Below are 55,082 nucleotides of genomic sequence, written 5' to 3' on the forward strand. Positions count from 1 at the left end.
CACCGAATCTACAGCGTCGCTGGTGTCGTACCGAGGCTAGGCCAATTGCTTTGCTATTATCACTACGTGTGAATATTATGCACATGCCACCAGAGAGAGGCTAGTCATGATTGCGATACGAGAAGCTTGGAAAGCGGGCTTGTTAGGGCGCGAGCATTGGCTTCGAAATATCGTCTCAGGGGTCATCGTCGGCGTCGTGGCGCTGCCGTTGGCCATGGCATTTGCCATCGCCTCGGGCGTCAAGCCGGAGCAAGGGATCTACACGGCCATTGTTGGTGGCCTATTGGTTTCGCTGTTCGGCGGGAGTCGACTACAGATCGCCGGTCCTACAGGGGCGTTCATCGTCATTCTGGCCAGTGTGACGGCCAAGTACGGCGTTGATGGCTTGCAGATCGCGACAATGATGGCCGGGGCAATTTTATTACTGCTCGGTATCACCAGGCTTGGCGCACTCATCAAGTTCATTCCCGACCCCGTGATTGTGGGATTCACCGCCGGTATCGGGGTGATCATTTGGGTCGGACAGTGGAAAGACTTTTTGGGCTTGCCGAAAATCAGTGGCGACCATTTCCACGAGCGGCTGTGGCACCTCATCCAGGCACTACCCAGCCTTCATGTGCCCACGACACTGCTAGCCCTGTTGAGCCTGGTGTTGGTGATACTAGCTCCTAGACTACCGGGCGTAAGGCGTGTTCCCGGCCCCCTGATTGCCATGGTCGTTGTGACGGCGTTGCATTCCTTTTTTCAATTCGATGGCGTGGCCACTATCGGAAGTGCATTTGGGGGAATTCCTCAAGGACTGCCCAAAATTGGCCTTCCTGAAATAACGCTGCCGCAAATTATTGAATTGATTGGCCCCGCGTTTGCGATCGCGATGCTGGGGGCGATCGAGTCGCTGCTGTCTGCTGTTGTCGCCGACGGGATGACCGGTACCAAACATGACTCCAATCAGGAGTTAATCGGACAAGGCATTGCTAACCTGGTCACTCCTCTGTTTGGTGGCTTTGCTGCGACAGGCGCGATCGCTCGAACAGCGACCAACATCCGCAATGGTGGCAACAGTCCTATCGCGGGTTTTGCGCACGCCCTCACTTTGATTTTACTGATCTTTTTCTTGGCGCCCTTGGCTTCGAATATCCCGCTCTGCGCGTTGGCCGCGATCTTATTCGTGGTCGCTTACAACATGAGCGAACTGAAGCACTTCAAACGCATGGTCAAACGAGCCCCCAAAGCCGACGTTGCCATCCTGTTAATTACCTTCAGCCTAACCGTTTTCAGTGATCTGGCGATTGCGGTGAACATTGGGGTCATTCTCGCCATGCTGCAATTTATGCGTCGGATGGCGTCTTCTGTGGAGGTACAGCTAATGGTCGAGAAAGAGCTGGAGGTAGAGTTGCGTATGAATGGGCATGTACATCTTCCCCCCGGTATTTTGGTTTACACCATTGAGGGGCCTCTCTTCTTTGGCGCAGCAGAAACCTTTGAGCGCGTTTTGGCTCAAACACACACTGATCCTGGGACTTTGATTATTCGCCTGAAGCGAGTGCCGTTCATGGATATCACGGGCTTACAAACGCTGCTCGAAGTCATTGAGCAGCTGCGCAAGCGCAGCATCGTCGTGAAGTTGTGTGAAGCCAACGAGAAAGTCCTTGGCAAGCTCGACAGGGCAGGGATTCTTCAGGCGCTCGGCTCAGAGCATTATCATGCCGACTTCAGTGGTGCACTGGCCAGTTATGTCGAGATCGACAAGACCCACGGCTAGAGATGGGGCGCAGTAGGCTAGAAGGAGCGATGAGCAGGCATTATTCGTCGTGCCCGCTCATGCGCAGATGAATCACTTACCATTGGCTGCAATTCTGCTTTTGGTCGAGTATGAAACGCCATGCGTCTCCAGGTAGTCCCGAATAAGCTGACGAACGACCTGAGAAGGCGTCAGATCCTGAGACGCACAAAGCTCCTCAAGTGCTTTTTTCTTGACGGGATCAATGAGCACAGTTAATCGTGCAGTCTTATTTTCCATGGAATTGCCGGTACCCTAAAACGGTCGATGATAATCAAATTATAATAGGCGGAGGGTTATTTGTCACTGGTTAGGTTCGTTACCGTTAGCTAGATTGACCATGATCAAAAACTGGCGACGGTACGTCTACCAGAAACGGGTAAAAGAAGGGATAGATAGACGGGTAATGGGCAGGGAAACTGATTCTGGCCTCTCCCGAATCAATAGCCGCCCTGGCCACTGCGCCGGCAACCACCGAGTGCAAGCGCCCATCCAAAGGCTTGGGAACAATGTAATCCTTTCCCAGCACCAGCCTGTCGACGTTGTAGGTTCGCAGTACGTCTAACGGCACCGGTTGCAAAGCGAGCATGTGCAAAGCACGGATCGCAGCAATCTTCATGGCTTCATTTATACGCCGCGCTCTGACGTCCAGGGCTCCTCGGAAGACGAAAGGCGAAGCCAGGCAGTTGGCTAATTCATTTGGATGTTCGAAGCTGTCGGTGGCGAGAATCAAATCCGTCCGAATTTCACGAGCCTGCCAAGGCAAAATCGCTCGATAGGGGCCCGCGTAAGCAAACACGATGGGGTTGCTTGCCATCGACAGGATTGCTTCCGGCGTTAACCAGTCTGGATCTGCAACACCAATAAAAACGTCAGATCCCTTCATGACCGCGGGCGAGTGCTGTGTGAGTCCATTCTGAACCGTTTGCCCCAGTTGCGCGATTGTGCGGACACAGCCGGTTGTTACGACAATACGAGATTTGTGGGCTCCCAAGTTCAGTAGCAACCAGGCTGGCCACCACAACGATTGCCATTCCGTGTGGTTCATCTGAACACCGGGATGTCGCATCGAGCGATCAGCGCTTGTTCGATCTCCAGGCTTTGAGACTCAGCCATGCCATCCAGGTGTACGCCGCCGAAGGTGTCAGCAATGCGAACGACCGTATCAATGAATGCTGCCGATTCGCTGGTGTTGACCTGGATATCTACCGCGTTGATCTTGGCCAGGCGTCTAAACAGGAGCGCTTTTCCCTCCATCACCGGCTTGCTGGCAAGAGATCCCAGGTTGCCCAGATGCAGAATTGACGAGCCGTCGGAAATGATTGCGACGAGATTGCCCTTACCCGTAAAGCGGTAAGCCTCATCCGGATTTTTCGCTATTGCCAAGCAAGGCTGCGCCACCCCTGGGCTATACGCCATTGCCAGATCGCCGACCGTTTCGACCCGTACGCTTGATTCGACGGTGGTTTTCCCAAGAGGAAAATCCTCATGACGATACGCCGCTGTATTTTTTGGACCTGTCTTCACCGCACGCCTCGCGTTGTACTTTTATTATCATAATATGATAATGTAATTAGATCCTAATGTGTGCCTTTGAAGGCGCCTCATTTCAAGGGCTTTTCCCATTTGCAGTACAGGCTGGTTCCGTAGATGAAGGCTTACCACGCTGGTTGGGTGATCTATTACTGTGAGTTGTTAGGCGTCGCAGCCTTCGCAGTGGCCGGCACCCTGATGGCAGGGCGAAAATCGTTGGACTGGTTCGGCGTAATCACCATCAGTTTAGTCACCGCTTTAGGCGGCGGTGCCTTGCGTGACGTACTGATGGCTCATTATCCGATCGAGTGGGTTTCCAATGAGAATGGCTTTTTGGTAGGGGTTAGTGCTTCGCTAGGAACCATGATTTGGGCGAGGACTTTGAAAACCTTCAACGAGAGGGTGTTGTTGGTAGCCGATGCATTTGGATTGGCTGTATTTACGGTCACAGGAACAGATATGGCTCTTCAGCAAAACCTCCCTCCCAGCATCGCAGTGATCATGGGTGTAGCTACCGCAGTCGCAGGGGGTGTGATGCGTGATGTGTTGTGTAACGAAATACCGTTGGTGTTTAGACGTGAGGTTTATGCTTCCATCAGTATTTTGGGTGCCGTCGCCTACATCACGCTGCTGGATTTGCAGATTTCACTTGAAGTAGCGTCTGCAATCGCCATTGCGTTCGTTTTTGTCAGCCGTATTGCCGCCATTCGTTGGAAATGGATGCTACCTAGGTTCCATGTAGTCGATTGATCTTGTTGGTTGGCCGATAAAGCTACGCCCTATAAGAAAACATGAGTGACGCTAAGTCATCTCTGCCCCCCCCATCCTTGATGGCTGCTCCTGCAGCCTTTTTTTCCCTTCGCCATTAGATGATTGCGCGTCAAGGGAAGAGCTAAAAAGCTACCTGCACGTTTACTCGACATTATCTGGTAGGCCCCCAGGTCACCGGCTTCGAACTCGAGTGCGCACGCCGTCATATACAGACGCCATGTGCGGTAGGTGACCTTGCTGACTAATCCCAACACCTGATCCTTGTTCGCCTCGAGCCGCTCAACCCAACGCTTGAGGGTCAGTGCGTAATGGTGGCGTAGCGCTTCGACGTCGGCGATTTCGAATAGGCAATGCTCCATCGCCTGCTGGATATGGCTGACGGTATCGAGTTGGCCTTCGGGGAAAATGTAGTGATCGATGAACAGGGTGGACAAGGTTTCTTTCCCCCCATGCACATCGTGAGTAATCCCCTGATTGAGGAAAAGACCGCCGGGTTTCAAGAGCCGATACACGGCCGTGAAGTACCGTGGCAGATTCTCCAAGCCGACGTGCTCAAACATGCCGAGGCTGGTCACCTTGTCGTAAATTTCTTCGCCCGGGTGAGTGTGGTAGTCAGCGACCTCGACGGTGACTAGATCCTGTAGGCCCGCTTCGCAAATTTTTTCTCGTGTAATGTCCATCTGTTGCTGGTTGGTGGTTATGCCATGGGCGCGTACACCAAAATTACGTGCGGCATAAATGATCAGTGCTCCCCAACCACAACCGATATCAAGCAGATGATCGCCGCGCTTGAGCATTAGTTTGCGGCAGATTAGGTGCAGCTTTTGCTGCTGCGCTTGTTCCAGTTCGTCGTCGATGCGCTTGAAGTAGGCGCAGGAATAGACCATCGACTCATCCAGCCACAACCCGTAGAAAGCGCTCGGCAGAGTGTTGTGAAAAGCGATGGTCTCTAGATTTTCGGTTCGGGACCGTAAGTTAACTCGACGTGAATGAAGCCTCGGATGATGGTGACGAGCTGGCGTACTGCGAAGGATCGCCAGTTTTAAGCGCAGCGCCGCGGTAATCGCTTCAAGTCGATCGAGACCGCGAATGCTCAGGTTCCCCAGGTGGTCTTTCAGTGCTAAGGCGCTGAACAGATCGCCGTCGATATCGATGTCTTCAAGAAGATAGGCATCAATCCAGCGCAGTGGGGCACGCCCAATTGCCAGGTTCAGTACTGCCTGTGGGCTACGAAATATCAGGGTGAATGGGGGAAGCGCTTGTTCCGCGGCTTTACCGAGTCGCATGCTTGTACCGTTCCACAACCGTACGCTAAGGCCGCCGCGATAGACGCGAAAAAGCAGCTCAAGCAGGTCAGAGGCGGCCATTGCTGCTTGATCACTCTGTCCTTCGTTGTGAGCCACGATGAGATCCTTTTTGCGCGTAATTACGAGGCACAACGCCGGTATTGATCGTACGACGTGACTGCTTTCTTTCGCGTGCACGGCGTTGATGCGCGATCGATGACGATGTCAGATTGCCCTGGAAGACTATAGCCCTTGGGGTGTCATGATGTGCGTCATGCCCAGGGTGTCAGTGTTTGATGTCCTGCCTAGAGGTGCCTCGCGTTGTTTGGTAATGCGTTCAACGCAAGTGTGTCCACGATCCAAGAGCTCGGTCAGTTCGCTAGGGAACAAAAAGTCGGGACAGCGACGGATTACGGGTGCTTGTCATTTACACCTTCGCGGCGCACTCCGAGCATGTTGGCAATCAGCTCCTGGGTCACCGTCAACTCGTTGCCCGGTAAGCGGTCTAGGTATAACAGGAGCCAACGACACAGCTGCTGATCGATCGAATGATGGCGGTTGCAAACAGCGGTCTGTGCCATTTGGGTAATCAGTGCCTGGGTATAACGCAGCATCAGCAGAAGCATTTCACCGTGCCGATTGAACTCTTCCTTAAGCCGGCGCCTTTCCAAGGGGCCCGAGGATTAATGGAACCCTGCACAGAACTAACTTCAACTGACATGATACAGGCTTGTGACGCAGGCTTTAGCGATACCGCCAGGCGGGAGTCCTGCAACAATGGCTTTACAGCACCGCTCTTCTTAACGCAAAAAAATCAGCATTCCCTACTTGGCTTTACGCATGGGGCATCGGTGTTTCTGAAGATCAATCTATGGACGAAATGAGGCGTTTTTACTCACAAAATATTGGTTTCCATGGACGAATATACGAAGCCAATGACCCTCTAGGACGGGGAGATATGAATGTCCATCCAAGTACCTGACGGCCTGATCACAAACGCGCTTTGCGCCACGCGAAGTTGCGATGGAGCTTATTTTCTCGATTTCTACCGCTTGACCGGCCTGGGTGGCCGCTCGAAAGGACGCAGCGCCTTCGGTTTCAACGGCAATAACCGGTACGTCTTGCCAGCCGTTACGGTGTAGTCCTTCGATCACCCCGCATAGCAATCCACCGCCACCGACCGAGAGCACTACGGCATCGGGCTTCTGACCAGCTTCAGCTACTTCATCAATCGGCGTGGCATGCCCAGTCCATAGCAGAGGTTCAGTCATTTCCTTGTGGCGTGCTTGGTTGAAGGTGCTCGGTGTGCCAAGGAGATGGTTGGCTTTTTTCGCAGCGCTTCCTTTAAGTAGATCAAATAGCGCATATGAACATTTACTTGATATTTCAAATTCATCCAAGGGTGGCAGATATTTTTGGGCGAGAGTTTTGCGCTCGGCTATACTAAAAAGGTTAAATGCGCGATGGTGAGTGCTTTTTGGTGGAGGTATTATAATTATTGGGATTTATATATTTTGCTGTTTTTGGAAGTTGGAGGTTAATAATAGTTTTTTGTGATGGTTCGGTGTGTTGGTGAGGATTTTATATGAACGTCTTGTTGAATGAACTGCACGCCTATCATCATGAGGCGGCTATCAAAATTACTCAGATCAAAGCATTGCTGGGGAGGGTGAGGCATGAATCCGCTGGTGCCGATGACTGCAAGCTATTGTTTGAGATGCTGGAAGCCTTGCATGGTGAAGCAGAGCGACGCCACCATGCAAATGAAGAGTTTATTCGGCGGGCCCTGCTAGCGACTGAGGCACCGATCCACCAACGGGTTAAGGATATCGAGCGAGATCATCTGGCATTTGAGCGCATTGCTGGACAGCTCAAGATGTTGGAGGAATCAACTCAAGAGACGAGAGTGATCGCTGACGCCGTCGATGACTTCATCAAGAAATACTACGATCATATGGATGCTGAGGAGAGCATTTTCTTTCCGATGGCAGATAAGTGGCTGTCAGACATCCAGTGGCAGGAAATAAAGCGTCAGTGGCATTAATCGGAGCTATCACCATCTTCCTTCAAGATTGGGCTGCTACTTAATACTCGAGCTCACAAAGTAATTGCGTGGACACCAGGTGTTACTCCGAGCTTTATTGACTCGGCAGGCTTGCCCAGCATGCCATTAGATTATGGCTAACCCCTAAGTTCCTGTGCAGACACTGCTAAACACCCTTTGTTGTAAAAGGTGCAATTCGAGCTCGAAGTGACTTGAATGTGCAAGCGGCGCTGCTATAGGATTAAATCAGGAGATGGCATTCCTCCTTTAACCGCCTTTGTGCTGATGATGCCTACGTGAACCTTGGACAGGGTGCGTAGGTGTGTCTCCCTGTCCTCCAATTTAGGACAGGATCGTGACTTCCAATTTCATATCAGCTCCCTCTATTGGCGTGCGGTTATCAGCACCTCCTCGGCTATACCAGCCCAGAGGAGACATGTAACCATGCTGAAACCACTTCTAGTCATCGCTATCGGCGCATCGCTTGGTGCCTGGCTGCGTTGGCTCTTAGGCATGAAGCTTAACGCGCTGTTCCCGACCATACCCCCAGGCACTGTGGTGGCGAACATGATCGGGGGCTACATCATTGGCTTGGCCATCGCATTCTTGGCCGCTTCGCCCACCCTAAGCCCTGAGTGGCGTCTGCTGATCATCACAGGCTTCTGTGGTGGTTTGACTACCTTTTCTACGTTTTCAGCCGAAACAGTTGCCCTGATTCAGGAAGGCAGACTGCTCTGGGCGTTCGGCTCAATTTCATTGCACGTCGTGGGCTCGTTGGCGATGACCGCTGCCGGGCTTCTGTCCTATCAAATGATTGGCACGCGCTGAGGACATGAACATGAAAGGTTTTCTGGTGATTTTCTTTACTCAACAGAACCGTCGTTATCAGGGAAAGATGCTTGGTGATTGGATCGTCGATGTGGCCAAAGAAATGGGGTTGCGTGGTGCGACCTTGTCTACAGGTATCGAAGGCTTTGGGCACACCGGCCGTTTGCACTCTTCGCATTTTTTTGAGCTGGCAGATCAGCCTACAGAGATTCGCATGGCCATCACCGAGGAGGAGTCAGAAAGATTGTTCAAGCGATTGGAGGGCGAGGAAATCTCCGTGTTTTTCATAAAGACTCCTATCGAGATGGGCACTGTCGGTAAGAAGGCCAATTAGCGTGAATTTTTCCTAAATCTTTGGAGCTATGAATAGGAACTGTGCGGATGTCCCGGTTGGTGACGCGATTACCGATGATTTTTTTACTGTTATCGAGATCCCTGCAAACCACTCTCCGATCAAGTACGAGGTGGGCAAACCAAGCGGACAGATTTTCGTTGACCGCTTTCTCAGTACGCCGATGTCCTATCCGGACAACTACGGATTTATTCCAAATACACTCAGTGATGATGGAAATCCTCTGAATGTCCTGCTGATCTGCTGTTACCCGGTTTCTCCAGGCGCTGTAAATGGGTAGGAGATATGCAGGTAATGGGGTCGAATGACTTGTTGCGAAACAATCCCATGAATGAACCAAGTCAATAGTCGGCCACTTCCTAAATCAGGGCGGAGGGCATTCCACAATTTGACGCTGGCACCACTCCCTTTTTTTCGAGGACTGGTAATTATCGACGACAGAAACTACATTGAGCGAGTAATTATAAGTGAGCGAGGCAAACTCGCCAGAGCTGAAAGGGGTTAGCACAAATGAACGCATACCAGCGCCGCCGCCGACGTATCGTTTTCTGGTGCGGCTCATTCCCCGTATTAGTAGGCTTTACCGTTCTGATGTTTGCCTTGATTCTGGCTGACCAAGTAGCTCCGCTAACTCCTCAAGAACTCGATGGTGTAGATTTGAGCCAGCAAGCGAGGTACTCCCCAAAATTGGTGAATCAGAAAGCCAAATCAATTCTGGCGGTGTCTCAATAGCAGCGTTCCGCTAACGCCTTTTCCTGTACAGATTTGAGGCTGAGCTTTGCTCATATGATGGCAAGATAGACCATGAGTAAGACTCCCAGCACTGCGGTGAACACATTCACTACAGGGCCGGAATTCATGCTGTACCCCACTGGGATTTCAACTGCTTTCAGAGCCTTAACCACGCGCTTGTATTGCCAGGATGACCAGTATGCAGCCCATGAGCCGAGCATTAGAAAAGCCAGTCCGAGCCAGAAGGAAAAGTGTTTTTCTGGGCTGCCCGAAACACCGGGTTTTAGCATCTGTAGCAGTAGCCCGGATCGTTCAATCACAAAGCCAAATGCCATAAGCGAAAGACTGGTTCGGTTCCATGCCAGCAAGGTTCTCTCCGCGGCAAAGAACACTCGTGGATCGTTCAGGTCGGACATCAAATTCTCCTTGGCCGAAAAATATATGAAATCGCTCTGGTCAGATGGTGCAGAAATCGGTCGGGTTTTCCGCCATTCGCTTCCATAACCATTTTTCTGATTAACACATGCGTCGGCTTCCTAGCACAGAGAACAAATACATACCGGCCAACATTGCCAACACGAAAACGATGATTTGCCAGTGCCCTGTGAGCAGAATAGCTACCGCCGGCCCAGGACAGATCCCAGCAACTCCCCAGCCAATACCAAACACCAAACTGCCACCAATCAAGCGGGTGTCTAGCTCCCGTTTGACGGGTAACTGCATGCGGGCACCAAGCCAGCTTCGCTTCTTCTTACGTGCCCAATTCAGGGGGATAACCGCCACTGTGATGGCCCCTCCCATGACCAGAGCAAGAGAAGGATCCCAAGCTCCAGCCAAATCAAGAAAAGCCAACACCTTGGCAGGATTTGCCATACCTGCCAGGAGTAAACCCAGCCCAAAGATCAATCCGGCAAAAAATGCAGTCAGCTTAGCCATTTTTAAGTCCCCAATACATGACGAGTGACATACACAGTTGCGAACCCTGCTGCCATAAAGCACACCGTTGCCACGATGGAGCGTGGAGACAATCGAGAAATACCGCAAACCCCGTGACCACTCGTACAGCCGGAGCCGTAACGGGTTCCTACGCCGACGAGCAGACCCGCGATAACCAAGGCAGGCCACTTTCTCTGGATCTCGATTTCCGGCAAGACGGCAAACACTCCCCATAACAAGGGCGCAAGCAAAAGGCCAAGAAGAAACAGTGTCTTTTCGCTCCAGCCTTCACTGTCAAATTGCATCAGACTGCCAAGCAAGCCGCTGATTCCAGCAATACGGCCATTTGCGAGAACAAACAAGCTAACCGCCAGCCCTATGAGGGCCCCGCCGCTTAACGAAGACCAAGGTGTGAAGTTGATCCAATCAATGCTCATTTGCATCTCCTGCACAAAAGTGATGGTAAAGGACATGGATCACAGCGAGCGCAGCAGAGCTGCTGATCCGGTAATAGACCTGCTTCCCCTCACGTCGCGTTTTCACTAACTCCTCCCGCCGCAAAACCGCGAGCTGCTGAGATAGGGTAGGTTGCTGAATACCTAACAACGCCTCTAGATCGCTCACGTTGAGCTCACCCTGCGACAATTGACAGAGAAGAAGCAGTCTCGATCAGGGTTCGCTAGTGCTTTGATTAGCTTGCCAGCGGCATCCGCGTTAGCCCGCAACTGCAGGATATCGAGTTCATTTTTGGATCGGATCATGAGAGCTCACACATTTAAGATTTTTATAATCTATATATTTGTAGAATTATTGGCTAGAACTACGATGTCTAGACAGGCGCAGCCTGCATTTGAATGCATGAAGGGCGAGCTAGGTTCTGCTACGTAACGTGGGATCCTTGGTTGGCTTATTTCCGTAGAAATTTTACGCAAAAATTACGGGGGTATTGAGGTTGAACATTCGATACTGCGCGGCGCTAATTTGGCAGGCTACTTTTTATGTCCCTCGCGGCAATGCGGCTTATCGGTTTCATCTTAGGTATCTTTCTGATCACGCTGGCCGTAAGCATGGCTATTCCTATGATTACGCTGGTGGTCTACGAGCGCAGCGATGATCTGTCGGCCTTTCTCTGGTCAAGCCTGATTACCTTCGTCTGTGGTCTTTTGCTGATCGTGCGAGGGCGCCCAGAGACTTCCCAGCTTCGTCCGAGAGACATGTATCTGCTGACGACTGCCAGCTGGGTAGTGGTGTGTGCCTTCGCTGCATTGCCAATGGTGTTCATCCATCACATCAGCTACACCGACGCTTTCTTTGAAACGATGTCTGGAATCACAACCACTGGCTCGACTGTCCTGACTGGTTTGGATACCGCTTCACCGGGATTGTTGATCTGGCGCTCGATGCTTCACTGGCTGGGCGGCATCGGTTTCATCGGCATGGCTGTGGCGATCCTGCCATTGTTACGGGTAGGTGGCATGCGTCTATTCCAGACAGAGTCATCGGACTGGTCGGAGAAGGTAACTCCACGCTCTCATATGGCCGCCAAATACATCCTCTGGTTTTATCTAGGGCTCACAGGCGCCGCGACTCTAGCGTTATGGATCGCGGGGATGACTCCGTTTGAAGCGGTCAATCACGCCATGTCATTGATCTCTACTGGAGGGTTCTCAACCTCGGATGCCTCACTGGGACATTGGACGCAGCCAGCGATTCACTGGGTTGCGGTGGTCGTCATGATTTTGGGGAGCCTGCCTTTTACCTTGTATGTCGCCACGCTACGCGGCCATCGGCGTGCGCTACTCAAAGATCATCAGGTACGCGGACTTGTTGGCTTCTTAATCGTCACTTGGTTAGTGGTGGGTACTTGGTTGTGCTTTCACAGTGATTACGGATGGTGGGATGCGTTCCGTATCGTGGCAGTCAATGTAACGTCGGTTGTCACGACCACCGGAGTTGCGGTTGGCGATTACACACTTTGGGGCAGTTTTGCTGTTCTGTTGTTCTTCTATCTGACCTTTGTTGGTGGATGCTCAGGCTCAACGGCTGGTGGCCTTAAAATCTTCCGCTTTCAGGTTGCTGCTGCCTTGCTCGTGAGTAGCTTGAAGCAACTGATCCATCCTCGAGCCGTGATTCAAAAGAAGTACAACGGTCATCCCATTGACGAGGAGATCCTGCGTTCGCTTTTGACCTTCTCATTTTTCTTCACCGTCACTATTGCAGTAATTGCCTTGGGCCTGGCTCTCATTGGGCTGGATTGGACAACAGCCTTGAGCGGTGCCGCTACTGCGGTGTGTAACGTCGGGCCAGGGCTTGGCACGATCATTGGGCCAGCAGGTAATTTTTCATCATTACCTGATGCCGCCAAGTGGCTACTGACCGTTGGCATGCTCCTTGGGAGGCTGGAAATCCTAACTGTGTTGGTGCTTGTAACCCCAGTTTTTTGGAGATATTAACCTTCCCCGCTATTGAACTGTATCTCCCACCTTGTTGGAACTCCGTAGGCGAGTTTCAATAGGGTATTGGTGACTAAGGTCGAAACATCACTTAGCATGCAGGATGTGCATTTCGCGCAACCCTATACCTTAAGGACGTTATCCATGTCTCGTTTGGCTGAATTTCGCAAGCTTGAACAACAACTCGCCGAACAGCTCGCAGAGCTCGAGTCAATGAAAAGCGATTCCGGCCTCAAAAAGGAAATGGAATTTGAGAGCAAGCTGCGGGCGTTGCTTGGCGAGTACGGCTACAGCTTGAAAAACGTGATCAACCTGCTTGATCCACAAGCTGGTCGTCGCGCACCAGCAACCGAGTCGAAAACTGGCACTCGCAAGCCTCGCCAACTGAAGGTCTACAAAAACCCGCACACCGGCGAGGTGGTTGAAACCAAAGGTGGCAACCACAGAACTCTTAAGGAGTGGAAAGCTGAATATGGCTCTGACACCGTGGAGTCTTGGCTGACCAAGTGATGCCGTTTGATTGCAAAGGGCCCTTCGGGGCCCTTTTTAATAGTCATTTTGCCAGGCGATTGTGGGTGCGATCAGCCTATTGAGCTGAATAGCTGCTCAGCGTTTTTCTTTTCACACTCAGCTTCCGCTTGCGCGCGGGTTGAGTATGAGAGGCGGAGACGATACTTCTCCTGATTATCGTAGATGTCGAAACCACCAGAGGCCATGCTGGAGTAGTAACGGGCGCCATTGCGCGCCGATCCAGTCTCGATGGGAATCCCTGGAACGACAACGAATCTCGACACCATTTTCATCCCCTTATGCTTTACCTATCATTAACTATTAGCGGCATATGGCCATTATTTCAACCCCTTGCAGTTAGGAGGGTGACGAATGGGTGGGGACATAGGGGAACACTTAGTGAGTTTACCGCACATGCTTTGTTCGTCGTTGCACTGCCGCTGACTGATGGGATTGGTTTCGTGCTAGGTGCACTGCTGATACTTCAGCATGTCTGTCTGTTTCGTCGTGGCGGCTCGCCAAGGCATGATTGGCTGGCGCCGTCTGAGCCCGATTTCCCGATCTCGAGCTTGCAACATCGCGAAATGGTCATTGATCGTCGTGGGTTGAGCAAAGGCGACTAACAGTGAGTTTTGAAGTCAGCTATGCGTATGAATCGGTTGTTAGCTGTGGTGGCAGGGTGCCACAATAGATCTTTGACGCAGCATCATGATTAGGCGGAGCGAATGGATGTCCAAGGATCTCGGGATGATCAGGATTTTTTCATAGTAGAGCAGGTGCGAACTGACCGGATGCATCAGTTATTTCGCCAATCAGTTTCTGCGGTTTTCGGTAGTTACCTGGCTGCTGTGATTCTGTGCTGGATGTGCTGGGATCGTTTTGAGCACGGCCTCATTGTTTGGTGGATAGCCATACTGACGGGATCGGCGTTGTTACGGATCTGGATGTTCATTGCCTATTTTCGCAGCCACGAAAGCGAACGCACACCTCAACGCTGGGAGCGGAAATACTGGAGTACGCTAGTATTATCCGCCGGTATCTGGGGCGCAGGGGCGTTAGCCTTAATGCCACCAAACGACCTTTTGTCGCAGACTTTGGTCATGCTTTTTATCGTCGGAATGTCGGTGAGCGCGGTGTCCTGCTACTCAGCCTATCGATACATGACGTTAGTTTCCATTGGCTTGGTTTTGTTGCCATGCACCACATGGCTGCTGTTTCAATCGTCTGCGATGCAGATTGGTATGGCACTGGCCGTTTTAGTGTTCACGTCATTTGTGGCCAACGCTACACGCAGTCTATCCGATGCATTGGAAACTGCCTTTCGTCTAACACGAGAAATGGAGCGGGCGCATAGTATTTCCACTCGTGCGGCGCAGACCGATGAACTCACTGGACTGAAGAATCGTCGAGCTTTTTTTGAGCATGGCCAGCAGTTGTATAATTACTGTAAAAGCAATCGGCTACCTCTGTGCGTCGTGATGTTGGATATGGATCACTTCAAGCATATCAACGACACCTACGGTCATCAGGTCGGGGATCAGGTTCTGCGTCAAATGGGTGTGGTCATCAATACGTCCTTTCGTGAAACTGACGTCCACGGCAGGCTGGGTGGTGAGGAGTTCGCTGTTCTACTCCCGGACACCTCCATTGAGGTCGCCGTTGAGATCGCTGAACAGCTCATCCAAACTATCGCCGGATTGATGACTGAGCCTGGTCACTGCATAACGGCCAGCCTCGGCGTAGCGTCAACAGATACCGGTGATAACGATCTGCACAGCTTGATGAACAATGCCGATAAAGCTCTGTATCGAGCCAAGGCGATGGGACGTAATCAAATCGCTGTTGCTGAGTAGGTTTGCTTGCTGGCCGAAAACCGTCATCCGTGGCAGGCCGCTTACGATCCAATATAGGTAGTCCGTTCCAACGCACCATCAATTTCTAACTAGCGGCCGTCTGTTGGCGGCTGTGTCAGCTTGTCCGTGACTATTGGCGCGATCATACGGTTACAGACATCCATCAGCATCGACGTGCCGTGCGGGCATGGCACTCGTCCAGACCGGGTTGTGTATGCATAATCAAAGGGAGATGGAGTGGTTAACAAGAGAGGCGTCACCGATGAGCGACCAGATTGAAATTCGAGTGAGGCAACTCACTAGCGCCGAGATACCGGCGTTGAGCGTTTTTCTGAGCGAGGCTCGGCTTCCAACGGAGGATCTGTTGCTTCCTGATCGGGTGTTCTATCGATTCGAACAAGATGGAGAGTTACTTGGGTTTGGTGGAATCGAAGGGGCAGGTTCTGATCGATTGCTGCGCTCCCTCATTGTGTTGGATAGTCGACGGGGACGGGGTAATGGGTGTCGCTTGCTGGCGATGCTTGAACAGGTAGCGTTAACAGATGGAGCACGACGACTGCATTTGCTGACGAATACAGCTTCGGTTTTCTTCGGTGCAAACGGTTATCGAACAGTCTCACGTGTCGAGGCCCCCGGGACGATTTCTAGGTCAGCTGAGTTCACCTCACTCTGTCCCGCTTCGGCGGTGTACATGGTGAAAGACATGGAACCTTTCTCTGACTGAATGTTGAAACCATGACGGCGTTTGGGGTTGTAGAACATCTCAATGTCATCGAGCACATCACCGTGAGCATCCACGCTCCATGAAGCGTGGGCACTCGCAAGCAAAGAAAACCAAGGGCGATTCAGTGCCAGCGTTGATCCCTTCAGACTCTTCACTCAGGCTTGTCAGCTCTGTCTCTCGCTTAGTCGGAGCAAGCGTTCTACCCCAACAGGCTCCTCAGCCATCAAGGGGATCACGGCATAGCGTTGGGCGTGTTCGCGCGCCACATGCTCAATTTCTTTGAGCTCATTTCGGGCTCGCTTACGAAGTAATGGTGATTGAGTCCTGGACGCCGCGATGCTGTTGTTGATCACCCACGCCCAGGGTTCAATGCCTGCGCGGCGCAGATCGGTTTCCAGATTGGCAGCTTCAAGCACCGGAGTCGTCTCGGCCAATGTAACCAGTAAAATCTTGGTTTGTTTTGGGTCTTGAAGCTGCATCATTGGCGTACTGAAGCGGGTATTGCTGCCTTGCATCTGCCGAGCGATGTCGCGGTGATAAGCACCCGTGGCATCAAGCAACAAAAGGGTATGCCCGGTCGGCGCTGTATCCATAACCACAAACTTCTTTCCCGCCTCCCGAATAACGCGCGAGAAGGCCTGAAAAACTGCGATTTCTTCAGTGCAGGGCGAGCGAAGATCCTCTGCCAAAAGCGCTTTTCCGAACTCGTCTAGCTTTGCGCCTTTAGAGGCCATTACCTGATCACGATAGCGTTGAGTTTCAACGTGAGGATCTATGCGACTGAGGGTCAGGTTCGTCATTGCCCCATCCAGGGTTTCTGCCAGATGAGCCGCTGGATCGGACGTGGTGAGGTGAACCGGTAACCCTCTGTGTGCCAATTCGACTGCCACCGCCGCCGCGAGTGTTGTTTTTCCGACTCCACCTTTACCCATGACCATAATCAGTCCATGACCATCAGCGGCAATTTCATCGACTAAATCACTCAGGCTTGGCGCATGAATCTCGACCGCTGCAGATTCAAGCTCTTCAACGGCTTGACTATCTTCACTCAGCAACTGTTTCAGCGCTTCAACGCCGACCAGATTGAAGGCTTTCAGGGGAAGCTGATCAAAGGGCAGCGCCTTGAGCTCATCCGGCATCCCGGTAAGGGCTGCCTGTTCCCGTGCATACACTGCTGCGGCTAAAGGGTCTTTCTCTGCCTCAGTACTGGGCAACACTCCGTTGACCACCAGGTATTGCTTGCTCAGGCCAATACCCGCAAGCTCTTCGTGGGTGCGTGCGGCTTCACGCAGTGTGGCCGTTTGGGCGCGAGCAACCAGTACGAGCCGAGTACGTGCGGGATCGGACAGGGCTTCAACAGCCTTACAATATTGATCGCGCTGTTTATCGAGACCAGCCAACGGCCCCAAGCACGAGGCATCACCCTGGCCGGCCTCAAGGAAACCACTCCAGGCTCCAGGTAGTTGGAGCAGGCGAATGGTGTGACCGGTCGGGGCTGTATCAAAGATGATGTAGTCAAAGCCATCAGTGTGCTTCGAGCCCACCAGGAGCTCGGTGAACTCATCAAAGGATGCAATTTCTGTTGTACAGGCACCGGACAACTGTTCTTCCATGCCTTTGACCACATCGGCGTCCAGCACGCCTCGCGCAGGCCCGACAATACGGTCTCGGTAGGCCTGAGCTGCGGCCTGGGGGTCAATTTCGAGCGCTGACAAGTTAGCAACGGCAGGTACAGGGGTGATGTTGTTGCCAATGCTGATGCCAAATACTTGTCCCACGTTGGACGCCGGGTCGGTACTCACCAGCAGGACGCGTTTGCCTTGAGCCGTCAGCTGCAGCGCTGTAGCGCAGGCAATCGACGTTTTGCCAACACCGCCTTTGCCAGTAAAAAACAGAAAACGTGGTGCGTTCTCAAGAAACTGCATGAGTATTTCCCTAGCGATTCGACAGTCCGAACTCGTACGCACGAGTGCCATTGACCCTTTTTACTAATCAGAGCATTACCCGCACACTGATTAGTGCGCTTACCTGATAGTCGTTATGCCCAGCGACCAGGATTGATAGCGCGTCCTGAGTCTAGTCCCTGTGTGGATGAGACGTTCTGATCCGCGTCAAGCCTGGAGTAATAGCCGCAAGTGTATTTAGGCGCCTGGGCGGGGCTTGGAAAGACTTGCTGTAGAGCCCGCCGGTCGAGACTCCAGCCGGCACTGCTTCAAGCGCATTGAAGTCGGTGATGCTTTTCTGACAGGAGGGCGGGCTATGAGAAGGGTGTCTGACGCCCCCATACAATTTAAATTGGCATGGGGGCAGTGCGTCTAGCGTGACCACCTCGGGTAGAAAAGCCCGGCTAACGCTAAACAAGCGCGATTACACGTTAAACCTTCGCGACTTGAAGCTGATCTTCTCCTTGAATTCCTCCACTTTCCCGATGCGGCGAATGTTCGCCCACGTCCCTTTGTAATATGGGATTACGTTTCGGTCTGTCCACGGCGTGGTCAGATCGCCCATCACGCCGTTGAAATGGCCGAACTGCATAAACGTCTGGTTACGCTTGATATCCGATTCCAGGTAGGCCAGAGCGTAGGACGAACCGTAGTCGTTAAACACCTCGACCACGTCCCCGGATGTAATGCCTAAGACTTGTGCATCGTCGGGGTTAATTTCCAGATAGGCCATTGGCACACGCCGTTGTACGAAGTCGTTGTATTGATCGTGGTAGAGCGTTTGCCACACTTCGTTGATGCGCCCGTTGTTGACCCAGAACTGGTATTTCTCTTTCTGCTCTGCCACTGGCTTCGGCAACCCTGGCCACGTCGCTGACTTGAACTCAGCCTTGCCGTCCGGCGTCTCGAACTTGTAATCGGTGTAGAGCATCTCTGTGCCGATCAGTTTGCCATCTCGGTATTCTTTGGCGGGTAACTGAACTCCATTGTTGCCCATGGCCCTCAACCGCTCGTAGGTGACAAGATTGCCCGTGTTGCCGCCCTGGCTGTCGATTGGGCCGGCACCGGCTTGGCCGGCCATGCGAAAGCCATCATTGAAGGCGTCCTCCTCGGTTTTCCAGTCGAACCCTGCAAAACGCGCCGCCATTTCCTGTTTTCCTTCTGCGAGATACATCTGCTGAAGGGTATTGGCGATAGCCGCCGCGATTAGGCAGTCGGCTTTCGCCGAGCCAGGAGGATCCGTGAATCTTTCCGATAGCCGCATCCTGCGCTCCCCATTCATAGAGGTCAGATTCATCTCACCTGGATGGGCTGCCGGCAGCATTACATGTGCGGCTTCTGCCAGTTTGGTGGGGTAGAGGTTGATATTGGCAAGGAAAAGCCCGCCTTTGGTTTTCACCGCATCGTAAATCGCATCGACCATCTGCGCGGTTGAACCGCCACGGACATTGGCCATGGCCTCTCTGACAATATTGGCGCGTCGTAGAATGACAGTGCGATGTTGCTCGGCATTGAGCGTGGTCTGGAACGGGTTGGCCCCCCATGCCGTATACATCATGCCCTTGCCGTTGATGATCTCCTGATCCACGTAGATCTTGGTGTCGCCTGGATAGGGAGGACGTGTGTACCCCTCCTGATGCCCACCCATCCGCACCACACCTGTACCCCGTCGTCCGACGTTATGGGTCGCCAGCACTAGGTCGACCAAGGCGGACTGGATGAGATAGTTGTCATTCCCCCAGATGATCCCTTTTTCGTATGCATGCATGGTGTGAGGGCGGTGGCCAGACGCTTTGGGTTTGTAGGCCCATTCGGCTGCAAGCTTGAGTTTATCTGCCGACACGCCAGTGATACGGCTGGTTTCTTCAAGCGACAGCCGGTTGGCTTGAAGTGCTTGATCGAACCCCTTGGTATGGGCCGCGATAAATTCCTGGTCATGCCATTTTTGTTCAACCACGTAGGTCAACAGGCCGTTGAACAGAGCGATATCTGACCCCGGCTCGATATCGAGGTGAAGCACGTTGTCCTTACCTGCCGCTTGTTCGGCTACCGCGATAGTGGGCGTCCTGCGCGGGTCAACAAAGATCACTTTCGCAGGGACGACACTCTCACCAGGAAAACGCTGTTTACGTTTGTCGACCGTCTGCCCCTGCAAGTTGGGTAGCCAGTGGGCCAGGAAGTAGTTGGTTTGGGTTTCGTATGAGTTGCAGCCGATGGCAATAATGACGTCGGCCAACTCGGCGTCTTCATAGCTGTTGTTGAGTTCGCCAATGCCCATCTCGCGGGTAGCGTGGCACTCGGAGTTATAGGCCGGGCGGTTGTGGATACGCACCAGTGGTGTTTTCAACGCAGTGAACATCAACTTGCCGGTGCCCCAAGTATTCTCGAATCCGCCTCCAGCGCCTCCGTGATCGAAGCAGTCGAAGGCGAGCGAGGCAGGCCCATCATTATCAAGAATCTTTTTGGTCACCCCGGCGTAAAGCGCCAGTGCATCATCCCAGCTGGTGTCCACCCACTGATCAGCCACATAAACGCGTGGGCTGCGTAACCGCTCCTTGCCTACGCCGTCGGGGCTGTACATGACCTTGGCCAATTGTCCGCCTCGCGTGGAAGACAGCCCTTTATTAACTTCGCACTGTTTGTCCGGCACGATCATGATGTTGTAGCGCTTGCCATCCTTATCGGTGATCGTGTTCTGCATTGCCGGCGTCATGATGACCGCCAGGGGAGGTAACTGTTTGCGAAAGTCGAGCCCGAGTGCGTTTTCATCGGGTGCCCGTCCACCTTCCTGATTTTCCGGCCATTTGTACACGTGATAGCCACAACCCACGATGCAGAAGTGGCATGTCAGGTTGGTCTTTTGGGCATCTGTAGGAGGCAGTGCCACACGATCTTTGTTGGTTGCCATTTTTAATCTCCTTATCAAAGGAGGTTGGACTGACGTCCGTAGATCAACCCTTCGACGGCAACTGCACGTACCGAATCGTCTTTGGGGTTGTATTCGAGCACTACGCTGGGCAAGTTCTCGGTGGCTTGGCCGGAAACCATCTGACCAGCATTCTCAGGGTCGAAGATGCTGAAGTGGCAGGGGCATTTGAACAATCGCCTCTCTGCGTCATAGGCAACCGGGCAGCCCATGTGTGTGCATAGGGTGCTGTACGCGACAATGTCACGTTCCGGGCCGACGCCGCCCGGAACAGGAGCGCCCATCTTGATTAATGCACAAGGTGAGGCGGCATCGGGATAGGAAAATTGGACTGGCGTATTGACCTGCAATTTCTGCGCTTTGGTGATCGCTTTCATTTGGTAGGGGAGATTGACTCGCCCCTCTACCGCAGGCGTTGATGTCGCCGCTTGTGTGAGTTCGGGCAGCCCAATAGCCACGCTCGCGGCAACCCCGCCTCCCAGTTTCAGGAAGCCTCTTCTGGAAATAGATGCCATCTCTGCCTCCGCATTACGCTTGCGATGCAGTCGGCCCCGCCTGTGTCGTAAGCGACTTTGACTTCAACCTATTCAGCATAGGATAGAAAGCCCTGTTTTGTGGCCAAAATGGCTTAGATGTCGAGTGAGTTCAAAGGGCCTGCTAGTGGCAATGCAAAGATCCGGTTGAGGTAGGCGTGCATCATTGCTTTAGTTGCTCATCGCTGCGTGGCTATCACCAGTTCTGTACCTGTGGAACGCAGATGGCGTAGCAAGTGTGGAAGGATGACTTCAGCGTCAGGCCCTACACCTCTGAGAGTTGCTGAGGCGAAATTGCGCTGCTTTGGTAACCCCATAAAGTACAGGCCTGGGATGTGCAGTGCTCGTCCATCGCGCTGCATCAATCGCCCTCGATCATCCGTCACCGCGAGGTCTTCAAGAAAGGAAATATTTGGGCGGAACCCAGTGGCGAAGACTAGGCAATCAACGGCTTCGTGGTGACCATCCGCCCAAACAACCCCGGTTGGAGTTACTTGCCCGAACATCGACCGCTGATTGAATAGTCCTGACTTCAGCGCTTTTTTGTAAGTGCCGTCATCCAATACCGGCGTGCTCTGATCATTGAGCCAGCGAGTTCTTTCCAGGCCTGTCCATCTCAGCCAAGCGTGGAAATCCGCGCCGAGTAGCTTCTGCGGAAAGAATCGAATCGCCTCGCGCGTGGCAAGCGTGACCTTGGCCACCTTGGCTAACTCGTAAGCAATCTGCACTGCCGAGTTCGCCGCTCCAATCACTACGATGCGTTGCCCACTGAACATTTCCACATTCCGATACTCGGCACTGTGAAGGCGAACACCTTGGAAGCTTTCGAGCCCAGGAGCTTCAGGTGTATAGGGGCGACTGAATGCCCCCGATGCCACGATCAGCGCCCTGGTAAAGAAGCGCTGCCCATTGGCTGCCACTATCTGGAACCCCCCAGCTTCTTGATTCACCTTTATGACCTGTATCCCCGGAAGAATCGGCAACTGGAAAAATCTGGCGTACTGCTCCAGGTAGCGCACTACTTCATCGCGGGAGGGGTAGTGCCCCGGTTCTCCAGGAAATGTCAGCCCCGGTAGTGAGGAGTACGCTGCCGGCGAGAACAGTTCGAGGCTGTCGTAGTAGTTACGCCAGTTACCACCTGGTTGCTGCTGCTCATCCAAGATAAGAAAATCGAGCCCCTGCTGTTTCAAATGCCAGCCACAGGCGAGCCCTGCTTGCCCCGCGCCTATTACGACAACATCAAATGGGCGTTCTGTTGTGTTCATGTGTGCGCACCTATACACATATTAAGATAAGAAAAAATCAGCGAGATCCGCCTGGGCAGCACAGTAAAGCAATGCTTTTGGTGTGATGGAGGATGTCCTCCAGTCGCTTGACGATGGCTGGGCCGTCCACCTCATAGAACATCTGACGTCCCACCTTAGTGGCGCGCACGATCCCGGCGTCCAGCAGCACCTGAAGATGACGAGATACCACAGAACGCTCCTGGGGTAGGTCGGCTGCAATCGCGGTCACATCTGCTCGACCTAATTGCATCACGCGCTTCAGCACCGCGACTCTTGGCGGCTCGCAGAGGGCTTTGAAAAATGTGCCATCGAGAGACTCAATGGCAGACTCAATGGCTTGAGATCGGTTGGTGGTGACATTCATGCCGAGAATATATGTGCATGTACATGCACAAGTAAAGCCCTGTTTGGAGAATGGTACTGCCCCTTTAGCAGAGAACAGTCGGGGTCGGTTTTTTCATCGCAGGATTTCTGTTTGGGGTTGAGGTGTGGGAGAGCCTAAGCCACCGTGATGACAGATTAATTACTAAATACGGATATACGACTAATCAGATGTTAAGCGGCTGAAGGCGTGCCAGTGGCCGCGATCCAGCTGAGGCTTATGAACGTCTAGGGCTTTAAATTGGCTATATTTCACGGTCACTGGTCTTGCTGCTTTACTGAATATTCGAAAAAACGTATATTCGTAAAACCATATCCAATTCGAGACTTGGCGATGACCGATAAGACCCGCGTGCTGTTTGTTTGTATGGCTAACTCTGCTCGCTCGCAACTGGCTGAAGCACTGCTGCGGCACACTGATTCCGAACAATTCGACGCCTTCAGTGCAGGCACTGCGCCCGGCGAGATTGATCCCCGTACCTTGGGAGCACTTCAGCACCTGGGTGTAAGTACCGAAGGGTTGTACAGCAAGTCTATCGATGCGTTTGCGGGAGAGCGTTTCGATTACGTCATCACGCTGTGCGATAAATCGTCTCTGGAATGTCATGCCCTTCCAGGCGCCGGAGAGGTGCTGGCCTGGAACTTTGAAGATCCGGTGACCAGCACCAAGCACGATGCATTCCGTCACACCCTTCACGAGATCCATGAACGCATCAAGATGTTCGTGTTGGTGAAAACCAAACGTTGAGACCCCTATGGCTGACCATCTGACACCGACCACCGTATTCAAATGCCTGGCCGACGAAACCCGCATTCGCCTTATGTTGCTCATCACCCGTGAGGAAGAGCTGTGCGTTTGTGAACTGACCTGCGCACTCGATGAGAGCCAGCCGAAGATTTCCCGGCACCTGGCGCAACTGCGCAGTTGCGGTTTGCTGGAGGATCGTCGGCAAGGTCAATGGGTGTATTACCGCCTGCACCCCAGTCTGCCGGACTGGGTGATCGCCGTACTGAAAACCACTCTGGACGCCAATAAGCACTGGCTCAGTCCAGACGCCAAACGCCTCGACGTGATGGGTGATCGCCCACAGCGCCTGGCCGCTTGTTGCTGAGTTAACGTCTACCCGAGAAGCGCTTGGCCTTTACGAGATAGCCTGATGAAGATTCTGTTTCTCTGCACCGCCAACAGCTGCCGCAGCATTCTTTGTGAAGCCATGTTCAATCATTTGGCTCCGACGGATATGCACGCCTACAGCGCCGGCAACCAGCCGAAGGGTGAAGTGCATCCGCTGAGTCTGAAAACGTTGGATAAGGCTGAAATCTCGCCAGCAGGGCTCTACAGCAAGTCGAGCGATGTCTACGAGAACCTGGCGCCTGATTTCGTCATCACGGTGTGTGACAAGGCTGCCGGCGAAGCCTGCCCGGTATTTTTCGGGCCGGCCACAAAGGCCCATTGGGGCTTGGCAGACCCTTCGGAGTACCAAGGGACTCAAGAAGAGATCGAGGCTGCTTTCGAAGCCACTCTGGAACAGATCAGAACCCGAATCGAAGCCTTCCTGGCTTTACCGCTCAAGCAGTTAAGTGCCGAACAACTCAAGGCCGAGCTGGCCCTGATCGGCACTCTCTGACACTGGAGACATGACGATGAGTAAAAGCCGTCTTTCTTTTTTGGATCGCTATCTGACGGTCTGGATCTTTCTCGCCATGGTGATTGGTGTCAGCTTGGGCAGTCTGTTCGAGGGACTGCCGGCCTGGCTTAACAGCCTTTCGGTGGGTTCGACCAATATCCCGATTGCCATCGGCCTGATCGTGATGATGTATCCGCCGCTGGCCAAGGTGAAATACGAAGAGCTCCACGAGGTGTTCAAGGACAAGCGCATTCTCGCGCTGTCGCTGATCCAGAACTGGGTGATTGGCCCAGTGCTGATGTTCGTACTGGCCATCGTGTTTCTCGCCGACAAGCCGGAGTACATGACCGGGCTGATCCTTATTGGTCTGGCACGCTGCATCGCCATGGTGCTTGTGTGGAATCAGATCGCGGGCGGCAATAATCAATACGTCGCCGGGCTGGTGGCCTTCAACAGCATCTTCCAGATCCTGTTCTTCAGTGTGTATGCATGGATCTTCCTTGGTCTGCTGCCGCCACTGTTCGGTCTACAGGGCAGCGTGATTGACACCAACTTTGTCAGCATCGCCGAGTCCGTGCTGATCTACCTGGGCATCCCATTCCTGGCTGGTTTCCTTACGCGCAAGATTCTCATCAGCCGCAAAGGCGAGACCTGGTACAGCGAGCGCTTCATCCCGAAGATCAGCCCGCTGACCCTGGTCGCGCTGCTGCTGACCATCGTCGCGATGTTCAGCCTCAAGGGCGACATGGTGTTGCAGCTGCCGCTGGATGTGCTGCGCATCGCTATCCCGCTGACCATCTACTTCGTGGTGATGTTTTTCATCAGCTTTTGGATGGGCAAGCTGCTCCGCGCTGACTATCCACGCACCACCGCACTGGCCTTCACCGCTGCCAGCAACAACTTCGAGCTGGCCATAGCCGTTGCCATCGCGACTTTCGGCCTCGCCTCGCCGGTAGCCTTCGCCACGGTGATTGGCCCGCTGGTGGAAGTGCCGGTACTGATCTCCCTGGTTGGCGTAGCCCTCTGGCTCAAGCGCCGCTGGTTCGATCATCCGAAGGGCGCCCTCGCTCAGGAGTAAATTTATGACTGAAGAAATGATCCCCAACCTCGATGCCGAACTGGTCGATCTGCCGACACTCGATAAGCTCGGCAGTACGTTGTCGGCCACGCACAAGCCGCGCATCCTGCTGCTCTACGGCTCGACTCGCGAGCGCTCGTTCAGCCGCCTGCTGACCGAAGAAGCTGCGCGCCTGTTGCAGCGCTTCGGCGCAGAAACACGCATTTTCAATCCATCTGAGTTGCCGTTGCCAGATGAAGTGCCGGACAGCCATCCCAAAGTACAAGAGCTACGCGAACTGGTGCTCTGGTCAGAAGGTCAGGTCTGGTGCTCCCCCGAGCGCCACGGCTCGATGAGCGCGGTGTTCAAGGCGCAGATCGACTGGATTCCGTTGACCATGGGCGCGGTGCGCCCAACCCAGGGTAAGACGCTGGCGGTGATGCAGGTCTGTGGTGGCTCGCAATCCTTCAACGTGGTCAACCAGCTGCGTGTGCTCGGTCGCTGGATGCGGATGTTCACCATTCCCAACCAGTCCTCGGTGCCGAAGGCCTACCTGGAGTTCGATGAAGCCGGGCGCATGAAGCCCTCCTCATTCTACGACCGTGTCGTGGACGTAATGGAAGAGCTGGTGAAGTTCACATTGCTGCTGCGCGAACGACAGGACTATCTGGTCGACCGCTATTCCGAACGTAAGGAATCGGCGGAAGAACTCTCCAAACGCGTTAATCAACGCTCTATCTGAAGGACGCCTGATCGTGCACCAACATCCGTACTCCGTGCTCACCACGACAGCTGTGCAAGGCCAACTGATCTTCACGCCTTGCCCAGGCACCAAAGACGCGTCGGTCGCTGAGGCGTTGGACACTCTGAAGGCTGCAGGTGCTTCGGCCTTGCTGACGCTGATGCCGACCGAAGAGTTGAGCCAGAACGAAGTCGAGAATCTGCCAGAGCTATGCCAACAGCACGGCATCGAGTGGTTTCACCTGCCCGTGGAAGACGACCAAGCACCTGCTGAGTCGTTCCAGGCTGCCTGGGAGGCCCATCGTGAGCGGATCAAGCAACTGCTCACCGAAGGCAAGAATATTGCCATTCACTGCAAGGGCGGCTCGGGCCGTACCGGATTGATTGCAGCGCAACTGCTGATCGAGTGCGGAGTGCCGTTCCGCGAGGCGGTAAGCGAAGTACAAGCGCTGCGTCCGCGTGCCATTCAGCACCCTGCGCATATCAACTACATCAGTCAATTCGACATCGCCAAGTCGTAGTTGCCCCCAGACAGCAGTCCCAAGAGAACAACAGCATGAGCATCAAAGTAGGAATCAATGGTTTCGGTCGTATCGGTCGTCTCGCTCTGCGTGCAGCCTGGGGCTGGCCAGAGTTCGAGTTCGTGCAAATCAACGACCCGGCAGGTGATGCAGTAACCCATGCGCACCTGATCAACTTCGACTCTGTGCATGGTCGTTGGCACAACGGAGCCAGCGCAGAAGGCGATCATGTAGTAATTGGCGGCAAGCGCATCAAGGTCACCGCGAATAAAGCGATTGCCGACACCGACTGGTCGGGTTGCGATCTGGTGATCGAGGCCAGCGGCAAGATGAAGACTGTGGCGGTGTTGCAGGCCTACCTGGATCAGGGCGTTAAGCGTGTGGTGGTCTGTGCGCCGGTCAAGGAGCAAGGCGCCTTGAACGTGGTGATGGGCGTTAACCAGCACCTGTTCGACCCGGCGCAGCACCGCATTGTGACGGCGGCCTCCTGCACCACCAACTGTCTGGCACCAGTGGTCAAAGTGATCCACGAGAATCTGGGCATCCGCCACGGCTCGATCACCACCATTCATGACCTGACCAACACCCAGAGCATCCTCGATCAACCGCACAAAGATCTGCGCCGCGCCCGCGCTTCAGGCATGAGCCTCATCCCGACCAGCACCGGCTCGGCCACCGCCATTGCGGAAATCTTCCCCGAACTGCGTGGCCGCTTGAATGGTCACGCGGTGCGTGTACCGCTGGCCAACGCCTCGCTCACCGATTGTGTGTTCGAAGTGGAGCGTGCCACCTCGGTGGATGAGGTTAATGCGTTGCTCAAGGCGGCGGCAGAAGGCCCGCTGAAAAATATCCTCGGCTATGAAGTACGCCCACTGGTGTCCATCGACTACCGCACCGATCCGCGCTCATCGATCATCGATGCGCTGTCGACAATGGTGATCAATGGCACTCAAGTGAAGATCTATGCCTGGTACGACAACGAATGGGGTTACGCCAACCGCGCTGTTGAGCTGGCCAAATTGGTCGGTTTGGCCGATTAACAGGGAGTGATCATGAACGCGTTGTCAGCCCTTTCCCCGCAAGTGCGCCAGTACCTGTTGGTGACCGGCAATTACTGGGCCTTTACCCTCACCGACGGTGCGCTGCGCATGTTGGTGGTGTTGCACTTCCATGCGTTGGGCTACAGCCCGTTGCAGATTGCGTTCCTGTTCCTATTCTACGAAATCTTCGGTGTCATTACCAATCTGGTAGGCGGTTACGTGGGTGCCCGTCTAGGCCTGAATCGCACCATGAACATTGGTTTGGGCTTGCAGGTGGCAGCGTTGTTGATGCTGACTGTGCCCGCCGCCTGGCTGACCATCCCTTGGGTGATGGGGGCCCAGGCGCTGTCGGGTATTGCCAAAGACCTCAACAAGATGAGCGCGAAAAGCTCCATCAAGCTTCTGGTGCCCGACAACCAACAAGGCACCCTCTACCAATGGGTGGCAATTCTCACCGGCTCGAAGAACGCGCTCAAAGGTGTGGGTTTCTTCTTGGGCGGTGCGCTGCTGGCATTGCTGGGCTTTACGGTTTCCGTGCTGGCGATGGCTGCGACTCTGGCGCTGATATGGATAGCCAGCCTGTTCCTGCTGAAGAAGGATCTGGGTAAAGCCAAGGCCAAACCGAAGTTTCGCGACATTCTTTCCAAGAGCCGGGCGATCAATATCCTCTCGGCGGCGCGAATGTTCCTCTTTGGTGCCCGCGATGTGTGGTTCGTGGTGGCGTTGCCGGTCTACCTGAGCACGGTGTTTGGTTGGGACTTCTGGTTGGTTGGCGGCTTCTTGGCGGCCTGGGTCATCGGCTATGGCATCGTCCAGTCGTTGGCCCCGAACATCACCGGAAAGAAGCATGGCCACGTCCCGGATGGACGGGCTGCTTTCGTTTGGGCGGCATTGCTGGCGGGTCTGCCTGCGGCAATCGCCCTTGGTCTCTCGGCGGATTGGTCGCCTCACGTTGTGCTGCTGGGTGGGTTGATGGTGTTCGGCGTGCTGTTCGCGGTGAACTCTTCTCTGCACAGCTACCTCATCGTTTCGTATGCCAAAGAAGACGGGGTATCGCTGGACGTGGGTTTCTACTACATGTCTAACGCCTTGGGCCGACTGCTCGGCACCGTACTGTCCGGCTGGATTTATCAGAGTTACGGATTGGAGGCCTGCTTGTGGGTTTCTACGGCCTTCGTGTTGCTGGCGGCCCTGATTTCTATCGCCTTACCCAGGCATGCCGAGGCGATATGAAACCGTCAGACAGGATGGAGTGAACCTCTGCGCGCTGCGCGCGTGGGGAAGTTGGCAGAGCCTGAATCAGCACATGTCGGAGGCATGCCATGAGCAAGTTTATCGACATACCTGCACTGTCTTTTGTGGTGCTTACAGCTGTTGTATTGGCCGCCTGTGATCAAGGCGAGACACAAACCAAGCGTCCGTCCGGTAATCAGTGCCCGCCACGCAACGTGCTGGCGATCGTCGATGTACTGCGCAGCGAAGAGCAGGACCGGGTGTTCAACGATCAGATCATCGACGCAGCGGTGAAGCTGGCGTCGCAGTGCGACGCCCATCTTGAGGTGCTGCATGCCTATGACTGGACCGCCGTGTATATCAGGACATGGGCGTTGGTGCATTGCCACTGGCCACAGGGCTCTACAAAATGCTGGGAGCCCGCAGCGCCAAGCGTTTGCCGCCCCACTAGAATCAAGGGGGAACGATGAGATAGCCCCGCTGATGAGCAGCAGGTATTTTTGCAGCGAGGGATGGCGAATCCTTTTTGAGGAATCCACATCAATGCTCAGCAAGTGGCTGGACCCCGCTCTATTGCTGCTCACCAGCCTGACACTGCTGACCGGGGACATTGCGCATTTTGCTCAGAAGTCTGACTGGGCGGCGTTATGCTGGGCCTCAGGAAGCCTGGTGATGGTCTTGGTACTGCTTGTGGAGATAGCCAGGCGTCTGGCCCGGCGCGAGGCAGGTGTAGATCTGATCGCTCTGCTGTCGATCGGCGCAGCCCTGGTATTCGAGCAGATGCTGGTAGCGGCGGTGATTGCCTTAATGCTGGCTTCCGGACGCACCCTGGAGTTTTTCACTAAGCAACGCGCCGAACGCGAGCTACGTGCGCTGGTTGACCGGGCTCCACGCTTCGCCTGGCTGCAGGAGCTAGGCGATTTGCGTCAAATCCCGGTTGAGCAGATCCAGCCGGGGCAGACACTGCTTGTACGCCTGGGAGAGGTGATACCGGTCGACGGCCGTCTACTCAGCCCCACGGCAATTCTGGACGAGTCGGCGCTCAGCGGAGGCACGTTGCATTCGACAATGTCATTGGCGCCTACCTGCAGATGCACACCGACAATATGAGCATGGACCGGCTGCTGGCAGACGTGTCGATCGACCAATACCGCGGTGTAGACCCGGCGTGCGCCAAGTTGCGCCAGATACGCGCAGGTACGCAACAGCGAGTGACCTTCGAAAAGGACATCATCGACAATCAATAAGGTGGTGCTGGCAAGGTCCAGCGTGCCCAGAAGCGGGTTTTCGATCAACTCCGTGTGTGAATGCAGCACGCTAAGATCATCGGCATAGCGCTTGACCTTCAGTGGATAGAGCGGGATTTCAGGCTGCCCGGTCTGGTGAGAGAGATGCTGCTGTAAAAGTCGTGCCAAAGGCTCTCCGCGGCGTTGTATGCCGATCAGTGCCGCTTGAGAGGCCGGCAACAGAGTTGCCGCATGGCGCGCCATCGTTTGCATTACGCCATTGAGTTCATCGGTATCGTACAAGCGCAACCGCTGCCCCGCAGGTGTGCTCGGCATAGAAGTCTCCTGTCGGTGACTGTCTTTTTAACCATAGAACATGGTGGCGGTTTCACCGGCAGGGTGGCTGCCCATTTGGTAACTCCAGGGGGAATGATCTCTGGCAACGCTTCGGAAAGGATCAGCACTCGGAGGTTCCCCCCTTCATATTGGCTAAGGTGAAAACGCCGTTGCACTAACAACCGGCTTGTCCGTATCACTCGCTCATCGGCATCTTCATCATGCTTGACTGCTGATCCATCATTTTCATCATCATGTCCATCATTCCCATCCCCATGCCGTCTTTATTGCTAGACATGCCCATGCCCATGCCCATGCCCATGCCATGACAGTTTTTATGCATCAGGGTCATGCTGTCTTTCATCGTCTCAATGCTCTCCTGCATGGCGGCCTGTCGCTCGGCAGGGGTCTTGGCGGCTGCGACCTTATCGTGTGCAGCCTGCATTTTTTGCATTTGCTCAGCCATGGCTTTGCTCTGCACAGGCGTTGCAACTTCGCTTGTTTGAGCTGACGTGGTCGGCGTCTGCTCCTGGTTTTTCTCATCGACGGCCGAGACCATGAGTGGGCTGCTCACGAGCAGGGTGGTGAGAATCCATTTCAATGAGGTATGCATGGCAATCTCCAAAGGGGAACAACGCAGGTAATAGCAAGCCGCGCCAGATTGGCACAGCCGCCAAGGTTCAAAGGGCCTGAATCAGGTCCTCTGAGACGCATGCTTCAACCGCTGGCGTTCAAAGCGTGAGGCGGTAAATAACCTGGGTGGCATTGTCAGGGTCGCGGTGACCTTCAAACCCGAGAAAGTGCGCCAGTTCACGCATATGAGTATTGGAGGCGGAGTCAATGGAGTACATCTGGCGGAAGTCGTTTTGGCGGGCTGCGGTGATCAGATGGCGCATCAAGGCAACCCCAAGCCCCAGGTGCTGCCACTCGTCGGCGACCGTCACCGCGCATTCGCATTGATGCTCTCCGGTGCCGGCAGCATAGCGACTGACGCCAATTTCGAGCAGTTCACCGTTTTCATGAACCAGGGCGATATACGCCATGTGTCCCTGGTAATCGACGTTCATCAGTTGGTCGAGCAGGGCCGTACCAGGTTCATTAATGGCTTCGAGAAAACGCAGATGCCGGGACTCGCTGGACAAGCGTTTGATGAAGTTATATTCGCGCTCTCGGTCTTCTGCCGACAACGGTCGGATGAGCACATGCCGGCCGTCCGAGAGCGGTTCAATCCAGTGTTCACCCGGCACCGCAGCATAAGTGGCGGCCGCTTGAGTGTTTTGGTCTTCGATAGTGAGCATGATGCGATCTCCATCAGGCGTAGAAGATGACCCGCGTGGCAACAGTCCACGCGGTTGATGATGTTGTACACCTTGGGTGCAGCCAGAATTTGATCTGGATCAGATGTCACGCAAGCCACACCAGAACCCCATAAGTTTGATGTAAATCAAATCGCAAGGCAGGTGTTTGGGTGCAGCCTTGAGGCTATATCGTGCTGGTCGTGTCAACGCGATCAGCCTGTTTCATTCGCTCACGGCGCTACCCGAATCGAGGTGTGTGATGAGGCAATACCAACGTTTATTGCTGATTATCGATCAAACCTTGCATCAGTCTCCGGCGATGCTGCGAGCTGCCGCTTTAGCCAAGGTTTGCGGCGCGGCCTTGCACCTTTGTGCCTTTGTCGAACCACCACCGCGAAATCATTTATGGGAGGAAGTAACGGACGAGGCGGCAAGCCAGCGTTACCTGCAGCGGTATCGCGAATGGTTGCTGGACGAGGCCGGACGGCTTCGCAGCCAAGGGCTGGAGGTGACCACGGAGGTGGTCTGGACCACTCAACCGCTGTTGGACATGCTGCAGTATGTTGAAGAGTTTCAGCCCGACATGCTGATCAAGGATGTGACGCTGGAACCGGTACTCAAGCGGGTATTCGTTACTCCGCTTGATTGCCACCTGTTGCGCGAGTGCCCGGTGCCCGTCCATCTGGTCAACCAGGTCCGGCACGGGCTGCCGCGCAGGGTCGTGGCGGCGGTGGATCCCTCCAACCCGCAGACGCTTATCTGCGGCCTCAACGACAAAATCATCCAGACTGCCAATGCACTGGCCCTGCAATGTGATGCTCCGCTGCACCTGCTGTATGCCTATGATCTGACACCTGCCTTCAATGGCGATGCACCGCTTGCCGGCGGGTCATGGGGCTCCAATTTCATGGACGAGTTGCGCGAGGCATTGCACGCGGCTTTCGTGACGCTGGCCGATCAATATGGCGTACCGCCCGAGCGCCGGCATTTCATCATGGGGCTGCCGGTCAACGTGATCCGTGAGTTTGTGGAGGAGTACCTGGCCGATGTGGTGGTCATGGGCACCGTGCATCGCGTGGGAATCGACAGATTATTGGGCAGTACTACGGAGCGTGCCCTGTATTCGGTACCGGGCAGCATCCTGGCAGTCAAACCGCCGAGCCACCAATAGCCATGCGAGGCCGGGGGGCGTGATCGATGCTCATTACATCAGCGACAATCACCCCCTTTAGCACGAAAATCAACGTGTCATCCAGCGGCAGCCGACGTTCCTGATCCAGACTGGAAGGAGGACTTCATGAGTGATTTTCTGAGTGCCGATCAGTTGCACGGTATCGACGCCTATTGGCGGGCTTCCAATTACCTTGCTGTGGGCCAGATCTACCTCAAGGACAACCCATTGTTGCGCACGCCCCTCAAACGGGAGCACATAAAGCCGCGCCTGCTGGGCCATTGGGGAACGACGCCGGGGCTGAACCTGATTTACGTCCACCTCAATCGGCTGATCAAAACCTATGACCTGAACATGCTGTTCATCACCGGGCCCGGTCATGGTGGCCCAGCGATCGTGGCTCAAAGCTATCTGGAAGGGACTTACACACAATTCGATCCTTCGGTGGAGCAGAACATCAATGGACTGAACCGGCTCTTCCGGCAGTTTTCCTGGCCTTACGGGCTCTCCAGCCATGTATCGGCGCAGATTCCCGGGTCGATCCACGAAGGTGGCGAACTGGGCTATTCATTGGCCCACGCCTATGGGGCGGCGTTCGACAACCCGGACCTGATCGTTGCCTGCGTGATCGGCGACGGCGAGGCCGAAACAGGTACGTTGGCCGCCAGCTGGCACTCCAACAAATTCCTCAACCCCGAGCGGGATGGGGCTGTACTGCCGATTCTTCATCTCAACGGGTACAAGATCGCCAATCCCACGGTGCTGTCCAGGATCAGCGAGGACGAGCTGTCGGCCTTGATGTACGGCTATGGTTATGACCCTTACTTTGTAGAGGGAGACGACCCCGAGCAGGTCCATCAACTGCTGGCCCAAACTCTGGATACGATCCTGCTGGAGATTCGCGAGATCCAGCGTGTGTCGCGAAACCGTTCACCAACCCAGGAGCTGGAACGCCCGTTTTGGCCGATGCTGGTGCTGCGTACGCCAAAGGGCTGGACGGGTCCGAGCTTCGTTGATGGCAATCGGGTCGAAGGCACCTGGCGTGCGCATCAGGTGCCCCTCGGCGAGTTCCAGCAACCACCTCATCTACTGCAATTGGAACAATGGCTCAACAGCTACCGGCCTCAGGAGCTGTTCGACGCCAATGGTGCTTTGCTGGTCGAAATTGCCGCGCTGGCGCCGACGGGACACCGGCGAATGGGCGCCAACCCCCATGGCAACGGTGGGTTGCTGTTGCAGGCGCTGGATATCCCCAGCTTTACCAATTACGCGGTGGGGCTGTCAGCACCGGGCTGCCTGCGCGCCGAGGCAACCAGGGTGTTGGGTGGTTTTCTCAGGGATGTGATGAAGAACAACCTGCAACAAGGCAATTTCCGCGTGTTCGGCCCAGACGAAACGGCTTCCAACCGTCTCGATGCCATCTACGAGGTCAGCGCAAAAGCGTGGATGGGCGCCCGGGAAAGTGATGATGTCAATTTGACCTGCAATGGTCGTGTAATGGAGATTCTCAGTGAGCAGGTGTGTGAAGGCTGGCTCGAAGGGTATTTGTTGACTGGTCGCCATGGGCTGTTTTCCTGCTATGAAGCCTTCATTCATATCATCGATTCGATGTTCAATCAGCATGCCAAATGGCTGAAAATCGCCGCAGAAATCCCGTGGCGCAAACCGATCGCCTCGCTTAACTACTTGCTCACATCCCATGTCTGGCGTCAGGACCACAATGGCTTTTCCCATCAGGATCCAGGGTTCATCGATCATGTTGCGAACAAGAAGTCCGACATGGTTCGAATCTATCTGCCCCCCGATGCCAATTGCCTACTGTCGGTGACTGACCACTGCTTGAAAAGCCGCGATTACGTCAATGTCATCGTCGCTGGCAAACAGCCGGAGTGGCAGTGGCTCGATATCGATTCGGCCATCCGTCATTGCATGGTCGGGATCGGCCGCTGGGCCTGGGCCTGTCATAACGATGCAGACCCGGACGTGGTGATGGCCTGCGCGGGGGATGTCCCGACCCTGGAGACACTCGCTGCCGTAACGTTGTTGCGCGAGTACGTGCCGGATATTCGAATCAGGGTCATCAACGTGGTAGACCTGATGGTGTTGCAACCTTCGTTTCAGCATCCCCATGGGCTGCAGGACAGTGCGTTCGATGAACTGTTCACTGTCGACAAACCGGTGGTTTTCGCGTTTCACGGTTACCCATCGCTCATTCACAAATTGGTCTACAAACGAAAAAACCACGACAACTTTCACGTGCGTGGTTTCAAGGAGGAGGGCGCTACCACGACCCCCTTTGACATGGTGGTGATCAATAACCTGGATCGCTATCAGCTGGCCCTGGACGTCATCCAGCGAGTTCCCCGCCTGCAAGACCAGGTTGCAACAGCCACGGCGCGGTATTGGGAAACGATGGAGAAGCACAAGCTCTACATCATCGAACATGGGCAGGACATGCCCGAGGTTCTGGAGTGGCGTTGGACGCCTTGAAAACCTTGCTGCAAAGCAGCGATGCCCTGCAGCGTGAGCAACGCCTGGACGTTTGATCCGCTTGAGGTATATCAAACTGGTCCTTCCCGCCAAAAAACAACACCCAGTTGATAAATATCAAGCGGCCGGGGCGCAAAAGGAGCAACCAATAAGCCACGTACCAGTATTCGAGGAAACGGGCATGCGAATGACATTTCTCGGCGCGGCCGGCACGGTAACCGGCAGCAAGTACCTGTTGGAACACAACAATTATTATGTGCTGGTCAGGGACTCGAAGGATCTGGATCAGTTGCGCACCCCGGCGGTTATCATCGCCGCCAGCGGCATGGCCACCGGCGGGCGTGTGCTACATCACCTCAAGGCCCTGGCGCCCAATGCGCTGAATACACTCCTGGTGCCCGGCTTCCAGGCCGGAGGCACCCGCGGCGCACAGATCGTGGGCGGCGCGAGTTCGGTGCGCATACATGGCAAGGACGTGCCTATACGGGCTGAGGTGGTCCCGATGGAGACGTTGTCGGCCCATGCCGATGCGGATGAAATCATGCAATGGTTGCTTGGCTTCAAACATCCACCCAAACACACCTATGTGGTGCATGGCGAGCCCAATGCCTCGGATGTATTGCGTCGGCGTATCAGCCTTGAGTTGGGGTGGTCGGTCTCGGTGCCGGAATATCGCGATACGGTAGAGCTTGCCGCTCAGTAGGTCGTTGGCTCGGTCAGGCGTTGGGCATCGATAGCCGTGACCCATTCTTCGTTGGTGGGCTCGACCACTACCTTGACTCGGCTGGCCGGGGTCGAGATCACGGCGGTATTGGCCAGGTTGGCTGTTTCGTCCAGTTCGATGCCCAGATACTCCAGGCCCGCGCACATCCGGGAGCGAATCGCCACGTTGTGTTCGCCAATACCTGCCGTGAACACCAGCATGTCCAGGCCACCCAGGGCCGCGACCAGGGCACCGGCTTCGTGGATGAAGCGGCGCAGATACAACGCAAGGGCCATGGCCGCGCGAGGCTCAGTTGCTTCGACTTCGAGCAATGCGCGCGGGTCGCTGGAAATGCCGGAAACCCCCAGCAAACCAGACTCGTGATACAGGATGTGGCTGACCCGCTCCAGGCTCAGCTTCCAGATTTCCATCAGGAAAATCACCGCACCAGGGTCCATCGCGCCGCAACGGGAGCCCATCATCAAGCCATCCAGCGCCGAGAAACCCATGGTGGTGGCGACGCTTTTCAAATCCCGCATGCCGCACAGGCTGGCGCCGCTGCCCAGGTGCGCGACCAGCGTCCGGCCACGTGCCTGATCGCCATAACGTTCGGCCAGGGCAATGGATTGGTAGCGATAGGAAAGCCCATGAAACCCGTAACGACGCAGGCCATTTTCCCAGGCCGACCAGGGCAGCGGCAGGATTTTCTCCACGTCCGGCAGGGTCTGATGGAATGCGGTATCGAAACACACCACTTGTGGCAGGTCGGGGCGGGTTTGCAGCAGGGTTTCGATGGCTTCCAGAGCGAAGGGTTGATGCAGAGGGGCTAGCGGGATGTAGCTTTTAAGGTCGGCCAGCACCTGCGCGTCGATCAACACAGGTTTTGAATACTTGATCCCTCCATGCACAACGCGGTGGCCGATAGCCCTGATCGAGCGGCCGCCCAGCTGAGTTCGCACCCGCTCACGAATATACCCAAGGGCATTGTGATACGGCTGCTTTTCACCGAGGGCCAGTGGCTGATCGTCGTCGCCGTTTTCGCTGACCACCGGGTTTGGCCCCGTGATGCCATCGACCTTGCCACGCCACAGTGGTGTGCGAGCCAAAGGGCTGCAGGTCGCGTCGAACAGGGCGAACTTGATGCTCGACGAGCCCGCATTGAGGACCAGAATCACTTCACCGTCATCTGCGTCCTTCATGGCGGCGTTACCCGATAGTGATGAGCGATCAGCGCGGCGATAGCACAGGATGCAATGCGCGCTTCCCGGGAGTCGGCGCGGCTGGTCAGGACAATTGGCACCTTGGCGCCGAGCACTATACCGGCGCTGGAGGCACCGCCCAGGTATTCCAGTTGCTTGACAAGCATATTGCCGCTTTCCAGATCAGGCACTACGAGAATGTCGGCTTTTCCAGACACCGGTGAGTGAATGCCCTTGATACGCGCCGCGGCCAGGGAGATGGCGTTGTCGAACGCCAGCGGCCCGTCAAGGACCGCGCCAGTGATCTGGCCGCGATCAGCCATCTTGCACAACGCTGCGGCATCGAGAGTGGCGGGCATGTTGGCGTTCACCGTTTCCACGGCAGCCAGGATCGCCACATGGGGATTGCTCACGCCGAGGATATGCGCCAGATCGATGGCGTTGCGCACGATGTCCGCTTTCTCGAGCAAGGCCGGCGCGATGTTGATCGCTGCATCGGTGATGATGAAAGGGCGCGGATAAAAAGGCGTCTGCATCACGAAGCAGTGGGTGATCCGCCGCTTGGTGCGCAATTGCGCCGCCGCCGGCACCACGGCGGACATCAATTCGTCGGTGTGCAGGCTGCCTTTCATCAAGGCTTCAACCTGACCGGCGCGAGCCATTTCCACGCCACGCAGGGCGGCGGCGTGGCTATGGGGCACGTCTTCGATGGTGAGACTCGCAAGGTCGTGTTTGCCCTTGGCCGCCAACGCTTCGAGTTTGGCTCTTGGGCCAATCAGTATCGGATCGATCAACCCGGCATCGCGGGCATCGAGGGCGGCCTCGAAACTCACTTCGTCGCAAGGATGTACCACTGCAACGCGGATCGGTTCCAGTGTCTGGCAGGCCTGCAACAAACGATTCAGGCCGTCGGCGCTGTGGCGAAGTTCGATGCCCGGCAGGCTGACCCGAGCCACATCGATATGCTCGCTGGCAGCGTGTACCAGGGATTCGCCTTCCAGCACCACCACGCCTTCCTGATTGGTGCCGGTGCAGGCCAACGTGAGCAGATGCCGTGCTTCGTCGCGAGCGATGACAATCACCGAGACTGTCAGTGTGTCGCCGATTCGTACCGGGGCGAGGAACTTGAGGGTTTGCCCCAGGGACACCGAACCCGGCCCCGGCAGCCGCGTGCCGATCAACGCCGAAATCAACGCTCCCCCCCACATACCATGGGCGAAAACGGTGTTGAAGTGGGTGGTGGCGGCAAATTCCGGATCGACGTACAGCGGGTTCACATCGCCGGAGACTAGTGCAAACAGCTGAATGTCCTGAGCCGTAAGGGTACGTTCCAGAGAGACCGACTCGCCGATGACGATCTCCTCGAAGGAGCGATTATGTATTCGTTCCAGATCGTTGATGGGCGTGGAGCTGGTCATGGATTTGATCCTGAATACGAATTTTTGCCAGGGTAGTATGTTTGCTGCCCGTTGCAGCCTCTTCGCGCAACCTTATTCGAGATGATGTCACGGCTTCACTCAGCCAGTTCTTCTGGTGAAATTACCCACACGCTGCACGGCATTTTGTACAGCAAATCCTCCACCGTACTGCCGACCAACCGGCCCAAGCCACGATGGCCGACCCGGCCCATGACAATCACGTCGACCTCATAAGCACCGGCGTAGCTGGAAAGAACCTTGGCCGGGTTGCCCATGATCATGTGCTGGTGTTCCGGCGGGATGCCGTTGCGCTCGGCCAGTTCGCGGAAGGCATCGCTTTGGGCGTCGAACAGAGCCTTGGCTTTGCTTGAAGAGAAAAACGTCGAGCCACTGTCGAAGCCAAATTCCTCCGCGCTGATAGATGAAAGGTCATGGGCATAGATTACATCGAGCTCGGCGTTACAGGTGCTCGCCAGTTTTGCCGCCTCATGCAGAATTCTGTCATTGAAACCTTCGTACTGACCATCGCGATGAAAGGGATCGACTGCCGCGACAATCTTGCGCGGCAAGGCGTGCTTCACATGGCTGACAAAATGCAGCGGCACCGGGCATTCACGTAGCAAATGGATATCCACGGGGGTAAACATTATCCGTGACAGCAGCGATTCGTGCTTCAAAGCCTTGATTACAACGGCCATCGGCTGTTCTTTGAGATGAATGAGGATCTCCTGCAAGGGTCTTTCCACCCAAATCACTTCAGTGGTGACGTGCACCCCGATTTTGCGCAAGGGACGGGCCTGTTCTTCAAGCCATTGGCGATGGCGCTCGACATACCCGAGGCGCATCTGCTCAAGCGCTTGTTCGTTGACCATGCTGGCGGTCGCCAGACCCTCCAGGTAATCGAAAGCCACGATGTGCAGTGCTGCGTCCGAAGCCTTGGCCAACGCTGCGGCTCGGTCGAAAGCGGGGCTGTTTTCCATCAGGGGCGAGACGACCAGCATGAAACGTGATTGCTCAGACATGACAAATCTCCCGTAGGTAGTCGCAGAACGCTTGAGCTCAATGGAGATGATGCTCTTGGGCAGTGACGCCTTACTCTTATCTTGCCGCTGGCCGGCGGGGCGGGCTTGATTTTTGTCAAACAGGCGGGTGGCAGGAAACACCGCCTGATATGCGGTTAGTGTCCATCCCCCTGGCGATATGGACAGGTACCTTGGATGCACTGAGGCTCTTTATCGAGTTCTCAGTCAGAGTGCGTGGCCATCAGGCTGAAACGACAAGTATTACCGCCGTTCTTTTTTGCCTGATACATTTTCGATCATTGCCCCTCCGATACTTCCGTGGACGCCGGACACTTTGATTCAGGCTAGAGTGAAGGGGGAGGGAATCTGTTGATCAAGATCAACTGTATCTTCCGTAATGAGCATCAAAAGGGACGTCGTAGCTGATAAAGATCAAGTAGCCTCAGGCTGGAACGCTCAATCTTGAATTCTATTCACTGCATTGAGATGGCCGCGTGCCGAGGTGCCCCATGTCGCAGACTCAGCGTTTACTGTTAATTGCTCCCCAAGCCATGACCCGCACACCGGCGTTCGACCGTGCCGCCGCGTTGGCCCTCGCAATGCAAATGCCGTTGCACATCGTAGCGTTCGATTATTTGCAGGCCCTGGTGGTGGCCGGCCTGTTCGCCCCTGAACAAATCAACCTGGCCCGGGACGGGTATTTGCAAACCCATCGGCAATGGCTCGCGGAGCAAGCCGGGTTGATGAGCAAACACGGTGTCGAGGTCACCAGCGAGGTGGTATGGGTACAGCATCCTTACGAAGAGATCCTGCACTTTGTCAACGAGATGCCGCTGGCGCTGATCATCAAGGATGCCCAGGAAGAATCGGCATTGAAACGGGTGTTTTTCACGCCGCTGGATTGGCAGCTGCTGCGTGATTGTCCGGTGCCGGTGCATCTGGTGACCAACGGCCTCAACCCACGCCCACACAACGTGCTGGCCATCGTCGATGTCTTGCGCAGCGAAGACCAGGACCGGGTGTTCAACGACCAGATTCTCGACGCCGCGACGAAGCTGGCTGAGGTGTGTGAGGCTCGGCTTGAATTGCTGCATGTATATGACTGGACGGCCGTGTATGCCCAGGACATGGGCGTAGGCGCACTGCCGCTGGCCACCGGGATTTATGAAGCATTGGGAGTGGCTCAGCATGAGGCATTTGCCGCCCTGGCCGAACGCCACGGCGTGCCGACGCAATGCCGCCACTTCATCGAGGGCGCGCCGCTGTCGAGTATCTGTGAATTTGCCGCAGAACACCGCACGGATGTGATTGTCATGGGGACGGTGCAGCACAAGGGGTTGAACAAACTATTGGGTACCACGGCCGAACAACTCTTGCATCGGGCGCCTTGCAGTGTACTGGCGATCAAACCGGGCAAGATGTTGCAATCCTGAGTGCTGGATAGCCCCGCGATGAACCGTTGGCCGGAACATCGCGGGGGGATTTTTTACAAGTAAAGACGATGAATGACCTGACGGCTGTCATCGGGATCATTGTGCGTCTCGAAACCCAGGGCTTTGGCCAAGTCGCGCATCGGGGCATTGCTGGAGGCATCAACCGAATACATCTGGCGAAACCCGTTCTTGCGAGCGGCCTTGATCAAATGCTCCATCAGTAGCGTACCCAGGCCCAGATGCTTCCATTCATCGGCGACGGTCACCGCGCATTCGCACTCATGCTCGCCCGTAGCGGCGTAGCGGCTGATGCCGATCTCGATCAGTTGGCCGTTTTCATGAACCAGCGAGATATAGGCAACGCGTTGTTTATTATCGGTGTCCATCAACTGATTGAGCATGGTGATGCCAGGTTCGTTGATCTGCGCGAGAAAACGCATGTGCCGGGACTCGGGAGATAGACGCTTGATAAACGCATATTCACGCTCGCGGTCCTTTTCCACCAGCGGCCGGATCAGCACGTGGCGGCCGTCCTTGAGCGCTTCGATCCAGTATTTTCCGGTGACCGCGGCGTAGGCGGCCGCGGCCCGATCATTGTGGTCTTGGACAGTGAGCATGGGGTGATCCTCCATCCGGTTTGAAAGGTTGACGCGCGGTGAAGAACCTCGCGGTTCATTCCTTTTTACGCCGCTGGCGGCCCTTGGATCTGATCTAAATCAGAGACTCGCTAGGCTGGCCGGGCGCATGCAGAACCATGGCGCGTATGACGTTTCTCCAGACGTGCGGATGTGGCAGTTAGGGCGAAAGAGTCGACGAATGGATTCACACGGATGGACTCAAGGACAACCCGCTATGGAGAATTTGATATAGATCAAGACCAGGCAGACGCTGGAGGCGGAGTCTGGATTAACGCTGGTGCTCGATCCAGCGAGGACGCAACGGCTGGCCTCGACCACGGCAGCAGCAGGCGTCGAAGATTCACTGACTGGAGGCAGATCATGAGCCAATATCAACGGTTGTTACTGATCATCAATCCGGCTCTGCGCCAATCCCAGGCAATAAGCCATGCTGCAGCGCTGGCCAAGGCCAGTGGTGCGAGTTTGCATATCGCCGCCTTAATTCCATCGCTGGATATGTTGTCGCTGCTCGAAGAAGGCGACCGGGAAAAGGCACGGGAGAATTACCTGCAGGACCATCGCGACTGGCTGAAGGCTCAGGCAAAAAACCTCCGTGGCAGAGGAATCGACGTGACCACAGAGGTGGTCTGGGCCGATGACATGAAGCAAGACATCCTTGATCACGTCACGGAAATGCAGCTCGATTTGTTGATCAAGGAAGTTCAGCATGCATCAACGCTCAGGCGCGCCTTCTTTACCCCACTGGATTGGCACTTGCTGCGTCATTGCCCGGTACCGGTTTATCTGGTGGGCGGTAGCGGCTATGTGTTGCCGCGCAAGGTCGTAGCCGCGGTCGAAGTGTCGGATACCGAGTCATCCGACAATGAGCTTAATGACCGGATCATCAAACAGGCTTCCAGTCTCGCCATACAGTGTGATGCCGAGTTGCATCTACTCCACGCCTGCGATATTTCCGCCGGCTATCTGGCGGACATGGGCGGTCTGACGCTTGCTGACCTCACCAAAGCGCTGCGCAGAGACCTGGAAAAATCTTTCCTCAAGTTGGCCGGTCGGTTCGGCGTGCCCTCTGAGCGTCGACATTTTATTCAGGGACATCCTGTCTCGGCGCTGAGCGAGTTCGCGAACGAGCACCACGTGGATGTGATCGTAATGGGCAAAGTCCAGTCCCATGGGGTGAATAAGCTTCTGGGCAGCACGACCGAGCATATTTTGTATCAGGTGCCTTGCAGCGTTCTGGCGGTTTAGAGGGGTGTCATTGCTGGACTTGGCGTCGGCCACTGTCAGACCGACGACCCGATGGGTGGCCGGATGATACGAATGTTTCATGACCGTCAAACAAGGTGGAGGTTTATTTGCGCTTCCAGTACTTCTGCATTTCGAGAAACAGAAAAGATGCTGTCCAGGTGATGAGTACCAGACCGGTCAGGGCCTGTAGGCCGGTCAGGTATTTTAGATTGCCTACGGGTGAAATATCGCCAAAGCCGATCGTCGTGTAGGTGGTAAATGAAAAGTACACGCAGTCCATGAATGAGCCATCGAAGTTGCCAATCAGGGTTCCCCATTCGCCGGAGCGTGCCATCAGGTAATAGACCAACGCGAAACACCAGACTTCTATTGCATGGGCCAGCAGCGCACCGAACACCCCGACGACAATCCTGAAACGGCTCCAAAGCTTGAGCCGGGGCAGCCAGTCGTTCAGACGTAATAGACATTCGTAATGGATGACCACGACGATGACCACCACCAGCGTATTGATCAACGTAACTGCCAGCATGGTGTACCTCTAGCGATAGGTGCAAGTGTCGGTCCATGCGTCGCTGCGTCGACTCTCGAGCAGGACCTGGGCCCGGTGGTAGGCTTCATCCAACAAGGCGCGAATACCCAAGTCGATTTCCCGAGCGGTTTGTTCTGAATAGTCTTTCTCTCTGACCCCCTGCATGTGCTCGCCAAGGTAGGTTGCGTTTTGCCGTTCGAGCACCAACTGGCCAAGTTCGGTGCTCATGCCGAACCGGGTGATCAGCTGGCGGGCAATGTCGGTCGCTCGGCCCAGATCATCAGCGTCTCCGGTGGAGATTGCCGCTGATCTGATCCTTCTCGACCCGTAAGTCGCTGAGCTTTTGCTCGTTCAGCAGTTGCAGAAACTGACTGTACGGAATGCTTTGCACGACACGACGTTCGATAAACAGAAATTGAACGAGGGTGAGCATGACAAACGCGATCGCGAAGTAAGACAAGTTCCATTGGTGATTTTTTTTCATGACTTTGGCTCATAAAGGGGCATGGGCGAGCTGACAGAGTGCCCAGTCAGTATTTATCTACGCCTGAGCGACGGAAAATCGTTGAGCTATATCAACAATGCTGCTGTGAGTCAGAAGTCGATCCGCGCGCCGACCGAAAGCGTCATTATTTGATAAAGATCAGAGCCCTCACGGGATAACGCCAGATACTTGATCAACAGCTTTTCCAGCCGCGATAAAGGGGAAAAGTCATGAATAAACGCTTGTCCTTCATTGCTGCAACGACTGCCGGTTGCAGTCATAAGCACGCCCAGGATATCGACGCACAATTGGGGTCCGGCGAGCCGTATCACCGGCTTGAGGTAAAAGATGATGAACCTTAAACGTGTCTTATTGATTGCCCCCACCGAAATGACCCGTACCCCGGCGTTTGATCGAGCGCATTCACTGGCCAGCGCAACCGGTGCGTTGTTGCACATCGTCGCGTTCGATTATGTCCGGGCACTGGCGGTGGCCGGCCTGTTTGACCACGATGCGATGGCCCAGGCACGGGAGGGCTACTTGCAAGTTCATCGTCACTGGTTGGAGCAGCAAGCCCGGTTTCAAAGGTGCACGGGGTTGCAGGTGACGACTGAAGTGGTTTGGGCCAAATCGAGCCTGGCGAACGTGATTGCGTATGTGAATGACTTCGGTGCTGACCTGGTGATCAAGGACACCCACCATATGTCGGCACTCGACCGCGCCTTCCACCGGCCCCTTGACTGGCTGTTGCTGCGCGACTGTCCAGCCACCGTGCATCTGGTTACCGATGCCAAAAATCCCCAGCCGTTGAAAATTCTCGCCGCCATCGATCTGTCCCATCTGGAGGAGCTGACCCAAGGGCTCAATGACCGGATTCTCGACCTGGCCTCAACGCTGGCGGCCTCCTGTGGCGCCGCCTTGCACCTGCTCAACGTCAGCAACTGGTCGGTGATGGGCGGCTCGGCAATGAGTGTGCCGACGCCGACGCTGGATGGTAGTTTGAGAGACGCGGTCAACGATGCCCAGGAAGAGGCCTTTGAGGTACTTGCCGATCGTTATGGCGTCGAGGAAAAACGCCGACATCTACTGACCGGCATCGCTCACAAGGTGATCGGACTTTTCGCCCAACAGAATGCCTTCGACATGGTGGTGCTGGGCACGGCCTATCACCACGGGATCGACATGTTCATCGGCGGTACCGCCGAGAGTGTGTTGAACCGCGCGCCGTGCAGTTTGACGATCGTCAAGCCATTGCCCTGGCTCGACTGAAAGGGCAACACGTCGCGCCCCCAATCGACACGGTTTCTCTAAACACGCCCCGGCGTTGCCGCTTTACATCGAGCAAGAAGACCCCGAAACACACCTCTGTGGTGCACGGCGAGCCCAATGCCTCGGATGTACTGCGCCGACGCATCAGCCTGGAGCTGGACTGGTCGGTCTGGGTGCCGGAATACCGCGACAGCGTTGAACTCACCCGCAACGATCAGCCTTCAATCCCATCGTTTGGACAACAAAAAGCCCCTTGCCGATTTCTCGGCAAGGGGCAGGGCTCTGTCAGAATCGAGATTGGTTACTTTGTGGGCCACGATCAAATGATGCTTCGCTTCGACCGCTGTCTGCACGTTACAACCGACGATTCTGGTGCCGCGAGCTGGAAAGTCGACGCTTCAATTGCCTTGAATGGTCAGGGTTTCAGGTCTTATTAGGCGATCAGTATGAGGTTTTCCACATTCGTCACCCCCGGGACTGCCCAAGCAGCATGCTCGGCAGCCTTGCGCTCTCGCCATAGGTGAACGCGGCCTTCGAGTTTCACCGTCGCCCCCTCCACCGTAACGCGGAGGTGGCGGGTATCCAACTCGCCTGGAGAAACTCGCTCTGGAGCTACCGTCACTTCAGCACAATCTGAACAAGATACTGAGCCGGGAAATCGTGCGCGATCACGACATGCTAATGATGCTGGGCAACATGAACTCGGATGAGCGCCTGGCGGCCTTTCTGCTGAACCTGTCGCAGCGCTTGGGTGTGCGTGGTTACTCGTCCAGGGAGTTTGTACTGAAGATGCGCAGTGGATGGGGCAGACTTCGCTGTCCTCCAGCGCCAACGCATTGCAGGCATGCAGGTCGGTGCTGATGGCGTCCAGGCCGAGCATTTCGCCGGGCATTTGGAACCCGGTGACCTGCTCGCGGCCATCGAGCGACAGCACGCTGGTCTTGAATGAGCCAATGCGGACCGCATACAGCGAGCGCAACGGCTCGCCTGCGCGGTACAAGGCTGCGCCTTTTTTAACCTTGAAGCGTTGCACGATCAGGGTGTCCAGCCGCTCGACTTCCTCACCGGTCAGACCAATCGGCAGGCACAGCTCCAATACGGTGCAGCTGGAGCACGTCGTCTTGAGGGCGTGAATTTGTAACGGCCGGGTGTCAGGCATGAGATTCGGCCCTTCAATTGGTTGATTCAGAATAGTCGCTGAGCGCCGGTAGAACATTTCATTCGGTTGTTTGCGGGAGCGGAGGCGACGAATGGGAATGCCCCGGCTCTGGCTGAATTGATCGACATTGATAGAAACGTGCGGCGAGTGCAGGGACGTTGCCTTCAAGTTCAATAGCCTGCCATTAATTGATAAAAATCAGAGGGGCCCATGGAATAACGTCAGATATTTACGCAATAACCTGATGCTTTCCAACCGCTCCAAACTGAGGGAATCACAATGGTTGTGCTGGGCACGGTCTATCGTCGCGGGATTGACATGTTCATTGGTAGCACGGCCGAAAGTGTGTTGAACCGCGCACCCTGTAGTTTGACGAGCACCCGGCAAACAACAGATGTTCCTCCAGCTGGAACAACGACTCATCGACCCGAGCGGGACGCCAGGCCAGTGCCAGAATGCGCCTTTGACCAAGCCTGCGTCCACAGCGACGCAGTACTTCATTAAACAACCAGCGAAGCAGATCACTGTCCCGAAAACGGCCGTGTCGATTTTTGGGAAAAGTAGAGTGGTTGGGTACTTTATCTTCAAGGCTCAACCGGAAAAACCAGCGATGCGCCAGGTTTAAATGGGTCGTCGCACAACCGCCGGTCTGAGCGAATACCGTAGCAATAGCCCACGATTAGCATGTGGATCATCAGTTCAGGATCAATCGACGGACGCCCAATCGGGCTATAGAAATCGGCGAGGTAATGGCGCAGATCGCTCAGATCGAGACATTGATCAATGCTGCGCAGAAGGTGATTTGAGATGATGAGTCAGAGATTCACAACAAGAGTCGATCATCTTGGACAGTTCAATGTAGATCAGTTAGGGGCATTCAAGTCGGCAGAGTTCGGTTCTGGCCGATTCTTGCCCATCACGACTGACCGAAATCGACCCGGGCTGTGTAAAAACGCATGCACGCTTTGAAGTCTGCGTTACTACTAAAAACTGCCAGCGTTTGGTTAACCAGCAGACCTGAAATTTGTCCGGGATCGCGATTTTCGTTCCAGTTCTGACTGTCAAACCTGCTCTAAAACGTTTCACACAGCCTCGACCCGAGGCTGACATTGGGCGATGCCAGTAAAACCGGGGCATTGACATCGCAATGCAAGGGTTACAGGCGCTTGGGTAATATCCGCGCAAGGGCGTTATCGCCGATCCAGTAATGATGATAAAGCCCCGCGCCGGCGTGTAATCCGATCAGCCAGTACCCGGCATTGCCAATCAACTCATGCCACTCTTTGAATTGTTTGGTCAGTGTGGAATCCAGACCGATCGGCGAGGGCAGGGCGAACCTGAACCAGGGAACCGGTTTACCGGCGGCACTGAGCATCAGCCAAGCCAATATCGGTGTGGCGATCATCAGCACGTACAGCGCCAGGTGGCTCAGGCGTCCCAGTGCGGTCTGCCAGACCGGCGGAGAGGGCAGAATCGGCGGACGTGGTTTCAAGCGGCCTAGCAAGCGGATCCAGACCAAGGCAAAAATCGCCATTCCAAACAGGGCATGAGCACCCAGCAGTGGAGCCTTCAAGCCATGACCGCGTGGTAGCAGCCCTTTGATCTCAATGCAGCCGTAGACACCGACAAACAGCGCCAGCATCAGCCAGTGCAGAGTGATTGATAGTCTTGCATAGCGTTGCGGCAATAAATCCGGGTTCATAAGCGGACCTCGTGGGTGTCGTTGCAAGCCGTCCGCGTCATTGCGGTAGCAAGAGAAGCCAAGTGATTCAGCTAATCAGCTTGTTGGTCTACGACACCTTGGCTCGGCAGTCTTAAGGCAGCCTGAAGACTGCGCCCCCTTTATCTTGATGCACCTCCTTCAGACTCCCTTAAGAATCACGACTGATACTCCACCCTGATTATTCACGGGAGGAGTTCTTCCAATGCCCGGTTTCGACTGGAACATCCGTTTACCCCTGCATTTCGGCAATGCTGAGACGCCCGTCATGAGTCTGCTCAGGGTATTGCCCAATGATGAGTCGCGCCCGACATTCGAGGCTTTTATTCAGCAGCGTTTTCGTCAGGCCCATGGCGCCGAGATTCGCCATTTCATGCCTGAACTGTTCGGGCTCAAAAACGCAGCGGGCACGCTTAATGCGGTGGTTGGCGTGCGGTTGGCCAGTGCCGGGGCGATGTTTCTCGAGCGCTACCTGGACGATCCGATCGAGCCGCAGATTGGTGCGGCTGCCGATCGCCCGGTTGACCGTACGAGCATTGTCGAGGTTGGCAATCTTGCCGCCGTCGATACCGGCAGCGCCCGCCTGAGCATCGTCGCCATGACCTATGTGCTGGCGATGGGCGGTCTGGAGTGGGTGGCGTTTACCGGCAGCATCGGCCTGGTCAACAGCTTCCATCGCCTGGGCTTGCGGCCCGTAACGCTGTGCGTCGCCGATCCACAGCGCCTGGGGGAAGACCGACACGCCTGGGGCAGTTACTACCAGAGTCAGCCGTCCGTGCATGTGGGCAATATTCGCGCCGGCTTCATTCACTTGCGCAATATGGGGATGTTCAACCGCCTCGGTTTGCCGTCGTCGCTCGAGGAAACCAGTCATGTCGCCTGAAGTACTGCGATTCCAGCAGACACTACGCAAACATGCCGAACAAAAGACCAACGCCCTGGCGATATGGGGTAATGAGTTGCGGCTGGACTACGCCACGCTGTACGCGGAGGTGGTCTATCGGCAACAACGCCTGCGAGATGAACGGGTTGGTGTAGTAGCCCTGGTCCTGGAGAACGGCGCGGACGCCATGCTCTGGGATCTTGCGGTGCTGTTCGAAGGGCTGACCTGTCTGACATTGCCGGGCTTCTTCAGTCCTGCCCAGCGTAGTTACTGTCTGGAGCAGAGCCAGGCGCAACTGGTCATCGCCGAGGCTGATCTGGCCCCTGAGCTGGAACTCGCCGGTTATGTGAAGCGCGGCGAATTCTGGCACCGATCGTTCACCGGTCCCAGGCGCATCCCCGAGGGCACTGCAAAGCTTACGTTCACTTCCGGCACCACCGGCACCCCGAAAGGCGTCTGCCTGAGTGCCGACAGCCTGCTGACGGTTGCTCGCGAGCTGGATCAAGCCAGCCGGCCCAACGACCCGCGCCATCACTTGGCGTTGCTACCGATGGCGATCCTGCTGGAAAACCTCGGTTGTTACGCTGCGCTGTATGCCGGTGCCACCTTGAGCCTGCCGAGCCAGCGAACATTGGGGATTCAAGGGGCAAGCGGGGTGGACGTTCCGAAGCTGCTCGGCTGTCTGGCCCGGCGCAAACCTGAAAGCTTGATTCTGGTACCGCAATTGTTGCTGCTGCTGGTCAAGGCTGCCGAGAAAAAAACCTTCAATTTCGCGACATTGCGCTTTGCTGCGGTGGGTGGCGCCCGGGTCTCGCTGGACCTGCTGCAACGGGCACAACGTCTTGGTCTGCCGGTTTACGAGGGCTATGGCTTGTCCGAATGCGCCTCGGTGGTGTGTCTCAACCGGCCAGGTGCTCTGCGCCCCGGCAGCGTCGGCAAACCCTTGCCGCAAGTGCAGGTTCGTCTGGCCGAGGACGGCGAAGTACTGATCAGCGGTTCACCGATGCTGGGTTACCTGGGGGAGGCGCCTGAGTCCGGTGACTGGTGGCACAGTGGTGATCTGGGTGAGTTCGACGCCGAAGGCTTTCTCTATCTCAAAGGCCGCAAGAAGCACCAGTTCGTCACCAGTTTTGGCCGCAATGTGAACCCCGAATGGGTCGAGGCTGAATTGACCCAGCGCAGCCACATCGCCCAGGCATTCGTCTATGGCGAAGCACTGCCGAGTAACCATGCATTGCTGTGGCCGCACACCGCGCAGTGCACCGACAGTGAGCTCGACGCCGCAGTGGCACAGGCCAATCAGGCGTTGCCCGATTATGCCCAGGTTCACCATTGGACCCGTCTCGATCAACCCTTTACGCCAGCCAACGGCTTGCTCACTGCGAACGGCCGCCCCCGTCGCGAAGCCATTGTCGAACACTACCGGCAATGGCTCACCTCATCCGTCCCCTCCGAGGAATCTACATCATGAGTTTCTTCGACACCCTGCAAGAGGCGACTCAGCAGGAGCGTCACACCTTGTTCAACCTGCCCGTCATCCGCGATGCGCTTGCCGGGCAAGTCAGCCTGGAAAGTTATCAGGCCTTTCTGACCCAGGCTTATTACCACGTCCGCCACACCGTCCCGCTGATGATGGCCTGCGGTGCGCGCCTGCCGGTTCGCCTCGAATGGTTGCGCGGTGCGGTCTGCGAATACATCGAAGAAGAGTACGGTCATGAACAATGGGTACTCGATGACATCGTCGCTTGTGGCGGTAACAGGGACGTCGTCATAGCAGGCCGGCCCGGGCTACCGATCGAGTTGATGGTCAGCTTTCTTTACGACTTGATCGGGCGGGGTAACCCGGTGGGTCTGTTCGGCATGGTCAATGTACTGGAAGGCACCAGCATCGCGCTGGCGACCCATGCCGCCGATAGCATTCGGGAGCGACTCGAACTGCCTGCAACCGCCTTCAGCTACCTCAGTTCTCACGGTGCGCTGGATGTGGAACACATGCAGACCTATCGCCGGCTGATGAATCGCCTGGAGGATGCGGCCGACCAGGCCGCGGTGATTCATGCCTCCAGGGTTGTCTACAAGCTCTACACCGACATGTTCCGCGAGTTGCCCGGCGTGACACCCAGGTCCGGAACCGGGGAGACCGCGCATGCGTCTTTCTGAAGTACGGGTCGTATTGACCGGGGCCAGCGGCGGTATTGGGCTGGCTATCACTCGCGCGCTGTGTGCCAGTGGCGCCCATGTCCTGGCGGTGTCACGACACAGAGAACCTCTGGAACCCTTGCTGGCTCTTTATCCCGACCAGCTTTGGTGGATCGCCGCGGACCTGACCTGCATCACCGACCGACGCAAGGTCCTCGCCGCAGCCAAAGCCATCGGTGGCGTGAATATGCTGATCAACGCTGCTGGCACCAACCATTTCGCCATGCTTGAACAGTTGGAGGATGACGAAATCACCTCGATGCTGGCCCTGAACATCAGCGCGCCGATTTGCCTGACCCGTACGTTATTGCCGCTGCTCAAGGAGGCTGAAACCGCGATGGTGGTGAATGTCGGATCGATCTACGGCTCCATCGGCTATCCGGGGTACGCCAGCTACTGCGCCAGCAAGTTCGCTCTGCGGGGTTTCTCCGAGGCCTTGCGTCGTGAACTGGCGGATACCCGGGTCGGCGTTCTGTATGTCGCTCCCCGGGCCACTCGTACATCAATGAACAGTCCCGCTGCACAAGCCTTGAACGATGCGCTGAAGTCCAGTGTCGACGACCCGAAAACCGTTGCCAACGCGGTGGTCCATGCCATTGCCGGGGATCATCGGGATCTTTACCTGGGCTGGCCTGAGCGCTTCTTCGTACGCTTGAACAGCCTGCTGCCCAATCTGGTGGACCGTGGCTTGCGCAAGCAACTGCCATTGATTCGCCGACTCAGCCACCCGCAAGAAAGCGAGAAGCCCAAACCATGAAAAAGATGATTTTCTGTGTCCTTCTAGGCGTGTCAAGCGGCGCCGCATGGGCACTCGACAGTGTGGATCAACAGCGTCTTGCCAGCATTCAGCACAGCTGGGCGCACATCCAATACGAGTTGCCGGCCGCACAGCGTACCGCAGCCTTTGAAAAGCTCGCCGGGGAAGCGACAGCCTTTACTCAGGCCCGCCAGAATGCCGCCGAAGCCTGGATCTGGTCCGGCATCGTCACTAGCAGTTGGGCGGGTGCGCAGGGCGGATTGGGCGCGCTGAGCAAGGTCAAGGCCGCCCGTGTCGACTTCGAAAAAGCCCTGGCGCTGGAGCCGCATGCCCTGCAAGGCTCGGCCTATACCAGCCTGGCGGCGCTGTATGATCGAGTGCCTGGCTGGCCCATCGGTTTTGGTGACGCGGACAAAGCCGAGCAACTGTTGAAACAAGCCTTGGCACTCAACCCCGATGGCATCGACAGTCTGTACTTCTGGGGTGACCATCTCTATCGTCAAGGTCGTTACGGCGAAGCCAAGGCGGCCTTGCTCAAGGCTCTGCAAGCGCCCGCCCGTCCAGGACGGGAAGTGGCGGATAGTGGTCGGCGCCAGGAGATTCAGGCGCTGCTGGTCGATGTCGGTAAAAAACTGAACTGACAGGAGTCTGAGTGCGCCTATTACTGATTGAAGATGACGTTGCTTTGGGCGAGGGTATTCACCAGGCCCTGAGTCGAGAGGGGTACACCGTCGACTGGCTGAAAGACGGCAGCAGCGCCTTGCATTCGCTGCTCAGTGAAACCTTTGACCTGGCGGTACTCGACCTCGGCCTGCCACGGATGGACGGCCTTGAAGTGTTGCGTCGCTTGCGCCAGAGCGGGTCGAACCTGCCGGTGCTGATTCTCACGGCACGTGATGCCACCGAAGACCGTATTGCCGGTCTGGATGCCGGCGCCGATGATTACCTGGTCAAACCCTTCGACCTGGCTGAATTGAAAGCCCGGCTGCGGGCGCTTTTGCGCCGCAGTGCCGGCCGCGCTCGAGTGATGATCGAGCATGCCGGTATCTGTCTGGATCCCAGTACCCAGCAGGTGACCTATCACGACCAAGCCGTGGCGCTGACTCCCAAGGAATACCAGCTACTCTACGAATTGCTGTCGCCTCCGGGGCGGGTGATGACCCGTGAGCGGTTGATGCAGTTGCTATACGGGTGGAACGAAGAAGCGGAGAGCAACACCCTGGAGGTGCACATACATCATCTGCGCAAGAAATTTTCCACGGATTTGATCCGCACCATTCGCGGTGTCGGCTACCTGGTGGAAGAGCGCCGATGATGTCCATCAGGCGCCGGACACTGATACTGATCCTCGGGCTGTTGTTCGTCGGCCTGTTGATTATCAGTGTGTTCAATCTCCACGACAGCAAGCATGAAATTGATGAAGTCTATGATGCCCAATTGGCCCAGAACGCACGTTTGTTGCAAGGCGTCATGCGCATGCCGATGGCCAGCAAGGAGCACGCCGAGCTTTATCAGGCCTTCAATCAGGCGTTGAGCCTGGCGACCCCGAAAATCGACGGTCACCCCTATGAAAGCAAGATCGCTTTCCAGGTATGGAATTCGCGAGGTGAACTGCTGGTTCACACAGCCAGTGCTCCGTCCTTTACTTCCACGCCGATCAAGCCGGGCTTCAGCGATGTGGTTGACCTGAAGAACCATACATGGCGGGCATTTGTGCTGGATGACAGCCAATACGGCCTGAAAGTCTGGGTCGGTGAGCGCGATGATGTGCGCGCCGATCTGGTTGATCGCATCGTTCGCCACACGCTGGTGCCCAATCTGATCGGTAGCCTGATTCTCGCCGCAGTGATTTGGTTGGCCATCGGCTGGGGCCTCAAGCCTTTGGCGAATATGGCGGCAACTTTGCGTGCGCGGCATTCGGGTTCCCTTGACCCGTTGCAACTGATGCCTTTGCCCAGTGAACTTGAACCCATGCAGGCAGCCCTCAATCGCTTGCTGGTGCAAATCCGCGAGGTGCTGGCACGTGAGCGACGCTTTATTGCCGATGCTGCCCATGAGATGCGTACACCTCTGGCGGTGCTCCGGGTTCATGCGCAGAACTTGCTGGAGGCGGGGACCGAGGAAGAACGCCGCGAATCGCTCGAGTATTTGATCGTCGGCGTGGACCGCACCAGTCGGCTGGTTAACCAGTTGCTCACCATGGCCCGCCTTGAACCGCAATCAGGTGCTCCGCAGCTGCAATACATCGACCTGGTGGCCACGGTTCGCGAAGGTCTGGTTCAGCTGACGCCCTGGTTATTGAGCAAGGGGCTGGAACTGGCTTTCGATGTCAGCGACGGGGTTTATCGGGTCAAGGCCGATGCCGCGGCCATTGACATTGCGCTGAACAATCTGGTGACAAATGCAGCGAACTTCTCTCCGGAACACGGGGTCATCACCGTGCGGCTGGCAAAGAACCAGGGACATTTCGAGCTGTCTGTCGACGATCAGGGACCTGGCATTGACGAAGCCGAACGTGATCGGCTTTTCGAGCGGTTCTACAGCCGCGCAAATGACCAGGGTGCGGGTCTGGGGCTGACCATCGTGCAGACCATCGCCACACGCCTGGGCGGTCAGATCAGGCTGGAGAATCGACCTTGCGGGGGACTTCGCGCGACCCTGGAAATCAGTCATTCATAACGTCGATTTCATATTGTGAATGTCTGTATATGGACTCCTCCTCATTGCAAGCCCCTTTGCTTTGGCACTCGAGCCGACTGCACACGTATATTCGGCCTCTAAATACGGCATCGTTTCGATGCAGGGCCATGAT

General features: G+C 55.6%; 52 protein-coding genes, 12 pseudogenes and 1 riboswitch. Of the genes and pseudogenes, 36 read left to right on the forward strand and 28 right to left on the reverse strand.

Features of this window, described 5'->3' with window-relative positions:
- Positions 1-106 precede the first annotated feature (106 nt).
- A complete protein-coding gene (locus F8N21_RS06170; protein ID WP_150641283.1) occupies positions 107-1,762 on the forward strand; it encodes a SulP family inorganic anion transporter in 1,656 nt (551 codons plus the stop codon).
- 72 nt (positions 1,763-1,834) lie between these two features.
- Here F8N21_RS06170 and F8N21_RS06175 read toward each other — a convergent pair whose 3' ends face one another.
- Positions 1,835-2,020, reverse strand: a complete 186-nt coding sequence (locus F8N21_RS06175; RefSeq protein ID WP_077185744.1) for a ribbon-helix-helix protein, CopG family — start codon at positions 2,018-2,020, stop codon at positions 1,835-1,837.
- An 85-nt stretch (positions 2,021-2,105) separates the two neighbouring features.
- A pseudogene (locus F8N21_RS31415) lies at positions 2,106-3,307 on the reverse strand (malate dehydrogenase).
- Positions 3,308-3,430: 123 nt separating this feature from the next.
- On the opposite strand from F8N21_RS31415, the gene F8N21_RS06190 reads away from it, so the two are divergent.
- Complete coding sequence (locus F8N21_RS06190) at positions 3,431-4,063, forward strand: trimeric intracellular cation channel family protein (RefSeq protein WP_150641285.1); 633 nt, start codon at positions 3,431-3,433, stop codon at positions 4,061-4,063.
- A gap of 56 nt (positions 4,064-4,119) precedes the next feature.
- Here the strand turns inward: F8N21_RS06190 and F8N21_RS06195 are convergent, their stop codons facing one another.
- The 3 genes and pseudogenes from F8N21_RS06195 to F8N21_RS06205 all read right to left on the reverse strand — a co-directional run.
- Complete coding sequence (locus F8N21_RS06195) at positions 4,120-5,487, reverse strand: class I SAM-dependent methyltransferase (RefSeq protein WP_224788173.1); 1,368 nt, start codon at positions 5,485-5,487, stop codon at positions 4,120-4,122.
- Between the two features lie 305 nt (positions 5,488-5,792).
- Positions 5,793-6,026, reverse strand: a pseudogene (locus F8N21_RS06200) (Crp/Fnr family transcriptional regulator); the annotation flags it as partial.
- 306 nt (positions 6,027-6,332) lie between these two features.
- Positions 6,333-6,722 (reverse strand): annotated as a pseudogene (locus F8N21_RS06205) (pyridoxal-phosphate dependent enzyme); the annotation flags it as partial.
- Positions 6,723-6,955: 233 nt separating this feature from the next.
- Between F8N21_RS06205 and F8N21_RS06210 the strand changes: the two are divergent.
- From F8N21_RS06210 to F8N21_RS06225, 4 genes and pseudogenes are all read left to right on the forward strand, one after another.
- Positions 6,956-7,414 (forward strand): hemerythrin domain-containing protein, encoded by a 459-nt coding sequence (locus F8N21_RS06210; RefSeq protein WP_150641286.1) that lies wholly within the window; start codon positions 6,956-6,958, stop codon positions 7,412-7,414.
- Between the two features lie 240 nt (positions 7,415-7,654).
- A riboswitch (Fluoride riboswitch) is annotated at positions 7,655-7,716 on the forward strand.
- Between the two features lie 142 nt (positions 7,717-7,858).
- Entirely contained in the window at positions 7,859-8,242 is a 384-nt protein-coding gene (gene crcB / locus F8N21_RS06215; protein WP_150641287.1) for a fluoride efflux transporter CrcB, read from the forward strand.
- A 10-nt stretch (positions 8,243-8,252) separates the two neighbouring features.
- On the forward strand, positions 8,253-8,576 hold the full coding sequence (locus F8N21_RS06220; RefSeq protein WP_150641288.1) for a DUF190 domain-containing protein: 324 nt from the start codon (positions 8,253-8,255) through the stop codon (positions 8,574-8,576).
- Between the two features lie 28 nt (positions 8,577-8,604).
- A pseudogene (locus F8N21_RS06225) lies at positions 8,605-8,865 on the forward strand (inorganic diphosphatase); the annotation flags it as partial.
- A 511-nt stretch (positions 8,866-9,376) separates the two neighbouring features.
- On the opposite strand, the gene F8N21_RS06235 reads toward F8N21_RS06225, so the two are convergent.
- From F8N21_RS06235 to F8N21_RS06250, 4 genes and pseudogenes are all read right to left on the reverse strand, one after another.
- Positions 9,377-9,742, reverse strand: coding sequence for a YidH family protein (locus tag F8N21_RS06235; protein ID WP_150641290.1), 366 nt, complete (start codon positions 9,740-9,742; stop codon positions 9,377-9,379).
- Positions 9,743-9,842: 100 nt separating this feature from the next.
- Positions 9,843-10,262 carry a DUF6691 family protein gene (locus F8N21_RS06240; protein ID WP_150641291.1) on the reverse strand — a complete coding sequence of 140 codons (420 nt, stop codon included), beginning with the start codon at positions 10,260-10,262 and terminating at the stop codon, positions 9,843-9,845.
- A gap of 2 nt (positions 10,263-10,264) precedes the next feature.
- Complete coding sequence (locus F8N21_RS06245; protein WP_150641292.1) at positions 10,265-10,699, reverse strand: YeeE/YedE family protein; 435 nt, start codon at positions 10,697-10,699, stop codon at positions 10,265-10,267.
- Positions 10,689-11,023 (reverse strand): annotated as a pseudogene (locus F8N21_RS06250) (ArsR/SmtB family transcription factor). The gene F8N21_RS06245 and the pseudogene F8N21_RS06250 overlap by 11 nt, the downstream one beginning before the upstream one ends.
- 237 nt (positions 11,024-11,260) lie before the next feature.
- Here F8N21_RS06250 and F8N21_RS06255 point away from each other — a divergent pair.
- The 4 genes from F8N21_RS06255 to arsN2 all read left to right on the forward strand — a co-directional run bounded on the left by F8N21_RS06255 (position 11,261) and on the right by arsN2 (position 15,802).
- The gene (locus F8N21_RS06255; RefSeq protein WP_150641293.1) at positions 11,261-12,715 is read left to right on the forward strand and encodes a TrkH family potassium uptake protein; all 1,455 of its coding nucleotides are present in this window, start codon (positions 11,261-11,263) and stop codon (positions 12,713-12,715) included.
- Between the two features lie 144 nt (positions 12,716-12,859).
- Complete coding sequence (locus F8N21_RS06260) at positions 12,860-13,225, forward strand: histone-like nucleoid-structuring protein, MvaT/MvaU family (RefSeq protein WP_150641294.1); 366 nt, start codon at positions 12,860-12,862, stop codon at positions 13,223-13,225.
- 725 nt (positions 13,226-13,950) lie between these two features.
- On the forward strand, positions 13,951-15,078 hold the full coding sequence (locus F8N21_RS06275; RefSeq protein ID WP_150641296.1) for a sensor domain-containing diguanylate cyclase: 1,128 nt from the start codon (positions 13,951-13,953) through the stop codon (positions 15,076-15,078).
- 262 nt (positions 15,079-15,340) lie between these two features.
- Positions 15,341-15,802, forward strand: a complete 462-nt coding sequence (gene arsN2, locus F8N21_RS06280; RefSeq protein ID WP_150641297.1) for an arsenic resistance N-acetyltransferase ArsN2 — start codon at positions 15,341-15,343, stop codon at positions 15,800-15,802.
- Between the two features lie 164 nt (positions 15,803-15,966).
- On the opposite strand, the gene arsA is transcribed toward arsN2, so the two are convergent.
- The 5 genes from arsA to F8N21_RS06305 all read right to left on the reverse strand — a co-directional run bounded on the left by arsA (position 15,967) and on the right by F8N21_RS06305 (position 22,854).
- Positions 15,967-17,727 carry an arsenical pump-driving ATPase gene (gene arsA, locus F8N21_RS06285; protein ID WP_150641298.1) on the reverse strand — a complete coding sequence of 587 codons (1,761 nt, stop codon included), beginning with the start codon at positions 17,725-17,727 and terminating at the stop codon, positions 15,967-15,969.
- Between the two features lie 442 nt (positions 17,728-18,169).
- Positions 18,170-20,653: an arsenate reductase (azurin) large subunit gene (locus F8N21_RS06290; RefSeq protein ID WP_150641299.1), complete on the reverse strand. Its 2,484-nt coding sequence runs from the start codon at positions 20,651-20,653 to the stop codon at positions 18,170-18,172.
- A 14-nt stretch (positions 20,654-20,667) separates the two neighbouring features.
- Positions 20,668-21,186 carry an arsenate reductase (azurin) small subunit gene (locus F8N21_RS06295; RefSeq protein ID WP_150641300.1) on the reverse strand — a complete coding sequence of 173 codons (519 nt, stop codon included), beginning with the start codon at positions 21,184-21,186 and terminating at the stop codon, positions 20,668-20,670.
- A 197-nt stretch (positions 21,187-21,383) separates the two neighbouring features.
- Positions 21,384-22,469 carry a flavin-containing monooxygenase gene (locus F8N21_RS06300; RefSeq protein ID WP_150641301.1) on the reverse strand — a complete coding sequence of 362 codons (1,086 nt, stop codon included), beginning with the start codon at positions 22,467-22,469 and terminating at the stop codon, positions 21,384-21,386.
- Between the two features lie 37 nt (positions 22,470-22,506).
- Positions 22,507-22,854, reverse strand: coding sequence for an ArsR/SmtB family transcription factor (locus F8N21_RS06305; protein WP_150641302.1), 348 nt, complete (start codon positions 22,852-22,854; stop codon positions 22,507-22,509).
- Between the two features lie 351 nt (positions 22,855-23,205).
- Here F8N21_RS06305 and F8N21_RS06310 point away from each other — a divergent pair, with 351 nt between their 5' ends.
- From F8N21_RS06310 to F8N21_RS30770, 10 genes and pseudogenes are all read left to right on the forward strand, one after another.
- Complete coding sequence (locus tag F8N21_RS06310) at positions 23,206-23,619, forward strand: arsenate reductase ArsC (RefSeq protein ID WP_150641303.1); 414 nt, start codon at positions 23,206-23,208, stop codon at positions 23,617-23,619.
- Positions 23,620-23,626: 7 nt separating this feature from the next.
- Positions 23,627-23,983 carry a metalloregulator ArsR/SmtB family transcription factor gene (locus tag F8N21_RS06315; protein ID WP_150641304.1) on the forward strand — a complete coding sequence of 119 codons (357 nt, stop codon included), beginning with the start codon at positions 23,627-23,629 and terminating at the stop codon, positions 23,981-23,983.
- A gap of 45 nt (positions 23,984-24,028) precedes the next feature.
- On the forward strand, positions 24,029-24,499 hold the full coding sequence (locus F8N21_RS06320) for an arsenate reductase ArsC (RefSeq protein WP_150641305.1): 471 nt from the start codon (positions 24,029-24,031) through the stop codon (positions 24,497-24,499).
- Positions 24,500-24,515: 16 nt separating this feature from the next.
- Positions 24,516-25,577 (forward strand): ACR3 family arsenite efflux transporter, encoded by a 1,062-nt coding sequence (arsB, locus tag F8N21_RS06325; protein ID WP_150641306.1) that lies wholly within the window; start codon positions 24,516-24,518, stop codon positions 25,575-25,577.
- Positions 25,578-25,581: 4 nt separating this feature from the next.
- The gene (gene arsH, locus F8N21_RS06330; protein ID WP_150641307.1) at positions 25,582-26,298 is read left to right on the forward strand and encodes an arsenical resistance protein ArsH; all 717 of its coding nucleotides are present in this window, start codon (positions 25,582-25,584) and stop codon (positions 26,296-26,298) included.
- A 13-nt stretch (positions 26,299-26,311) separates the two neighbouring features.
- Positions 26,312-26,818, forward strand: a complete 507-nt coding sequence (locus F8N21_RS06335; protein ID WP_150641308.1) for a cyclin-dependent kinase inhibitor 3 family protein — start codon at positions 26,312-26,314, stop codon at positions 26,816-26,818.
- A 35-nt stretch (positions 26,819-26,853) separates the two neighbouring features.
- Positions 26,854-27,858, forward strand: coding sequence for an ArsJ-associated glyceraldehyde-3-phosphate dehydrogenase (locus F8N21_RS06340; protein ID WP_150641309.1), 1,005 nt, complete (start codon positions 26,854-26,856; stop codon positions 27,856-27,858).
- A 12-nt stretch (positions 27,859-27,870) separates the two neighbouring features.
- Complete coding sequence (arsJ, locus tag F8N21_RS06345; RefSeq protein ID WP_150641310.1) at positions 27,871-29,091, forward strand: organoarsenical effux MFS transporter ArsJ; 1,221 nt, start codon at positions 27,871-27,873, stop codon at positions 29,089-29,091.
- Between the two features lie 206 nt (positions 29,092-29,297).
- Positions 29,298-29,553: pseudogene (locus F8N21_RS06350) on the forward strand (universal stress protein); the annotation flags it as partial.
- 345 nt (positions 29,554-29,898) lie between these two features.
- A pseudogene (locus tag F8N21_RS30770) lies at positions 29,899-30,087 on the forward strand (hypothetical protein); the annotation flags it as partial.
- On the opposite strand, the gene F8N21_RS06360 reads toward F8N21_RS30770, so the two are convergent.
- From F8N21_RS06360 to F8N21_RS06370, 3 genes are all read right to left on the reverse strand, one after another.
- A complete protein-coding gene (locus F8N21_RS06360) occupies positions 30,018-30,653 on the reverse strand; it encodes a phosphoribosyltransferase family protein (RefSeq protein WP_150641311.1) in 636 nt (211 codons plus the stop codon). The pseudogene F8N21_RS30770 and the gene F8N21_RS06360 sit on opposite strands and share 70 nt — an antisense overlap.
- A 196-nt stretch (positions 30,654-30,849) precedes the next feature.
- Entirely contained in the window at positions 30,850-31,266 is a 417-nt protein-coding gene (locus tag F8N21_RS06365; protein WP_150641312.1) for a hypothetical protein, read from the reverse strand.
- Positions 31,267-31,384: 118 nt separating this feature from the next.
- A complete protein-coding gene (locus F8N21_RS06370) occupies positions 31,385-31,951 on the reverse strand; it encodes a GNAT family N-acetyltransferase (protein WP_150641313.1) in 567 nt (188 codons plus the stop codon).
- Positions 31,952-32,210: 259 nt separating this feature from the next.
- On the opposite strand from F8N21_RS06370, the gene F8N21_RS06375 reads away from it, so the two are divergent.
- From F8N21_RS06375 to F8N21_RS06385, 3 genes are all read left to right on the forward strand, one after another.
- Positions 32,211-33,122: a universal stress protein gene (locus tag F8N21_RS06375; protein ID WP_150641345.1), complete on the forward strand. Its 912-nt coding sequence runs from the start codon at positions 32,211-32,213 to the stop codon at positions 33,120-33,122.
- 126 nt (positions 33,123-33,248) lie between these two features.
- Positions 33,249-35,612: a phosphoketolase gene (locus F8N21_RS06380; RefSeq protein WP_150641314.1), complete on the forward strand. Its 2,364-nt coding sequence runs from the start codon at positions 33,249-33,251 to the stop codon at positions 35,610-35,612.
- Between the two features lie 187 nt (positions 35,613-35,799).
- Positions 35,800-36,315: an MBL fold metallo-hydrolase RNA specificity domain-containing protein gene (locus F8N21_RS06385; protein WP_412071622.1), complete on the forward strand. Its 516-nt coding sequence runs from the start codon at positions 35,800-35,802 to the stop codon at positions 36,313-36,315.
- On the opposite strand, the gene F8N21_RS06390 is transcribed toward F8N21_RS06385, so the two are convergent.
- From F8N21_RS06390 to F8N21_RS06400, 3 genes are all read right to left on the reverse strand, one after another.
- Positions 36,309-37,514, reverse strand: coding sequence for an acetate/propionate family kinase (locus F8N21_RS06390; protein ID WP_150641315.1), 1,206 nt, complete (start codon positions 37,512-37,514; stop codon positions 36,309-36,311). The genes F8N21_RS06385 and F8N21_RS06390 overlap by 7 nt on opposite strands.
- Positions 37,511-38,932 (reverse strand): bifunctional enoyl-CoA hydratase/phosphate acetyltransferase, encoded by a 1,422-nt coding sequence (locus F8N21_RS06395; RefSeq protein ID WP_150641316.1) that lies wholly within the window; start codon positions 38,930-38,932, stop codon positions 37,511-37,513. Before F8N21_RS06395 ends, F8N21_RS06390 begins: the two co-directional genes overlap by 4 nt.
- Positions 38,933-39,027: 95 nt before the next feature.
- The gene (locus F8N21_RS06400; protein WP_150641317.1) at positions 39,028-39,954 is read right to left on the reverse strand and encodes a universal stress protein; all 927 of its coding nucleotides are present in this window, start codon (positions 39,952-39,954) and stop codon (positions 39,028-39,030) included.
- A 509-nt stretch (positions 39,955-40,463) separates the two neighbouring features.
- On the opposite strand from F8N21_RS06400, the gene F8N21_RS06405 reads away from it, so the two are divergent.
- Positions 40,464-41,387 carry a universal stress protein gene (locus F8N21_RS06405; protein ID WP_150641318.1) on the forward strand — a complete coding sequence of 308 codons (924 nt, stop codon included), beginning with the start codon at positions 40,464-40,466 and terminating at the stop codon, positions 41,385-41,387.
- 53 nt (positions 41,388-41,440) lie between these two features.
- Here F8N21_RS06405 and F8N21_RS06410 read toward each other — a convergent pair whose 3' ends face one another.
- Positions 41,441-42,004, reverse strand: coding sequence for a GNAT family N-acetyltransferase (locus F8N21_RS06410; protein WP_150641319.1), 564 nt, complete (start codon positions 42,002-42,004; stop codon positions 41,441-41,443).
- Between the two features lie 381 nt (positions 42,005-42,385).
- On the opposite strand from F8N21_RS06410, the gene F8N21_RS06415 reads away from it, so the two are divergent.
- Complete coding sequence (locus F8N21_RS06415) at positions 42,386-43,270, forward strand: universal stress protein (RefSeq protein WP_150641320.1); 885 nt, start codon at positions 42,386-42,388, stop codon at positions 43,268-43,270.
- Between the two features lie 103 nt (positions 43,271-43,373).
- Here the strand turns inward: F8N21_RS06415 and F8N21_RS06420 are convergent, their stop codons facing one another.
- From F8N21_RS06420 to F8N21_RS06430, 3 genes and pseudogenes are all read right to left on the reverse strand, one after another.
- Positions 43,374-43,799, reverse strand: a complete 426-nt coding sequence (locus tag F8N21_RS06420) for a potassium channel family protein (RefSeq protein WP_150641321.1) — start codon at positions 43,797-43,799, stop codon at positions 43,374-43,376.
- Between the two features lie 39 nt (positions 43,800-43,838).
- Positions 43,839-44,099: pseudogene (locus F8N21_RS06425) on the reverse strand (cell division protein FtsH); the annotation flags it as partial.
- Positions 44,080-44,283: an ATP-dependent metallopeptidase FtsH/Yme1/Tma family protein gene (locus F8N21_RS06430; RefSeq protein WP_150641322.1), complete on the reverse strand. Its 204-nt coding sequence runs from the start codon at positions 44,281-44,283 to the stop codon at positions 44,080-44,082. The pseudogene F8N21_RS06425 and the gene F8N21_RS06430, both read right to left, overlap by 20 nt.
- A 230-nt stretch (positions 44,284-44,513) precedes the next feature.
- Between F8N21_RS06430 and F8N21_RS31270 the strand changes: the two genes are divergently transcribed.
- From F8N21_RS31270 to F8N21_RS31345, 3 genes and pseudogenes are all read left to right on the forward strand, one after another.
- On the forward strand, positions 44,514-44,645 hold the full coding sequence (locus tag F8N21_RS31270; RefSeq protein ID WP_263597295.1) for a hypothetical protein: 132 nt from the start codon (positions 44,514-44,516) through the stop codon (positions 44,643-44,645).
- Positions 44,635-45,552: a universal stress protein gene (locus F8N21_RS06435; protein WP_150641323.1), complete on the forward strand. Its 918-nt coding sequence runs from the start codon at positions 44,635-44,637 to the stop codon at positions 45,550-45,552. Before F8N21_RS31270 ends, F8N21_RS06435 begins: the two co-directional genes overlap by 11 nt.
- Before the next feature lie 74 nt (positions 45,553-45,626).
- A pseudogene (locus F8N21_RS31345) lies at positions 45,627-45,758 on the forward strand (MBL fold metallo-hydrolase RNA specificity domain-containing protein); the annotation flags it as partial.
- Between the two features lie 75 nt (positions 45,759-45,833).
- Here the strand turns inward: F8N21_RS31345 and F8N21_RS31420 are convergent.
- Positions 45,834-45,932 (reverse strand): annotated as a pseudogene (locus F8N21_RS31420) (hypothetical protein); the annotation flags it as partial.
- Between the two features lie 53 nt (positions 45,933-45,985).
- A complete protein-coding gene (locus F8N21_RS06445) occupies positions 45,986-46,711 on the reverse strand; it encodes a cyclic nucleotide-binding domain-containing protein (protein ID WP_224788175.1) in 726 nt (241 codons plus the stop codon).
- A 276-nt stretch (positions 46,712-46,987) separates the two neighbouring features.
- Between F8N21_RS06445 and F8N21_RS30775 the strand changes: the two are divergent.
- A pseudogene (locus F8N21_RS30775) lies at positions 46,988-47,086 on the forward strand (universal stress protein); the annotation flags it as partial.
- Between the two features lie 84 nt (positions 47,087-47,170).
- On the opposite strand, the pseudogene F8N21_RS06455 reads toward F8N21_RS30775, so the two are convergent.
- A pseudogene (locus F8N21_RS06455) lies at positions 47,171-47,523 on the reverse strand (transposase); the annotation flags it as partial.
- A 344-nt stretch (positions 47,524-47,867) separates the two neighbouring features.
- A complete protein-coding gene (locus tag F8N21_RS06460; protein ID WP_150641326.1) occupies positions 47,868-48,413 on the reverse strand; it encodes a cytochrome b in 546 nt (181 codons plus the stop codon).
- A gap of 223 nt (positions 48,414-48,636) precedes the next feature.
- On the opposite strand from F8N21_RS06460, the gene F8N21_RS06465 reads away from it, so the two are divergent.
- From F8N21_RS06465 to F8N21_RS06495, 7 genes are read left to right on the forward strand one after another with little or no spacing between them, the layout of a single operon-like run.
- Positions 48,637-49,314, forward strand: coding sequence for a thermostable hemolysin (locus F8N21_RS06465; protein WP_150641327.1), 678 nt, complete (start codon positions 48,637-48,639; stop codon positions 49,312-49,314).
- Positions 49,304-50,785, forward strand: a complete 1,482-nt coding sequence (locus F8N21_RS06470; protein ID WP_150641328.1) for an AMP-binding protein — start codon at positions 49,304-49,306, stop codon at positions 50,783-50,785. Before F8N21_RS06465 ends, F8N21_RS06470 begins: the two co-directional genes overlap by 11 nt.
- Positions 50,782-51,474 (forward strand): TenA family transcriptional regulator, encoded by a 693-nt coding sequence (locus F8N21_RS06475; RefSeq protein ID WP_150641329.1) that lies wholly within the window; start codon positions 50,782-50,784, stop codon positions 51,472-51,474. Before F8N21_RS06470 ends, F8N21_RS06475 begins: the two co-directional genes overlap by 4 nt.
- Complete coding sequence (locus F8N21_RS06480; RefSeq protein ID WP_150641330.1) at positions 51,461-52,270, forward strand: SDR family oxidoreductase; 810 nt, start codon at positions 51,461-51,463, stop codon at positions 52,268-52,270. The genes F8N21_RS06475 and F8N21_RS06480 overlap by 14 nt, the downstream gene beginning before the upstream one ends.
- On the forward strand, positions 52,267-52,911 hold the full coding sequence (locus tag F8N21_RS06485) for a tetratricopeptide repeat protein (RefSeq protein ID WP_150641331.1): 645 nt from the start codon (positions 52,267-52,269) through the stop codon (positions 52,909-52,911). The genes F8N21_RS06480 and F8N21_RS06485 overlap by 4 nt, the downstream gene beginning before the upstream one ends.
- 11 nt (positions 52,912-52,922) lie before the next feature.
- Entirely contained in the window at positions 52,923-53,585 is a 663-nt protein-coding gene (locus F8N21_RS06490) for a response regulator (RefSeq protein WP_150641332.1), read from the forward strand.
- Positions 53,582-54,949 carry an ATP-binding protein gene (locus F8N21_RS06495; RefSeq protein ID WP_150641333.1) on the forward strand — a complete coding sequence of 456 codons (1,368 nt, stop codon included), beginning with the start codon at positions 53,582-53,584 and terminating at the stop codon, positions 54,947-54,949. The genes F8N21_RS06490 and F8N21_RS06495 overlap by 4 nt, the downstream gene beginning before the upstream one ends.
- Positions 54,950-55,082: the final 133 nt, after the last annotated feature.

The sequence above is a fragment of the Pseudomonas fluorescens genome, from assembly GCF_902497895.1.
Classification (GTDB): Bacteria; Pseudomonadota; Gammaproteobacteria; order Pseudomonadales; family Pseudomonadaceae; genus Aquipseudomonas; species Aquipseudomonas fluorescens_BP.

Coding starts and splice junctions, on each gene's coding strand:
- F8N21_RS06210 (WP_150641286.1), top strand. CDS start 6,956: ATGAACGTCTTGTTGAATGAACTGCACGCCTATCATCATGAGGCGGCT.
- F8N21_RS06275 (WP_150641296.1), top strand. CDS start 13,951: ATGGATGTCCAAGGATCTCGGGATGATCAGGATTTTTTCATAGTAGAG.
- F8N21_RS06240 (WP_150641291.1), bottom strand. CDS start 10,262: ATGGCTAAGCTGACTGCATTTTTTGCCGGATTGATCTTTGGGCTGGGT.
- F8N21_RS06290 (WP_150641299.1), bottom strand. CDS start 20,653: ATGGCAACCAACAAAGATCGTGTGGCACTGCCTCCTACAGATGCCCAA.
- F8N21_RS06235 (WP_150641290.1), bottom strand. CDS start 9,742: ATGTCCGACCTGAACGATCCACGAGTGTTCTTTGCCGCGGAGAGAACC.
- F8N21_RS06305 (WP_150641302.1), bottom strand. CDS start 22,854: ATGAATGTCACCACCAACCGATCTCAAGCCATTGAGTCTGCCATTGAG.
- crcB (WP_150641287.1), top strand. CDS start 7,859: ATGCTGAAACCACTTCTAGTCATCGCTATCGGCGCATCGCTTGGTGCC.
- arsA (WP_150641298.1), bottom strand. CDS start 17,727: ATGCAGTTTCTTGAGAACGCACCACGTTTTCTGTTTTTTACTGGCAAA.
- F8N21_RS06320 (WP_150641305.1), top strand. CDS start 24,029: ATGAAGATTCTGTTTCTCTGCACCGCCAACAGCTGCCGCAGCATTCTT.
- F8N21_RS06300 (WP_150641301.1), bottom strand. CDS start 22,469: ATGAACACAACAGAACGCCCATTTGATGTTGTCGTAATAGGCGCGGGG.
- F8N21_RS06470 (WP_150641328.1), top strand. CDS start 49,304: ATGTCGCCTGAAGTACTGCGATTCCAGCAGACACTACGCAAACATGCC.
- F8N21_RS31270 (WP_263597295.1), top strand. CDS start 44,514: ATGAATAAACGCTTGTCCTTCATTGCTGCAACGACTGCCGGTTGCAGT.
- F8N21_RS06445 (WP_224788175.1), bottom strand. CDS start 46,711: ATGCCTGACACCCGGCCGTTACAAATTCACGCCCTCAAGACGACGTGC.
- F8N21_RS06375 (WP_150641345.1), top strand. CDS start 32,211: ATGAGGCAATACCAACGTTTATTGCTGATTATCGATCAAACCTTGCAT.
- F8N21_RS06255 (WP_150641293.1), top strand. CDS start 11,261: ATGTCCCTCGCGGCAATGCGGCTTATCGGTTTCATCTTAGGTATCTTT.
- F8N21_RS06295 (WP_150641300.1), bottom strand. CDS start 21,186: ATGGCATCTATTTCCAGAAGAGGCTTCCTGAAACTGGGAGGCGGGGTT.
- F8N21_RS06365 (WP_150641312.1), bottom strand. CDS start 31,266: ATGCATACCTCATTGAAATGGATTCTCACCACCCTGCTCGTGAGCAGC.
- arsJ (WP_150641310.1), top strand. CDS start 27,871: ATGAACGCGTTGTCAGCCCTTTCCCCGCAAGTGCGCCAGTACCTGTTG.
- F8N21_RS06400 (WP_150641317.1), bottom strand. CDS start 39,954: ATGTCTGAGCAATCACGTTTCATGCTGGTCGTCTCGCCCCTGATGGAA.
- F8N21_RS06220 (WP_150641288.1), top strand. CDS start 8,253: ATGAAAGGTTTTCTGGTGATTTTCTTTACTCAACAGAACCGTCGTTAT.
- F8N21_RS06315 (WP_150641304.1), top strand. CDS start 23,627: ATGGCTGACCATCTGACACCGACCACCGTATTCAAATGCCTGGCCGAC.
- F8N21_RS06475 (WP_150641329.1), top strand. CDS start 50,782: ATGAGTTTCTTCGACACCCTGCAAGAGGCGACTCAGCAGGAGCGTCAC.
- F8N21_RS06465 (WP_150641327.1), top strand. CDS start 48,637: ATGCCCGGTTTCGACTGGAACATCCGTTTACCCCTGCATTTCGGCAAT.
- F8N21_RS06480 (WP_150641330.1), top strand. CDS start 51,461: ATGCGTCTTTCTGAAGTACGGGTCGTATTGACCGGGGCCAGCGGCGGT.
- F8N21_RS06190 (WP_150641285.1), top strand. CDS start 3,431: ATGAAGGCTTACCACGCTGGTTGGGTGATCTATTACTGTGAGTTGTTA.
- F8N21_RS06245 (WP_150641292.1), bottom strand. CDS start 10,699: ATGAGCATTGATTGGATCAACTTCACACCTTGGTCTTCGTTAAGCGGC.
- F8N21_RS06390 (WP_150641315.1), bottom strand. CDS start 37,514: ATGAAGGACGCAGATGACGGTGAAGTGATTCTGGTCCTCAATGCGGGC.
- F8N21_RS06170 (WP_150641283.1), top strand. CDS start 107: ATGATTGCGATACGAGAAGCTTGGAAAGCGGGCTTGTTAGGGCGCGAG.
- F8N21_RS06385 (WP_412071622.1), top strand. CDS start 35,800: ATGACATTTCTCGGCGCGGCCGGCACGGTAACCGGCAGCAAGTACCTG.
- F8N21_RS06175 (WP_077185744.1), bottom strand. CDS start 2,020: ATGGAAAATAAGACTGCACGATTAACTGTGCTCATTGATCCCGTCAAG.
- arsN2 (WP_150641297.1), top strand. CDS start 15,341: ATGAGCGACCAGATTGAAATTCGAGTGAGGCAACTCACTAGCGCCGAG.
- arsB (WP_150641306.1), top strand. CDS start 24,516: ATGAGTAAAAGCCGTCTTTCTTTTTTGGATCGCTATCTGACGGTCTGG.
- F8N21_RS06420 (WP_150641321.1), bottom strand. CDS start 43,799: ATGCTGGCAGTTACGTTGATCAATACGCTGGTGGTGGTCATCGTCGTG.
- F8N21_RS06340 (WP_150641309.1), top strand. CDS start 26,854: ATGAGCATCAAAGTAGGAATCAATGGTTTCGGTCGTATCGGTCGTCTC.
- F8N21_RS06410 (WP_150641319.1), bottom strand. CDS start 42,004: ATGCTCACTGTCCAAGACCACAATGATCGGGCCGCGGCCGCCTACGCC.
- F8N21_RS06380 (WP_150641314.1), top strand. CDS start 33,249: ATGAGTGATTTTCTGAGTGCCGATCAGTTGCACGGTATCGACGCCTAT.
- F8N21_RS06360 (WP_150641311.1), bottom strand. CDS start 30,653: ATGCCGAGCACACCTGCGGGGCAGCGGTTGCGCTTGTACGATACCGAT.
- F8N21_RS06260 (WP_150641294.1), top strand. CDS start 12,860: ATGTCTCGTTTGGCTGAATTTCGCAAGCTTGAACAACAACTCGCCGAA.
- F8N21_RS06430 (WP_150641322.1), bottom strand. CDS start 44,283: ATGAAAAAAAATCACCAATGGAACTTGTCTTACTTCGCGATCGCGTTT.
- F8N21_RS06395 (WP_150641316.1), bottom strand. CDS start 38,932: ATGACCAGCTCCACGCCCATCAACGATCTGGAACGAATACATAATCGC.
- F8N21_RS06370 (WP_150641313.1), bottom strand. CDS start 31,951: ATGCTCACTATCGAAGACCAAAACACTCAAGCGGCCGCCACTTATGCT.
- F8N21_RS06415 (WP_150641320.1), top strand. CDS start 42,386: ATGAGCCAATATCAACGGTTGTTACTGATCATCAATCCGGCTCTGCGC.
- F8N21_RS06405 (WP_150641318.1), top strand. CDS start 40,464: ATGTCGCAGACTCAGCGTTTACTGTTAATTGCTCCCCAAGCCATGACC.
- F8N21_RS06310 (WP_150641303.1), top strand. CDS start 23,206: ATGACCGATAAGACCCGCGTGCTGTTTGTTTGTATGGCTAACTCTGCT.
- F8N21_RS06495 (WP_150641333.1), top strand. CDS start 53,582: ATGATGTCCATCAGGCGCCGGACACTGATACTGATCCTCGGGCTGTTG.
- arsH (WP_150641307.1), top strand. CDS start 25,582: ATGACTGAAGAAATGATCCCCAACCTCGATGCCGAACTGGTCGATCTG.
- F8N21_RS06485 (WP_150641331.1), top strand. CDS start 52,267: ATGAAAAAGATGATTTTCTGTGTCCTTCTAGGCGTGTCAAGCGGCGCC.
- F8N21_RS06460 (WP_150641326.1), bottom strand. CDS start 48,413: ATGAACCCGGATTTATTGCCGCAACGCTATGCAAGACTATCAATCACT.
- F8N21_RS06435 (WP_150641323.1), top strand. CDS start 44,635: ATGAACCTTAAACGTGTCTTATTGATTGCCCCCACCGAAATGACCCGT.